Origin of the sequence: Actinoplanes sp. NPDC024001 (genome assembly GCF_040638955.1) — a bacterium.
In the GTDB taxonomy this organism is placed as follows: Bacteria; Actinomycetota; Actinomycetes; order Mycobacteriales; family Micromonosporaceae; genus Actinoplanes.
The window spans coordinates 1-55,546 of the sequence record NZ_JBEZZB010000052.1; the positions used below are offsets into that span (position 1 = coordinate 1).

The following is a 55,546-nucleotide window of genomic DNA, read 5'->3' on the forward strand; positions in this document are numbered from 1 at the left end:
CGACCCCCGCGAGGCCGGCCCGCTCACCGACGCCGGCGCCACCGCCTATCACGCGGTGCGGCGGGCGCTGCCCCGGATCACGGCCGGTGGCGCCGCCGTGGTGATCGGCGCGGGCGGGCTGGGCGCGTTCGCGATCCAGTTCCTGCGGGTGCTCAGCGGCGCCCGAGTGGTCGCGGTGGACCCGGCCCCCGCCCGGCGGCAGTACGCGGTCGCGGTCGGCGCCGGCGAGTCCGCGCCCGACCTGGCCGGTGTTTTCGGCGCCGACGTGGTGCTCGACTTCGTGGGGACCGACGAGACGATCGCGGCCGGCATCGCCGCGGTGCGGCCCGGCGGCGCCTACGGGCTGATCGGCTCGGCCGGGGGCCGGCTCGCCGGGCCGTGGTTCGGCACGCTGCCGCGCGACGGCGAGGTCTTCACCTTCCAGGGGTCGTCGATCGCCGACGCGCAGGAGGTGATCGCGCTGGCCGGCGCGGGGCTCGTCCGCAACCAGGTGGAGTCGTTCGGCTTCGACGAGATCGGCCTGGCCTACGAGCGGCTCGCCGCCGGGACGTTGACCGGCCGTGCGGTGATCACCCTCGAATAAACCGCGCGACAGCCGATCTCGCCGGTTGCTACGTTCTGTTCCGCACCTCCCGGTGCGACGCGGGACGGCTACTTCTTCAGGTGAAACTACGCCGTCCGGCACCCTGATCTCGGGAGGGGCGCAAGCTCAGACGCGGGTGCCCGGTGCGCAGGCGCCGGTTACTTCGACTGTTAATCGAGTGGTCGCGGGTTCGAGTCCCGCCCTCCCGGCTCCACGGGAGGTAGCTCAGGTGGATAGAGCGCTTCGTTTCCGTCGCCGTCCTTGATCTCGGGCACCCGTCTCTGAGTTTGTCGCCCCTTTTGTGCGGAAAGGAGCCGTTCTCATGGGCAAGTTCAACAAGACCGCCGTGCGTACGGCCGCGAGCAGCCCGGCGTACACCCATGAGGGCGGCCTCGGCGCTGCCCGCGACCCGAAGAGTGAGCTGTTCCTGCTCGCCGTCGCCAACATGGCCGCCGAGCGCACCTATTACGAGTCCGCCGATGAGCGTGACGCCCGCTTCGCCTCTCTCGCCGGCGAGGTCGCGGTCAGCGATCCGCAGTGGACCGCCGGGTTCCTCGGCTGGCTGCGCACCGGCGCGAACATGCGCTCCGCGTCCCTGGTCGGCGCGGTCGAAGCCACCCGCGCCCTGCTCGCCGCCGGCCGGCCCGGCGGACGGCAGCTGATCTCCTCGGTGCTGCAGCGCGCCGACGAGCCCGGCGAACTGCTCGCCTACTGGATCGCGCGGCACGGCCGGGCCGTCCCGAAGCCGGTCAAGCGCGGCCTCGCCGACGCGGTGCAGCGGCTCTACACCGAGTTCAGCCTGCTCAAGTACGACACCGCGAGCAAGGGCTTCCGCTTCGCCGACGTCATCGACCTGGTGCACCCGACCGCGGCGTCCCCGGCACAGGGCGACCTGTTCCGGCACGCCCTCGACCGCCGCCACCACCGCCCGTTCGACCCGGCACCGAGCCTGGAGATGATCAGCCGCAACGCGGCGCTGCGCTCCGCGCCCGTGGAGTCCCTGCTCGATCCGGAGGCGCTGCGCGCCGCCGGCCTGACCTGGGAGGACGCGCTGTCGCTGGCCGGTTCCCGGCTGGACAAGGCCCGGCTGTGGACCGCACTGATCCCGACCATGGGTTACATGGCGACGTTGCGTAACCTGCGCAACTTCGACGAGGCCGGGGTCAGTGACGAGGTCGCCGCGCGGGTGGCGGCGCGGCTCGCCGACCCGGAGCAGGTGGCCCGGAGCAAGCAGTTCCCGTTCCGGTTCCTCGCCGCGCACCGGGCCGCGCCGTCGCTGCGCTGGGGTCACGCGCTGGACCGGGCGCTCACCGCGTCGCTGGCGAACGTGCCGGTCCTGCCGGGCCGCACGCTGGTGCTGGTGGACCGGTCCGGTTCGATGTTCGGCACGTTCTCGCGCCGCTCGGAGCTGACCAACGCGGACGCGGCGGCGATCTTCGGCGCGGCGGTGGCGATGCGCAACCACGGCCGGGCCGACCTGGTGCAGTTCGGCAGCGGCTCCGGGCGGATCACCGTGGGTGCGGGCGAGTCGCTGCTGCGGGTGGTCGACCGGTTCGGCAACCTCGGCGGCACCAACACGCTCGCCGCGGTGCAGCGCTGGTACGCCGGCCACGACCGGGTGCTGATCGTCACCGACGAGCAGGCGCACGCCGGCCAGACCGATCCCGGTTCGGCGATCCCGCCGTCGGTGCCGCTCTACACCTGGAACCTGGTGGGCTACCGGGCCGGGCACGGCCCGTCCGGCCCGCGCCGCCACACTTTCGGGGGCCTCACCGACGCCGCGTTCCGCCTGGTGCCGTTGCTGGAGGCCAGCGCCCGCGGAAGCTGGCCCTGGAAAGCACCCTGACCGACCGGAACCATCGAGGGCAGCCCCTGCCGCCTTCGAGGGGTGGTGGCCGGCGCCCGCCTGCTGGGCTGGGCGGCCGGCCGCCGCCGGCCGTGAACGGCAATGCTCACCTGGTGCGGAACTTGCCCATCAGCTTCGCAACGTCCAGGTAGAAGTTGCTGATCGGCCCGTTCATACCGGTCTGGCCGCTGGAGTGCGCCCGAGCGGCCGCGGTGATCTGCCGCTCCATGTCCATCAGGAATCGCGACGCGTCGATCAGCTCCTCGCCGAGGACGGAGAAGCGGGTGAACCGCGCCCGCGGGTCGAGGTGACGATCGACGTACGGCCGGATGTGGATCGCCAGCAGATGCTCGGCCTCCTCCAGATCCTGGCCGGCGGAGAGGCGGATGGGCCGCCCGGAGTGCCGGATCCGGTGGGCGGCGCCCTCGACGTGCGTCGACATGATGTTGCGAGCGCCCACGCCCGGGTCGAGGTAGGTCGTCAGCTCCCGGGCCACCACTGCGCGGATCTGGTTCTCGCGGCGCGCGCGGTCGGAGCGGCCCCCGACCGCGTTGAACCCGACACCGACGACGAACGTCACCGTGCAGAAGCCGATGATGCTGGACCACAGGTTCGTGGTCAGCGGATGCCGCGCGAACCATTCGTAGCCCGCCTGGGTCTGTTCGATGCTCAACCCGGCCACGGCGAGGCCCGCACCGATCATGAAAATGAGTGCGAGCAGGGAGGCCGGGAGCCGGAAGTCGCCGGAACCGCGCACCACTTCACGGTAACGACGCCTGTCATCTCCGCCGGGCGGCATGCGAAGCCGGCCGCGGAGAAAGGGCGGCATCGATGGCCGTGGGGTGGCAGCATGACCCGATGACCCCCGACCAGCATGCTGCCCGCGCGGAACAGCTCGCTGCCGCCGCCGACGACATCTATCAGGCGCTCGCCGACGGCAGGGCTGAAGGCGCGGCCTACGCCGATCCGCAGCTGACCGCGACCATCGCTCTGGCCCGGCTGCACGCGGCCCTGGCGATGCGGCCGTCACGCGGGTGGCCGCCGCACGGGCCGTCCACCGAGGTCGTCGATTACGGCGACGGGTTCCCGTGAGGAGCGGCCGCCGCGGGTCGTGAGATCAGGTGGCGTCGTCGTTCCGGTGGGGCCGCCCGATCCGGTGCTCGTCGGGCCAGACAGCGGCGGAGCTGCCGTCCTTGGCCATCTGGCGCCGCAGCGCCCGCACCGCGTCCGCACCGACTGCTTTTCCGGCCAGCGCGCGCAGACGCTGGGCCAGGTCCCTGGTTCCGGACATCGCACGACTCCTCTCGTCGGGTGGCACGCCTACCTCATCTCATTCCCGCGGGCCGCCGTGGGCAACCACCGGCCGGGAACCCGGCATTCGTGCCCCGTTCGAGGATGTACCCGCCGGACCGGTCGCGGCTACGGTGTCCTGCAGGGCTGTCCGACCCGTTCGCAGCGGGGGCACGGTGGTTGCCGTTCCACCGATGGTTTGACCTCAACCTAAGTGCAGCTGGCAGCGTGTCGCGGGGGAGGTTCCGACATGAGCATGGAAGTCGCGGCGTGGAACTCGATGTATCACGCCATGAATCAGCAGGACGACAAGCGGCCGTTCTCGATGGCGACGCTGCGGCGCATCGCCGGGTTCGCGGGGCCGCACCGGCGTGCGCTCGCCGGGTTCCTGATATTGAGCGTGGTGACGGCGATCCTCGCGGTGGCCACGCCGGTGCTGGCCGGCCGGGTGGTGAACGCGATCGTCGGGGGCGGCGACACCGGGCTGGTGATCGGGCTGGCCGGTGCGATCGCGGTGATCGCGCTGCTGGAGGCCGGCCTGGGGCTGGTGCAGCGGTGGCTGTCGGCGAGCATCGGTGAGGGGCTGATCCTCGACCTGCGCACCGCGGTCTTCGACCACGTGCAGCGGATGCCGGTGGCGTTCTTCACCCGGACCCGCACGGGCGCGCTGGTCAGCCGGCTGAACAACGATGTGATCGGGGCGCAGCGGGCGTTCAGCGACACACTGTCCGGAGTGGTGGGCAACCTGGTCACGCTGATCCTGACGCTGATCGTCATGATCGGGATCTCGTGGCAGATCACCCTGCTGGCGCTGCTGCTGTTGCCGATCTTCGTGCTGCCGGCCCGGCGGATGGGCGGCCGGCTGGCCCGGCTGGAGCGGGAGGCCGCCGGCCACAACGCGGCGATGAACACGCAGATGACCGAGCGCTTCTCGGCGCCGGGTGCGACGCTGGTCAAGCTTTACGGCCGGCCGGACGCCGAGTCGGCGGAGTTCGCCGCGCGGGCGCGGCGGGTCCGGGACATCGGGGTACGCACGGCCATGGTCCAGTGGGTGTTCCTGACCGCCCTGACCTCGGTGTCGGCGCTGGCTCTGGCGCTGGTCTACGGGCTGGGCGGCTTCTACGCGCTGCGCGGCCAGCTCGACCCGGGCGCCGTGGTCGCCCTGGCGCTGCTGCTCACCCGGCTGTACGCGCCGTTGACCGCCCTGGCCAGCGCCCGCGTCGAGGTGATGAGCGCGCTGGTCAGCTTCGAGCGGGTCTTCGAGGTGCTCGACCTGAAGCCGTTGATCGAGGAGAAGCCGGACGCCCGGCCGGTGCCGGACGGGCCGGTGGCGGTGGAGTTCGACGCGGTCCGGTTCGCCTATCCGCCGGCCGACAAGGTGTCGCTCGCCTCGCTGGAGGAGGTGGCGACGCTGGACACCCGCGGCGGGGTGGAGGTGCTGCACGACGTGTCGTTCCGGGCCGAGCCGGGGCAGATGGTGGCGCTGGTCGGGTCCTCCGGCGCCGGCAAGTCGACGATGGCGTCGCTGTTGCCGCGGCTCTACGACGCGGAATCCGGCGCGGTCCGGCTGGCCGGGGTCGACGTACGGGACGTGACCGCGGCGTCGTTGCGGCAGACGCTCGGCATGGTCACCCAGGACGGGCACCTGTTCCACGAGTCGGTGCGCGCGAATCTGCTGTTCGCCCGCCCGGACGCGACCGAGGACGAGCTGTGGGAGGTGCTGCGCCGGGCGCGGATCGCCGAGCTGGTGGAGTCACTGCCGGACGGGCTGGACACGGTGATCGGCGAGCGCGGCTACCGGCTCTCCGGTGGGGAGCGGCAGCGGCTGACGATCGCCCGGCTGCTGCTGGCGAGACCGCGGGTGGTGGTGCTCGACGAGGCCACCGCGCATCTGGACTCCACGTCGGAGCTGGCGGTGCAGGCGGCCCTCGGTGAGGCCCTGACCGGCCGGACCGCGGTGGTGATCGCGCACCGGCTGTCGACGGTTCGCGCGGCCGACCTGATTCTGGTGATCGAGGACGGCCGGGTGGTGGAGCGCGGCACGCACGCCGAGTTGCTGGCCGCGAACGGTCGTTACACCGAGTTGCACAACACCCAGTTCGACCAGGGCCGGCCGAGTGAGAAGACGGCTGCCTGAAGTGAATTTCAGGTTTCGATTCCTCAGATGATCTTGTGTAACCTCCCGTAATTATTTCCGTGCTACGGTCATCACCAACGGACGCCGATTTTTCGGTGGCCCACACCATGGATTTTCCGTCTGCGGCGGCACGACTGGTTCAGCGGGTCGCCGCAGGCGGGATCGGGTGGGCGAGGTCACTCCCGGGGGCGAAGTCCCCGACGATCACATTCTTGTGCTAGCTTGGCCCCGTTGCAGTTTTGATTTCCGTAGACGTTCTTCACGCCTGATGGGTCTCTGTTCCCGTCAGGCTTTTTTCGTCGGTGTGTGGTCATCAAATGTGGCGACGCGAGGTGCCGCACGGTGCGGCGCCTCACGGGCTGAAGGGAAAAATCATGGCCACCGGTACCGTGAAGTGGTTCAACGGCGAAAAGGGCTTCGGCTTCATCACCCAGGACAGCGGCGAGGGTGACGTTTTCGCGCACTTCTCCGCCATCGCGACCACCGGCTACCGCAGCCTGGAGGAGAACCAGCGCGTCGAGTTCGACGTCGCTCAGGGCGCCAAGGGTCTGCAGGCGGAGAACATCCGCCCGCTCTGAGCTGACCCCCGGTCAGGTCAGTTTCGCCAGGCGAGCCAGGGTCTCGTCGGCCTCGGTGACGAGGTCGGCGAGGACCGCGGCCACCGGGCGGACCTCGTTCATCCGGCCGACGATCTGCCCCACCGGCATCGGCACCACACTCGGGTCGCCGGAGGCCATCAGGCGGTCGTGCGCGCCGGAGACGAGCAGGTTCTGCAGCGGCATCGGCAGTGGTTTCGGCGCCTCCGCGTCGTTCCACGCCTCGGTCCAGCGGTTGCGCAGCAGCCGGGCCGGTTTGCCGGTGTAGATACGGCTGCGCACGGTGTCCCCGGAGCCCGCTCTCAGCAGCGCCTCACGCAGCGCTTCGGTGGCCTGATACTCGGCGGTGCCGAGCCACACCGAACCCATCCAGACGCCGCGGGCGCCGAGCGCCAGGGCGGCGGCGATCTGCCGCCCGGTGCCGATGCCGCCGGCGGCCAGCACCGGCACGTCCGCACCGACCGCGTCGACGATCTCCGGGACCAGCACCATGCTGCCGATCTCGCCGGTGTGCCCGCCGGCCTCGTACCCCTGCGCCACCACCAGGTCGACGCCGCCGGCGAGGTGACTGCGGGCGTGGTCGGCGCGGCCCGCGAGGGCCGCGACCAGCAGACCGTGCTCGTGCGCCTGCTCGATCACGTCGGCCGGCGGCGGGCCGAGCGCGTTGGCGATCAGCCGCGCCGGGTGGGTGAGCGCCACCTCGACGTGACTGCGGGCCACCGAGTGCAGCCAGCCGAGCACACCGACGCGGTGCGCCTCGTCGACGCCGAGCGGTGGGACGCCGAGGCGCATCAGGGTGCGTTCGACGAAGTTGCGGTGCCCGGGTGGGATCAGCTCGTTGAGGTCGGTCGGGGTGCCCTCGGTCGGCACCCGGCCGGGCATCACCACGTCCACACCGTACGGGCGGTCGCCGAGTTCCCGGTCGAGCCAGGTGAGCACCTGGTCGAGTTCGCCGGCGTCGTTGAAGCGGACGCAGCCGAGCACGCCCAGCCCACCGGCCTTGCTGATGGCGGCGACGACGTGCTCGGAGGGGCTGAAGCCGACGATCGGCACGTCGATGCCGAGCCGGTCGCACAGGTCAGTCCGCACCGCGCACCGCCTCCGCGTGGGTCCGGGCGTACTCATGGGCCCACCGGTAGTCGGCCTTGCCGCTGATGGTGCGGGCGATGTGGTCGACCAGCCACACGGAGCGGGGCACCTTGTACCCGGCGACCCGCTGCCGTACGTGTCTCTCCAGTTCGTCCAGGTCGACGCGTACGCCGTCGCGGGGTTGCACGAGCGCGACCACCCGCTGGCCGAGCCGGTCGTCGGGGGCGCCGATCACGAGGGCGTCGAAGACGTCCGCGTGCGCCTTGAGCGCGCCCTCCACCTCTTCCGGGAAGACCTTCTCGCCGCCGGTGTTGATGCAGGTGTTGCCGCGCCCGAGCAGGGTGATGGTACCGTCCTCCTCGAGCCGGGCCAGGTCGCCGGGCATCGCGTAGCGGACGCCGTCGATCTCGGTGAGCAGGGCCGCGGTCTTGGCCGGGTCCTTGTAGTAGCCGAGCGGCACGTGCCCGCCGCGGGCCAGGCGGCCGATCACGCCGGGTGCGGCCTTCTTGCCGTATTCGTCGATGACGATGGTGTTCGGGCCGGGCATGACCCGGGGGCCGTCGACCGCGCCGCCCTGCACGTCGGCGACGATGCCGAGGCCGGCGAACCCGGTCTCGGACGAGCCGATCGCGTCGGTGACCATGGTGTTCGGCAGCGCCTCGAGGTATTGCCGTTTCACCGACGGGGAGAACAGCGCCGCGCTGGAGGAGATGGCGACCAGCGACGAGCCGTCGTGGTTGCCGGCCAGGTAGGCCTCGATGATCGGGCGGGCCATCGCGTCGCCGATCAACACGACCACGGTGACCTTGCGGCGTTCGATGGTGCGCCACACCTCCTCGGGGTCGAAGTGGGGCAGGACCACGACGGTGTCGCCGTTGAAGAGGGCGGCCAGGGCGGCCCACTGGGCGTTGCCGTGGATTAGCGGGGCGAGGCAGAGCCGGGTCATCGGTGGCATCTCGGCGCCGCGGCGGCTCTGCGCCCACTCGTCCTCCAGCGGCACGCCGGACATGAAGTCGATGCCGCCGCCGAGGACCCGCCACACGTCCTCGTGCCGCCAGACGACGCCTTTCGGATAGCCGGTGGTGCCGCCGGTGTAGAGCAGGTAGATGTCGTCGCCGGAGCGTTCGCCGAAGTCCCGCCCGGGGTGGCCGGCGGCCAGCGCGTCCTGGTAGAGGGTGCCGTCGGTCTTCTCGTCGGTGCCGTCGGGCAGGGCGACGGTGGTGTGCAGGCCGGGTGCGGCGGGCAGCACGGCGGCGACCTTCGGCGCGTATTTGCGGTCGTGGATCAGCGCCGTCAGCTCGGCGTCGGCGAACAGATATTGCAACTCGTTCTCGACGTATCGGAAGTTGACGTTGACGACCACGGCGCGGAGCTTGTACACCGCGACCATGGAGACCACGGCCTCGATCGAGTTGCCCGCGTAGAGTCCGATGTGGTCGCCCGGACCCACGCCGCGATCTTGCAGGAAGTGGGCCAGTCGGTTGGCGGCGTCCTCCAGCTCGGCGTAACTCAGCTCGTCGTCGCCGCAGGCCACCGCGACGCGGTCGGGAAAGGCATCCACCGCGTGCTCGAAGAGGTCAGCAATATTGGCCGCCATCAACAGAAAGTAGAACCTGTTATCGTTCGCGGCAAGTCCCGTTCGTCATGAAGGAGAACCGGTGGACGCCCTCGTCGAACAGCGCGGACCGATCCTGATCGTCACGATGAACCGGCCCCAGGTCCGCAACGCGCTCTCGCCGGAGATGATGGCCGTGATGCGCGACGCCTGGGACCGGGTGGACGCCGACCCGTCGATCCGGGTCGCCGTCCTGACCGGGGCGGGCGGCTCGTTCTGCGCCGGCGCCGACCTGCGGGCGATGACCGAGTCGCATCCCGGCGACGGGTTCTCGGGCGGCGGCACCGACCTGTCGCGCATCGACGCGCTGCTCAAGGGGCGCCGGCTGAGCAAACCGCTGATCGCCGCCGTGGAGGGCCCGGCGGTCGCCGGCGGCACCGAGATCCTGCAGGCCACCGACGTACGGGTGGCCGGCGAGAGCGCCCGCTTCGGGGTCAGCGAGGCGCGCTGGGGGCTGTTCCCGCTGGGCGGCTCGGCGGTGCGGCTGCCGCGCCAGCTGCCGTACACGGTCGCGGTCGAGCTGCTGCTGACCGGCCGCCACCTGAGCGCGGCCGAGGCGCTCGCGGCCGGCCTGATCGGGCACGTGGTGCCGGACGGGCAGGCCCTGCCGAAGGCCCTGGAGCTGGCCGAGACGATCGCGGCGAACGGGCCGCTGGCGGTGCAGGCGATCCTGCGCACCATCCGCGAGACCGAGGGGATGGCCGAGAACGACGCCTTCGCGGTCGAGTCCCGCATCGGCATGCGGGTCTTCACCAGTGACGACGCCAAGGAGGGGCCGCGGGCCTTCATCGAGAAGCGCCGGCCGGTCTTCCACGGACACTGAGAACGGACGCTGAGCAAACGGACGCTGAGCAAACGGACGCTGAGCAAACCGGCGCTGAGCAAACCGGCGCTGAGCAAACCGGCGCTGAGAAATCCGGTTGCCGCCGGCCGGGCGGTTCGCTTGGGTCGGGCGGGTGACCGCGTTGGATCGCCTGGTGCGCCCGGACCGTTATCCGCTCTCGTCCCGCTACGACCCGGCCTGGGTGCTCAGCCTCGACATGGGCCCGCACCCGCTGTGGCTGCTGGAGGACCTGGCCCACGACCTCGATCTGCGCCCCGGCATGCGGGTCCTGGACCTCGGCTCCGGCAAGGGCGCCACCTCGGTGTTCCTGGCCCGCGAGTTCGGCGTGGAGGTGGTCGCCTCGGACTGGTGGGTGGGCGCGGAGCAGGCGGGCGCGGTCTTCGCCGAGGCCGGGGTGGCCGACCGGGTGACCGCGGTGCACGCCGAGGCGCATCAGCTGCCGTTCGAGGAGGAGTCGTTCGACGCGATCGTCAGCATCGACGCGTTCGAGTACTTCGGGACCGCCGACAGCTACCTGCCGTACCTGGTTCGCTTCCTGCGGCCGGGCGGCCGGCTGGGGGTGGCGACGCCCGGCATGACGCGGGAGATCCGCGAGCTCGGCGCGATCCCGCCGCACATCAAGGAGGTGGTGGGTTGGGAGGCGATCGCCTGGCACACCCCGGACTGGTGGCGTTTCCAGTGGGAGATCACCGAGTTGGTCACGGTCACCTCGGCGCGTCTGCAGGCCGACGGCTGGCGTGACTGGCTGCTCTGGACCCAGGCGTGCGCCGAGCGCGAGCCCGGGTCCCAGCCGGTGCTCGACATGCTGGAGAAGGACGCCGGCGAGCTGCTCGGCTTCACCTTGATCACCGCGCGGAAGAATTAGGGCGCCACGTCGAGGTGGGCCACCCCGTCCGCGCCCGGACGGCCGGGATCGATCTCCCCGCGCGGAATCCGCGTCATCCGCCATCGACGTTCATCGTGCCGATGGTAGGCGCCGGTTTACAGTGGAGATCATGACGGCACTCACCCGGGCGGAGGCGGAAGAGCGGGCCCGCAGGTGGGTTGCGGAGGCAGCACCCGGCGCCGAGCCCGTCCTGTACGAGTTCGCGAAAGGCTGGGTGATCTCGGCCCGCTATCCGCCCGGCGATCCGTCCGGTACGCCGAGCATGATCCTCGACCGGTTCTCCGGCCGCCTGATTCTCGGTGGCACGCTGCCGCCGCCGAACCTCGCCGAGTGGTACGAGCGGGGCTTCCAGCCACGGCCGGAGCAGCCGAAGAGCCCGGAACCCCGGTTCTACCCCGCGACGATGAGCCGGCTGACGATCGGCGGGCGCAGCTGGGTGGCGCGCAGCCAGCGGTCGGCGATCAACCGGCAGACGCATCCGGCGGTGGCCGCGTTCTTCGAGGCGATGCCGGCCCGCTACCGGGAGCGCGGTTGCGAGCGCACCTCCGAGGCGGCGGTCTTCTCCGAGCTCTTCTGGGCCGAGGAGAACGCCCGCGCCGAGTGCGGCCGCCCGTCGCTGACCCTCGCCGAGATGCGGGAGCTGGTGCGCGGGGCCCGGCTGGTGACCTACCGGATCCGGGAGGACGGTGACCCGGCGGGCGGCACGGTGGTCCGTTCGAAACTGCCCGCCCTGCTGTTGCTGGACTATCTCGGGTTGCGGCCGGACGCCGCCGCCACCGAGTGAGGGAGGACGGGCGTGCGGCGATTCCCGGACGAGGTGGCGGCCGTGCTGCGCGGCGCCGGCTGGGCGGAGGGCCGGCGGGTGCCCGAGATGGCCGAGGCGGCGATCCGGGCGGTGCGCGGCGCGGGACACGAGCCGTTTCCGGCGGCCGAGCGGGCGCTGACCGAGTTCGTGGGCGTCTACCTGCATCAGGACGGGCCGGGTGTGGCGCTGCGGCGATCGCCGTTCGCGCTGGACCCGACCATGGCGGCGCCCACCGCCCGGACCCTCGCCGCCTTCGCGAGGGTGCTCGGGGTCCGCCTCTTCCCGCTCGGCGTGGAAGGCGAGGACGACGCGGTGCTGGCGATCGACGAGCGGGGCCGGGTGTTCGCGATCGACGCCGGCGGCGAGTGGTTTCTCGGCGACGACCTGGACGCCGCGCTGGTCACGCTGGTCACCGGCGCCGAGCCGCCGCGGGTGGACGACGACGGCACCTGGGCCGGTCAGATGGCACGGTCACGGCCGGACCAGTAAGGGTCGCGCAGCAGGCGTTTGTAGAGCTTGCCGTTCGGGTCGCGGGGCAGCTCCCCGACGTAGTCGACGGTGCGGGGCAGCTTGAACCTCGCCAGCCGGCCGGCCAGGAAATCCAGCAGCTCGGCGGTCAGTTCGGGGCCGGTGGTGACGCCCGGGGCGGGCTGGACGACGGCTTTGATCTCCTCGCCCCACTCGTCGTGCGGGATGCCGAAGACCGCCACGTCGCCGACGGCCGGGTGCACCGCCAGCTCGCTCTCGATCTCGGCGGGGTAGACGTTCACGCCGCCGGTGATGATCACGTCGGAGGCGCGGTCGCAGAGGAAGAGGTAGCCGTCGTCGTCGAGATAGCCGATGTCGCCGACGGTGAACATCCGGTCCCGCCAGGAGGCCCGGGTCTTCTCGGCGTCGCCGTGGTATTCGAAGGTGGCGTCACCCATCTGCAGGTAGACCTGGCCGGGAGTGCCGGCCGGGGCGTCCTTGCCGTCGTCGTCGAGGACCCGCACCCGGGAGCCGGGCCAGGCGCGGCCGACCGAGCCGGGACGCTCCTGCCACTCCGCCGCGGTGATCAGCGTGCCGCCGCCCTCGGAGGCCGCGTAGTACTCGATCACCACCGGACCGAACCAGTCGAGCATCGCCCGTTTCACCGGCTGCGGGCAGGGCGCGGCGCCGTGGATCATCGCGCGCATCGACGAGACGTCGTAACGGGATCGCGTCTCGGCGGGCAGGGCGAGCAGGCGGCGGAACTGGGTGGGCACCATGTGGCTGTGGGTGACCCGGTGCCGCTCCACGAGCCGCAGGAACTCCTCGGCGTCCCAGTGGTCCATCACCACGACGGTGTGCCCGAACTGGACGGAGATCACGGCGAAGTTCATCACCGCCGTGTGGTAGAGCGGTGAGCAGCACAGATGCACGTGATCGTCGAACGGGCGGAGGCCGAACAGGCCGAAGAACCAGAGCGAGACCGGCGGCACGTCGTCCGGGTCGAGACCGAGCAGCGGGCGGCGTACCCCCTTGGGGCGCCCGGACGTGCCGGACGTGTAGACCATGAGCGCGCCCATCGTACGTCCGCCGGGTCTGCCTGATCCGCCGGCGCCGAGCGACTCCAGGGGCTCGAAGCCCGGGATGTCGCCGACCGCGAAGCGGTCGCCGGTGAAAGCCGCGTCCTGCGCGGCCCGGGTGAAGCGCTCGTGCGCGATGAAGGCGCGCGCGCCGCTGTCGCGCAGGATGTAGCCCAGCTCGGCGCCGGTGAGATGCCAGTTGAGGGGTACGACGTGCAGCCCGATCTGCACAGCCGCGAAGTAGGCGGTGAGGATGTCCGCGCCGTTGGGCAGCAGCAGCGCCACGGTGTCGCCGGCGCTGAGCCCGGCGGAGCGCAGCCCCCGGCTGATCCGGTCGGCCTCGGCGGCGAGCTCGCCGTAGGTGACCGTCCGACCGTCCGGGTCCACGATGGCCGCCAGCTGCGGCGACTCGCGTGCGATCGTCCACATCCCGATGCCCGTCATGGCGCGACTCTATAACTCGTTCCAGTGATGCAGAACCCTCTGACGCGGTTCTTGCCGGGCAATATTGGAACGTGTTTCACTCAGGGGCGTGGAAGCCCCGATGACGATCGCCTTCGATTACACCCGCTCGTTGGGGCCGGTGCTGGGCCGGTTCATGGCGGGGCTGCGCGACCGGCGGGTGCTGGGCAGCCGGACCGCGGACGGCCGGGTCCACGTGCCGCCGGTGGAGTACGACCCGGTCACCCACGCACCGGTCACCGACCTGGTCGAGGTGCTGCCCACCGGCACCGTGGTCAGCTGGACCTGGACCGAACGCCCGCTGGAGGGCCAGCCGCTGGAGAAGCCGTTCGGGTGGGCGCTGGTCCGGCTCGACGGGGCGGACACTCCCCTGCTGCACGCGGTCGACGCCGGCGCGCCGGACCGGATGCGCACCGGGATGCGGGTGCGGATCCGCTGGTCGGAGAACCCCACCGGGCACATCCGCGACATCGCCTGCTTCGAGCCGGAACCGGCTGAGCCGTCCGCACCGGGCGAGCCGGGCGAACCGGTGACGATCATGACGACGCCGATCCGGCTGCACTACCGGCACACCACCTCCGACGAGGAGGACCGCTACCTGCGCGCGCTCGCCGAGGGCCGGCTCATCGGGCAGCGCTGCCCGGTCTGCCGCAAGGTGTACGTGCCGCCGCGCGTCTGCCCCGCCGACGGGGTCGCGCCGGACGAGGTGGTCGAGGTCGCCGACCGCGGCACGGTCACCACGTTCTGCGTGGTCAACGTGCCGTTCGCCGGGCAGCGGCTGGACCCGCCCTACGCGGTGGCGCAGGTGCTGCTGGACGGCGCCGACATCCCGATCCAGCACCTGATCCTGGGCGTCGCCGCCGACCGGGTGCGGATGGGGTTGCGGGTGGCCGCGGTCTGGCGGCCCCGGGAGCAGTGGTCCACCACGCCGGAGAACATCGCCCACTTCGAGGCCACCGGCGAGCCCGACGCACCCTACGAGTCGTACGCGGAGCATCTGTGAACGCCGTCGCCGTCATCGGTTTCGCCCGGTCCGACTCCTCGCTCACCACCAGCGGGGTGGAGACGCTGGTCCCGGTCATCGGGCAGGCGCTCGGCGCGGCCGGGCTGCCCAAGGAGCGGGTGGACTTCTGGTGCTCCGGATCCTCGGACTATCTGGCCGGGCGGGCGTTCTCGTTCGTCAACGCGGTCGACGCGATCGGGGCGGTGCCGCCGATCAGCGAGTCGCACGTGGAGATGGACGCGGCGTGGGCGCTCTACGAGGCCTACGTCAAGATCCTGGCCGGGGAGGCGGAGACCGCGCTGGTGTACGGGTTCGGCAAGGCCAGCGCCGGAGAGCTGCACCGGGTGCTGGCGCTGCAGCTGGACCCGTACACGGCGGCGCCGCTGTGGCCGGACGCGGTGGCGGTGGCGGCGCTGCAGGCCCGGCTGGCCCTGGACGCGGGCATGTTCACCGAGAACGACATGGCGGCGGTGGCGGCTCGCGACACCCGTGCCGATGCCACGGCACTGCTCGCTCAGCCGTACGTCTCCGATCCGTTGCGAGCCCACGATGTGACCAGGGTGACCGACGGTGCCGCCGCGATCGTGCTCGCCGCCGGCGAGCGGGCCACCCGGCTGCGTGAGCGCCCCGCCTGGATCTCCGGGTTCGCGCATCGCGTCGACCCACCGGGGCTGGGCGAACGTGACCTGACCGCGGTGCCGTCGGCGACCGCCGCGGCCCGCGACGCCGGGCTGGACGGCGACGTGGCCCTGGTGGCGCTGCACGCGCCGTTCACCTCACAGGAACTGCTGCTGCGGGCGGCGCTGGACATCCCGGCCGGGAAGGTCATCCCGGGTGACGGCGACGCGATGTTCTCGGCCGGGCTGTCCCGGATCGGCGCCGCGGCCGAGGAGGTGATGTCCGGGCGGGCGAACCGGGTGGCCGGGCACGCCACCAGCGGGCCCGCCCTCCAGCAGAATCTCGTATGCGTGCTGGAGAGCCGATGAGACGCGCCGCTGTACTCGGAACCGGGCAGACCCACCACCGCACCCGCCGCACCGACGTGTCGATGGCCGGGCTGTGCCGGGAGGCGATCGACCGGGCCCTGGCCGACGCCGGCACCGACTGGTCACAGATCGACGCGGTGGTGCTCGGCAAGGCGCCGGACCTGTTCGAGGGCGTGATGATGCCGGAGCTGTTCCTGGCTTCCTCTCTGGGCGCCGTCGGGAAGCCGCTGCTGCGGGTGCACACGGCCGGATCGGTGGGCGGGGCCACCGCGATCGTGGCGACCAGCCTGATCCGCTCCGGGGTGCACCGGCGGGTGCTGGCGGTGGCGTTCGAGAAGCAGTCCGAGTCGAACGCGATGTGGGCGCTGTCGATCCAGCCGCCGTTCACCGCGCCGATCGGGGCCGGGGCGGGCGGGTACTTCGCGCCGCACATCCGGTCCTACATCCGGCGCTTCGACGCGCCGCCGCACATCGGGGCGCTGGTGGCGGTCAAGGATCGGCGCAACGGGGCGCTCAATCCGTACGCTCACCTGCGCCAGCCGGAGATCACCCTGGAGTCGGTGCAGTCGTCGACGATGCTGTGGGACCCGGTGCGCTACGACGAGACCTGCCCGTCGTCGGACGGGGCGTGCGCCATCGTGATCGGGGACGAGGCGGCGGCTTCAGCATCCGCGCAGCAGGTGGCCTGGATCCGGGCCACGGCGATGCGGACCGAGCCGACCTTCTACGCCGGGAAGGACCACGTCAATCCCCGTGCCGGGGTTGCGGCGGCATCCGCGCTGTGGTCGGCGGCCGGGATCAAGTCGCCGCTGGATGAGATCGATGTGGCCGAGCTGTACGTGCCGTTCTCCTGGTTCGAGCCGATGTGGCTGGAGAATGTTGGATTCGTCGGGCAAGGGCAGGGGTGGAAGCTCGTCGAATCGGGCGAGACCCGCATCGGTGGGGCGCTGCCGGTCAACCCGTCCGGCGGGGTGCTCTGCTCCAACCCGATCGGCGCGTCCGGGCTGCTGCGGTTCGCCGAGGCGGCCATGCAGGTGATGGGGCGGGCCGGTGACCATCAGGTGGCGGGGGCGGCGACCGCGCTCGGCCACGCGTACGGGGGCGGATCCCAGTTCTTCTCCATGTGGGTGGTCGGGAGGCAGCCGTGAAACGCCGTACCGTGCTCCAGGCCGGCGCGCTCAGCGCCGGCGCCGTCGCCCTGCGCCAGGTGCCCGCCCTGCGGGGCCGCACCGCGGTGATCATCGGCAGCGGGTTCGGCGGCGCGGTCGCGGCGCACCGGCTGGCCAGGGCCGGCATGGTGGTGACCGTCCTGGAACGCGGCCGCCGCTGGACCGTCGACGGCTCCGGCACCACCTTCTGCACGATCAGCGACCCGGACTGGCGCTGCGCCTGGTTCGGCGACCGGCCGCCGCTCGGGCTGGACACCAGCAAAGTCATCGAACGCCGGGCCGGGCTGATCCAGAAACACGTCGGCGACGGCATCCAGGTGATGTGCGGGGCCGGCGTCGGCGGCGGCTCCCTGGTGATCGGCATGTTCCTGCCCCAGCCGCGGCGGGCCGACTGGGAGAAGGTCTACCCGGCCGAACTCCCCTACACCGAGTTCGACACCGTCTACTGGCCGCGCGCCCGGCAGAACCTGGGCGCCGCCACCATCCCCGACGACATCCAGGCCGCCCCCGGCTTCGAGGGCGCGCGGGCCTGGCTGCAGTACGTCGCCGAGTTCGGCCGCACCGCGGTCCCGGTGCCGTTCGGCGTGGACTGGGACGTCGTCCGCGACGAGCTCGCCGGACGGGCGGTCAAGTGCCACTCGATCGGTGAGGGCCCGTTCGGCAGCAACTCCGGCGCCAAACACAGCGTCGACCGCAACTATCTCGCCTGGGCCGAAGCCACCGGCAACGTGACCGTGCTGCCGCTGCACGAGGTCACCGAGATCCGCGAGGTGTCCGGGCAGGAACGCTTCGAGGTGGCCTGCCGGCAGATCGACGACCGGGGCGCCGTGCTGGCGTCCAAGGTGCTGCCGGCCGAGTTCCTGTTCCTCGCCGCGGGGTCGCTCGGCAGCACGTCGCTGCTGCTCACCTCCCGCGCCCGCGGGCGGCTCCCCCGGCTGACCAGCACCGAGGTCGGCAAAGGCTGGGGCAACAACGGGGACTTCCTGATCGCCCGCCTCAACCTGCGCAAGACCGTCGGCAGCGCGCAGGGCGGGCCGGGCAACTCACGCTTCTTCGACGACAGCAATCCGTACGCCCCGGCGTCGATGGCCTGGGAAGCCGCACCGATCCCGTCCTGGCTGCCGTCCACGACCGCGCACCTGATCACCAGCCTGGCGCCGGAACGCGGCGAGATCCGCTACGACGCGGCCACCGGCACCGGGAAGGTCCACTGGCCGTATGCCGAGATGCAGACGTCGTCGGACAGGGCCGGGCGGGATCTGGCGACCCGGCTGTGGTGGGCCACCGAGGGCAGCAAGGACAGCCTGCTCACCGGCCTGCCCACCTACGACCGCAACACCGGCATGGGGCTGGGCTCCCACAACACCTACCATCCGCTCGGCGGCCTCGTGATGGGCAGGGCCACCGACTTCGCCGGCCGGGTGGCCGGCTACGCCAACCTCTACTGCGTCGACGGCGCCCTGCTGCCCGGCTCCGCCGCGCTCGCCAACCCGGCGCTCACCATCACCGCCAACGCCGAACGCTGCCTGGACACCTTCCTGGCCACGCACTCCTGACCCCGCCGCCGCTGCGGCGGAGACCTTCCCGACACCCGCATCCGTACGCGGGATGCGCCCGCACACGGCCTGCCAGCCGGGCAACTCGGCTGACGCCCAGCGCTGTGTTCCCGGCGCGAACGCGACACCCCACGCCAGCCGGACCACCCGGCTGACCCCCAGCGCTGTATTCGCGGCGCTAACTCGACACCCCACGCCAGCCGGGCGCCTCGGCTGACGCACAGCGCTGGGCGAGCGGCGCGAACACGACACTGCGGGGCAGCCGGGCGGGGTGGCTGACGCACAGCGCTGGGCGAGCGGCGCCGGCACGGCGCTGGGTGGCGGCTGGGTGGGCGGGCTGAGGGCGGGGTGCCTGTGGTCAGCGGTAGCGGACCGGGAGGTGCTTGATGCCGTTGATCCAGCCGGAGCGCAGCCGCTGGGGCGGGCCGGCCAGGGTGATGTCGGGCATCCGGTCGGCGATCGCGTTGAAGATGAGGTCGATCTCCAGGCGGGCCAGGTTGGCGCCGAGGCAGAAGTGGGCGCCGCTGCCGCCGAAGCCGAGATGCGGGTTGGGGCTGCGGGTGATGTCGAACGTCTGCGGGTCGGTGAACACGTCCTCGTCGTAGTTGGCCGAGCCGTAGAACATCGCCACCCGCTGGCCGGCGCTGATCGGCACGCCGCCGAGAGTGGTGTCGTGCAGGGCGGTGCGCTGGAAGGAGTTGACCGGGGTGCCCCAGCGGACGAACTCGTCGACGGCGGTGCGCGGCCGGGTCTGCTTGTAGAGCTCCCACTGGTCGGGGTGTTCGAGCAGGGCCAGCATGCCGTGCGAGATGGCGTTGCGGGTGGTCTCGTTGCCGGCGACGGCGAGCATCAGCACGAAGAAGCCGAACTCGTCGGTGGACAGGTGCTCACCGTCGATCTCCGCCTTCACCAGGGTGGTGACGATGTCGTCGCGCGGGCAGGTCTGGCGTTCGTCGGCCAGCTGCATGGCGTAGCCGAGCAGGGACATCGCGGGTTCGATCGGGTCGGCGGTGGCCTGGTACTCCGGGTCGTCCTGGCCGATCATGGCGTTCGACCAGTCGAAGACGTTGCGCCGGTCGTCCTGGGGCACGCCGAGCAGTTCGGCGATGGCCTGCAGCGGAAGCTCGCAGGCGACCTCGGTGACGAAGTCGCCGGTGTCGGAGGCCGCGGCCTCGGCGACGATCCGCTCGGCGCGGGCGGTCAGCGCGGTGCGCAGGCTGTTGATGGCGCGCGGGGTGAAGCCGCGCGACACGATCGCCCGGTGTTTGGTGTGCTGCGGCGGGTCCATGTTGAGCAGCACGTAGCGCTGCAGCTCGATGCGGTCGCGCGGCATGTCCGCCTGGAAGCGGACGATCGCGGTGTTCTCCCAGCTGGAGTAGGTGTCGCTGTCGCGCGACACGGTCATCACGTCGGCGTGTCTGGTGACCGCCCAGTACCCGTCGTCGTCGAAGCCGGCGCTGCCGCGGGGCTGCGGGACCCAGCTGACCGGACAGTCCCGGCGGGCCTCGGCGAACTCGGCCTGGGGGATGCCGTGGACGTAGATGTCCGGATCGGTGAAGTCGATGCGGGTGCGCGGCTCGGCCACGGCTCCTCCTACAGCAACAGGTTCTACCGATTCAAACACGATCCTCGTACCGGATGGTAGGTTCAGGATAAGAACACGTTCTAGAAGGAGTCGAGCGTGGGTGTACCGGTGATCGTCGATGCGGTCCGCACCCCGATCGGCCGCCGTGACGGGTGGCTGTCGGGGCTGCACGCGGCCGAACTGCTCGGTGCCACCCAGCGCGCGCTGCTGTCGCACTCCGGGCTGGATCCGGCCGTGGTGGAGCAGGTGATCGGCGGGTGCGTCACGCAGGGCGGCGAGCAGTCGAACAACGTGACCCGGACCGCGTGGCTGCACGCCGGCCTGCCGTACGCGACGGGGTGCGCAACCGTCGACGCGCAGTGCGGCTCCGCCCAGCAGGCCGCCCACCTGATCGCGGGGTTGATCGCGGCCGACGCGATCAGCGTCGGCGTCGCCTGCGGGGTGGAGTCGATGAGCCGGGTGCCGTTGCGTGCCAATCTGGGCACCGCGGGCTCGCCCCGCCCCGACTCGTGGGATCTGGACCTGCCGAATCAGTATGTGGCGGCCGAGCGGATCGCCGAGCGGCGCGGGCTGAGCCGGGCCGACCTGGACCGGTTCGGGGTGCGCTCGCAGGCGAACGCGGCCCGCGCCTGGTCGCAGGGCCGGTTCGACCGCGAGGTGACCCCGGTGGCCGGGGTCAAGCGTGACCAGGGGCTGCGGGAGACCACGCTGGAGGGGCTGGCCGGGCTGCGGCCGGTGCTGCCGGACGGGCGGCACACCGCGGGCACCTCGTCGCAGATATCCGACGGCGCGGCGGCCGTGCTGCTGATGGACGCGGACCGGGCCGCCGAGCTCGGGGTGCGGCCGCGCGCCCGGATCGTCGCCCAGTGCCTGATCGGCGCGGAACCCTACTACCACCTGGACGGACCGGTCAGCGCGACCGAGCGAGTTCTGTCCCGGGCAGGCATGAAAATCGACGATGTGGATATCTTCGAGGTGAACGAGGCATTCGCAAGCGTCGTTCTCTCCTGGCTCGGGGTGTACCACGCGGACCCGGACCGGGTTAACGTCAATGGTGGGGCGATCGCGCTGGGCCATCCGGTCGGCAGCACGGGCGCCCGGCTGATCACCACCGCACTGCACGAGCTGGAGCGGTCGGGCAGCGGCACCGCGCTGATCACCATGTGCGCGGGTGGCGCGATGTCCACCGCGAGCATCATCGAGCGGCTGTGAGGAGTTTCGGATGCTACTGGTGAAGAGCCTCGTGGTGAGTGCGATCGTTGCGATCGTGCTCGCGGTCATCGGCGTCACGGCGATGATGGCCGCGCTCAACCCGAGCGCCACCGAGGTCGCCTCCAACACGTCCAACGGGGACCCGGCGGTGCCGCCGGACTTCTACGGCACCCGCTGACGGGGCCGGTCCGCTGCTTCGTCCACCACCCGGGCGAAGCGGCGGCCCGACTCGGTCCAGGTGAAATTCTCGGCGTAGGCATGGGCTGCCGCGCCGAGCCGCCGCCGTGCCGCATGGTCCCAGAGCAGCCAGCGGATCTTCGTGACGAAGTCGTCGAGGTCGTCGGCGAGCAGCCCGGTGTGGCCGTCGACGATCGCGTCACGCACCCCGCCCGCCTCGCGGAACGCGATGGTCGGGGTGCCGCGCTGCCCGGCCTCCAGGATGGTCAGCCCCCACCCCTCCTTGAGCGACGGGAGCAGCGCCACCCAGCAGGTCGCGAGCAGCCGGTGTTTGCACTGCTCGCTGATGTGCCCGGTGAACTCGGTGCGCTCGGCGACGCCGAGCGCGGCGGCCAGCCGCCGCAGCTCCGGCTCCCACCAGCCGCGCCCGGCCACGACCAGCCGGGCGTCCGGCAGCGCGACCAGGGCGCGCAGGGCCAGTTCGACGCGCTTGTGCGGCACCAGGCGGCCGAGCACGACCAGGCTGGGGTACGGCGTACGCGGGAAGTCCGCCCCGCGTGCCGGGGTGACGCCGTTGCGGACGATGGTGATGCGCTCGGGGCCGACGCCGAGCCGGACGAGTTCCTCGCGGGTCGCCTCGGAGACGGTGACGTATCGGCAGCGGCGGTAGACCCGCGGGGCGAGGCGGGACTCCAGCCACCAGCCGAGGCGGCCGCGCCAGCCGGGCAGCACCACCGGCCACTGTTCGCGGTGCACGTGGTGGACGACCACGAGGGTCGGGCAGCCGGCGTAGAGCGGGGACAGGAACGGGACGCCGTTGCAGACGTCGACGATCAGGTCGGGCCGCAGACCGCCGGTGAGGTAGGTCCAGAACGCCCACAGGTAGACGGTGCGCCAGCCGCCGCGCCGCAGCACCCGTACGCCGGTGGGCAGGGTCTCGTCGGCGGGCGCGCCGGGATGCGCGGCGCAGAGCAGGGTAACCTGGTGGCCGCGCGCCACGAGTTCGGCGGCGACCCGTTCGACGAAGACCTCGGAGCCGCCTCCGTCGGGGTTGCGGGTGTCCCTCCAGTTGAGGAACAGGACATGGCGGTGCCGGGTGGCGGGCACGATCGGCTCAGGCCTGCGCTCGGGTTGTCTCGGGCTCCTCGGCGGCGTACGCCGGGAGGGGCCGCTGTGGCCGGCGGTCGCGGCGGGCGAGCAGATAGCCGAGCACGGCCAGCAGCACCCCGACGACGGCGAGCATGATCGGCACGTAGACGCCGAGGACCAGCAGCATGGTGCGCCCGCTCGACGCCTCCTCGTGGACCGCCTCGAGGGTGGCCTGGTCGTAGCTCATGTCCGCGTCGAAGATGACCACCGGCGTGCCGACGGTCGGCACGAGTTCGCGGTGCTGCTGCTCGCGGTATCCGACGATGGCGCCGGTCTCGGGCTCCACCCAGAGGGTGCGGGTCGCCCGATAGGTGACCGAACCGGTGGTGGAACCGGGGGTGAGGAAGCCGAGCAGGGCGCTGAGCTGCTGCGGTTCCATCTCGATCACCTGGTCCGGGATCTCCTGCTGGAACCGGTAGGTGGGCAGCCCGTTGTACTCCTCCTCGTCCTGGTACTGCATCGGCAGCGCCTCGTGCAGGGCGGAGTCCCAGTAGAGGTAGGTCTCCTTCTGCGTGCCGAACGGGAAGAGGTAGAGCTGGCCCTCGAAGTCGACGTTGCCCGGCGCGCAGGCGATGTTCTGCGCCGGGTCCTCCTGGGTCTCGTTGTGGCACTGCCCAGCCCAGGACACGGCGGCACCGGATTCGCGGTCGAGGGCGATCCGGCTCTCCGAGCGGTTGATCGCGGCGCCGGTGTCGGTCCGGTCAGTGGCGTGGTACACGTTCCAGATCACCGTATTGCCGGCCCGGTCGCCGGTGAGTTCGGCGGCGGCCTCGAAGTCCGGTTTGATGCCGGTGATCGTACGCAGGCCGGCGTTCTCCACGGTGAGCTGTGGCGCACCGTCCGGGCCCAACTGGGCCTGGGCGAACGTGGCGTTGGTCGCCTCCACGACGGTGTCCGGCGGGACCAGGTCGAGGGGCACCTTCCGCTGGGACGGGACGATGATCCAGGCCAGCGCGCCGGCCACGAGCAGGCAGAGAACCCCCAGCCCGAAGAGTGTCGCACCTGTGAACCGCCGCTTCATCGCGTCCTCCTCACAGTAGAACGCGTTACAATCTACTTATCCGTAACATAGATGAAAACCCCTGAGTAAATGCAGATGACGCAGGTTCTGGAGCATCAGGGATGCTGGCTGCTGACCGAAAGGCACTCGCCGGTGAGGTAGGAGGCGTAGTCGCTGGCGAGGAACGCCACCACGGTCGCCACCTCCCACGGGTGCGCGGCCCGGCCGAACGCCTCCCGCCCGGCCAGCACGGCCAGCTCCTCCTCGCTGATCACCCTGCTGAGGAACGGATGCGCGGCGAGGCTGGGCGCCACCGCGTTGACCCGGATGCCGTGCCGCGCCACCTCCAGCGCGGTGCACCGGGTGAAGGCCATGACACCGGCCTTGGCTGCCGCGTAGTGCGACTGGCCGGCCTGCGCACGCCAGCCGAGCACCGAGGCGTTGTTGACCACGGCGCCGCCGCCACCCTGGGCGATCATGCGGCGCAGCGCGGCCCGGGTGCAGCGGAACGTGCCGGTCAGGGTGACGTCGAGGACCAGGTCCCACTCGTCGTCGGTCATCTCGGTCACCGGGCGGTCGCCGCCCAGCCCGGCGTTGTTGACCAGGACGTCGAGGCGGCCGTACCGGTCGCAGGCGCCGCTGATCAGCCGCTGAACGGCGGCCTCGTCGGTCACGTCGCAGGGGATCGCCCAGACCCGGGCCGGGTACGCGTCGGCGAGCCGGTCACGGATCTCACCGAGCCGGCGTTCGTGGCTGTCGCCGAGCACCACGCGGGCGCCCTCGTCGAGGCAGCGGCGGGCGACCGCGGAGCCGATCCCGGCGCCGGCCGCGGCGGTGACCACGACGACCTTGCCGGTCAGCAGTCCGCGACCGGCCGGGGGCTGCGGGTTCACCGTCGCGCCTGGCGGGGCAGGCCGAGGACGCGCTCGGCGATGATGCCGCGCTGGATCTCGTTGGAGCCGCCGTAGACGGTGTCGGCGCGGCTGAACAGGAACAGCCGATGCCAGCGCTCGGCGTCGCGGTCGTCGCCGCCGGTGGCGAGCACGTCCATCGCCAGCTCGCCGAGGCCCTGCCGCCAGCGGGTCCAGAGCAGCTTGACCACCGAGGGGTTGCCGGGCGGGGGCTGTGGCGCGGACAGCGAGCGCAGGGTGTGCGAGCGCAGCACGGTCAGGTCGATCCAGGCGCGGGTCAGCCGTTCGCGCAGCAGCGGGTCGGTGGCCGCGCCGGTGCGCCGGGCCAGCGCGACCAGGTCGTCGAGGTCGCGCTGGAAGCCGATCTGCTGGCCGACGGTGGCGGCTCCCCGCTCGTACGCCAGCGTGGCCATGGCGACCTTCCAGCCGTCGCCGGGGCGGCCGACGACCAGGCCGGCCTCGGTGCGGGCGTCGTCGAAGAAGACCTCGTTGAACTCGCTGTCCCCGGTGAGCTGCCGGATCGGGCGGACCGTGACGCCGGGCTGGCGCATCGGCACCAGCAGGTAGGACAGGCCGCGATGCCGGGGGCCGCCGTCCGGGACCGGCTCGGTGCGGGCCAGCACGAAACACCAGTCGGCGACGTGGGCGAGCGACGTCCACACCTTCTGTCCCGTGAGAACCCAGTGGTCGCCGTCGAGGCGGGCGCGGGTGGTGACGCCGGCCAGATCGGAGCCGGCGCCGGGTTCGGAATAGCCCTGGCACCACAGTTCGTCGACGGCGGCCAGCGCGGGCAGGAACCGGCGCTGCTGCGCGGGCGTGCCGTGGTCCATCAGGGTGGGGCCGACCATGGTGGTGCCGATGTGGTCGACGCGGCTGGGGGCGGCGGCTTTCGCGTACTCCTCATGGAAGATCACTTGCTGGGTGAGGGAGGCGCCGCGCCCACCGTGCGCCACCGGCCAGGCCAGCGTGGTCCAGCCGGCGGCGGCGAGCCGCCGGGCGAAGGCGAGCCGCTGCGGGAAGGCCTCGTTCTCCCGGCCGGGGCCGCCGGCGCCGCGCACGTCGTCGGTGAGGTTGGCGGCCAGCCAGTCCCTGATTTCCCGCCGGAAGGCCTCGTCGTCCTGCACTGGCGTCACCTCCGGGAGCGCGCGTACGCTCACCCTACCGACCAAGCACTTGCTTGGTAAACCACCTGTTCCTAGGAGGCCCCGGATGGACTCGACCATCCCGGCGGCGGTGGCGGAGGCAGCGCAACGGTTCGGTCCGGCGCCCGCGCTGGTGGAACCGGGCGTGGGGCGGTGGAGCTTCGCCGAGCTGCGAGACGAGGTAGGCAGGGTGGCCCGGGCGTTCATCGCGGCCGGGATCGACCCCGGTGGCCGGGTGGCCGTGTGGGCGCCGAACACGTCGCACTGGATGCTGGCGGCGCTCGGCGCGAGCTGCGCGGGCGCGACCCTGGTGCCGGTGAACACGCGGTACACCGGGGTGGAGGCGGCCGACGTGATCGGCCGCAGCGGCGCTCGTGCGCTGATGGTGACCGGGCCGTTCCTGGGCGCCGACCGGCTGGCGGCGTTGCGGGCGACCGGCGCGGAGCTGCCGCCGGTGGTGGTGCGGCTCACCGAGGACTGGGAGTCGTTCCTGGCCCGGGCGGACGAGGTGCCGGCCGACGAGGCGGACACCCGGGCGGCGACCGTCTCGCCGGACGACGTCAGCGACATCCTGTTCACGTCGGGGACGACCGGGCGCAGCAAAGGGGCGATGAGCGCCCACCGGCAGGCCCTCGGGGTGGCGGCGACGTGGGCCGAGCTCGGTGGGCTGTCCCCTGAGGACCGTTACCTCGTGGTGAACCCGTTCTTCCACAGTTTCGGGTTGAAGGCAGGGATCCTCGCGTGCCTGCTGAGCGGGGCGACCGTGGTGCCGCTGCCGGTCTTCGACGCGCGGCGGGCCCTGGAGGTCATCGCGGCGGAGCGGATCACCGTGCTGCCCGGGGCGCCGACGCTCTACCTGAGTCTGCTCGATCATCACGCCCGGGACGCCTACGACCTGTCGTCGCTGCGGCTGGCGGTGACCGGGGCGGCGACCGTGCCGGCGGCGCTGGTCGAGCGGATCCGTGCGGAGCTGGGGTTCAGCACGGTGCTGACGGCGTACGGGCTGACCGAGGCCGTGGTGGCGACCATGTGCCGGCCCGGCGACGACCTGTGGACCGTGGCGTCGACCAGCGGCCGGGCGGCCGGCGGGATGCAGGTGCGGATCAGCGAGAGCGACGGGGAGGTGCTGCTGCGCGGGCCGAACGTGATGCTCGGCTACCTCGACGATCCGCAGGCCACCGCGGAGGCGATCGACGCCGACGGGTGGCTGCACACCGGCGACGTGGGGCGGCTGGACGAGCACGGCAATCTGACCATCACCGACCGGCTCAAGGACATGTACATCTGCGGCGGGTTCAACGTCTACCCGGCCGAGGTGGAGCGGGTGCTCGCCGAGATGACCGGCGTGTCCGAGGCGGCGGTGATCGGCGTGCCGGACAAGCGGCTCGGGGAGATCGGCCGGGCCTATGTGGTGCCACGGCCGGGACACGGGGTGTCGGTCATCGAGGTCATCCAGTACTGCCGGGAGCGGCTCGCCGGCTACAAGGTGCCGCGCAGCGTGGTGATGCGGCGGGAGCTGCCGCACAACGCCTCCGGCAAGGTCGTGAAGTACCAGCTGCGGCAGGAGCCGGCGTGGTGAGCGAGGTGGTGCTCTACGAGCGGCGGGGCCCGGTCGCGCTGGTCACCATGAACCGGCCGCGCTATCGCAACGCGCAGAACTCGGCGATGACGTATGCGCTGGACGACGCGTTCAGCCGGGCGGTCGACGACCCGGAGGTGGCGGTGATCGTGCTGGCCGGGGCGGGTGACCACTTCTCGGCCGGGCATGACATCGGCACGCCGGAGCGGGACGCGGACACGTCGTTCGAACGGCGGGCCGTGCAGTGGTGGGACCACACGTCGCGGGCCGGGGCGGACCGGCGGTATGCCCGGGAGATGGAGGTCTACCTGGGCATGTGCCGGCGGTGGCGGGAGATTCCGAAACCGTCGATCGCCATGGTGCAGGGGGCGTGCATCGCCGGTGGGCTGATGCTGGCGTGGGTGTGCGACCTGATCGTGGCGGCCGAGGACGCGTTCTTCGCCGACCCGGTGCTGCGGATGGGCATTCCGGGGGTGGAGTACTTCGCCCACCCGTGGGTGCTGGGGCCGCGGATGGCCAAGGAGGTGCTGTTCACCGGGGAACGATTCGGGGCGCGCCGGGCGTACGAGATCGGGATGGTCAATCAGGTGGTGCCGCGGGCGGACCTGGAGAGCGCGACCCTCGCCCTGGCCGAGAGGGTCGCCGGCATGCCGGCGTTCGGTTTGGCGCTCGCGAAGCGGGCGGTGAACCTGTGCGAGGACCAGATGGGGATGCGCTCCGGCATGGACGCGGTGTTCGGGCTGCACCATGTGGCGCACTCGCACAATGCGGAGGTCAGCGCGGATCCGCTGGCCGGCATGGACGCGGAGGCGATGAAGAAGGCAGCACGGTGAATCTAGAGCTGGACGCGGAGGCGGTCGCGTTCCGGAACGAGGTGCGGGAGTGGCTGGCGCGCAACGCGCCGGGCGCTTCGGAGGGTCGCGAGTGGGAGCGGAGCCTGGCTGACGCCGGTCTGGCGGCGGTGTCGTGGCCGGTGGAGTACGGCGGGCGGGCGGCCCCACCGTTGCGCGCGCTGATCTTCGATGAGGAGTACTACGCGGCCGGGGCGCCCCCGCGGATCGGACAGAACGGGTTGTTCCTGCTGGCGCCGACCCTGCTGGCGCACGGGACGGCGGAGCAGTGCGCGCGGATCCTGCCGCCGATGGCCCGTGCCGAGCAGGTGTGGGCGCAGGCGTGGTCGGAGCCGGAGGCCGGCAGCGATCTGGCGGCGATCCGGTCGCGGGCGGATCGGGTCGACGGCGGGTGGCTGGTCAGCGGGCAGAAGACGTGGAGTTCGCGGGCGGCGGTGGCGGACCGGGCGTTCGGGCTGTTCCGCAGTGATCCGGCGGCGGGGCGGCACCGCGGGCTGAGCTATCTGATGGTGGATCTACGGGCCGACGGGGTGAGTGTGCGGCCGATCCGGCAGATCGACGGGTCGGCGGGGTTCGCGGAGATCTTCTTCGATGAGGTCTTCGTGCCGGACGAGGACGTGATCGGGACGCCCGGGGACGGGTGGCGGGTGGCGATGAGCACGGCCGGGCACGAGCGGGGATTCTCGCTGCGAGGGCCGGGGCGGTTCACGGCCGCGGCGCAGCGTCTGGTCGCGTTGTGGCAGGAAGAGAAGGATCCGGCGCTGCGGGACCGGGTGGTGGACGCGTGGATCGGGGCGCGGGCGTACCGGATGCGGGCCTATGCGTCGATCGACACGCCGGCGCCGCCCAGCGCCACGAAATTGTTCTGGTCCGAGCTGGACGTGGCGGTGCACGAGACCGCGCTGGAGGTCCTGGGGGCGCGGGCCGAGATCACTCCGGAGTGGACCTCGGGCTATCTGTTCTCGCTGGCGGGGCCCATCTACGCGGGGACGAACGAGATCCAGCGGGACATCGTGGCGCAGCGGGTGCTGGGGCTGCCGCGATGAGGCTGGCGCCGAGCACGGAGCAGGTCGCGTTCGCGGCGACGGTGCACGAAGCGCTGTCCGCCTCCCTCGACTGGGAACGGCTTGCCGAGCTGGGTGTGGCCGGGCTGATCGTGCCGGAGCGGTGGGGTGGGTTCGGCGGGAGCCTCGCGGACCTCGTGGTGGTCGCCGAAGAGCTCGGGCATCATGCGCTGCCGGGAGCGGTCGCGGAATCCATCGGGGCGGTTCCAGCGCTGCTGGCCGGTCTCGCGGAGGACGGGCCGGCGGAGAAATGGCTGCCGGAACTGGCGGCCGGGCGGATCACGGCGACCATGGCGGCGCCGCCGTGGCAGCCGCTCGCCGTCGGCGCGGAGACGGCCGGGCTGATTCTGCTGGCGGGCCGGCACACGGTGTGGGCGGGGCGGGGCGGGACCTCGTACCCCTCGATGGACAGCGGGCGGCGCCTGACCGAGGTCTCCCCCGCCGGGGTTCTCGCGGGCGGCGCCGCCGGCGCCGTCACGCGGGCGGTCAACGTGGGCGCGCTGGTCAGCGCGGCCCAGCTGCTGGGCGCGGGGCGCGCCCTTCTGGAAACCACCATCGGGTACGCGCGCAAGCGCACCCAGTTCGGCCGGCCGATCGGGGCGTTCCAGGCCGTGCGGCACCGGCTGGCGGATGTGGCGGTCGGGCTGGAGTTCGCGCGGCCGCTGCTCCATGCGGCGGCGGTGACCGGGGCGGCGGTGGACGTGTCCGCGGCGAAAGTGGCGTGCGGGGAGGCGGCGCACCGGGCGGCCCGGGCGGCGCTGCAGGTGCACGGCGCGATCGGCTACACGCGGGAGCACGGGCTGGGCCGGTGGCTGACCAGCGTGCGGGCGCTGAGCCTCGCGTGGGGCACGCCGGCGCGGCATCGGGAACGGGTGATGGCGGAGCTTTCGTCAGGGGAGGCAACGGCGTGAACGAGGAACGCGAAGCCCTGCGCGAAGCGGTGCGGGGGCTGCTGGAGGGGTATCCGGCGCGGGCGGGTTTCGACGCCGGGCTGTGGGGGCGGCTCTGCAAGGAGATCGGGGTGGCCGGGCTGGCCGTGCCGCAGCGGTTCGGTGGGGCGGGGGCGGGGCTGCTCGAAGCCTGCGTGGTGTTCGAGGAGCTGGGGCGGGGGTTGACGCCGGTGCCGATGCTCGGGGCGGTGCTGGCGGGGCAGGCGCTGGTGCGGTCCGGGGACGAGGAGGCCTGCGCGCGGTTGCTGCCGGGGATCTGCGCCGGGGACCTGATCGCCGCGGTCGGCTTCGTACCGCCGGCCGGTGACTCGCTGAGCGGCGAGGTGCGGCATGTGCCGGACGTGGCCGAGGCCGACGTGGTGATCCTCTGCGCCGGGGACACGCTGTGGGAAGTGGATGCCGCGGCTGTCAGCCGCGAACCCGAGGAGTCGATCGATCTGACCCGGCGGCTGGGCACGGTGCGGCTCGACGGCGCGCACGCCCGCCGGCTCGGCACGGACTCGACGCCCACACTCGGGGACATCGGCTGCGTCGCGCTCAGCGCCGAACAGGTCGGCGCCGCGGCGCGCGCCCTGGAACTCACCCTCGACTACGTCAAGACCAGGCATCAGTTCGGCCGGCCGATCGGTTCGTTCCAGGTGCTGCAACACCGGCTGGCGGAAGCACACGTACGCCTGGAAGCCGCCCGCTCGGCCTCCTGGACCGCCGCCGAAGCGCTGGTCGCCGGCGCCCCGGAGGCCTCCTCGCTGGCCTCGGTCGCGAAGGTCTGCTGCTCCGAGACACTGCGGGCGGTAGCCGCCGAAATGGTGCAGATGCACGGCGGGATCGCCATCACCTGGGAGCACGACGCCCACCTGTACCTGCGCCGGGCGTACGCCTGCGCCCAGCTCTTCGGCTCCCCCGCCCAGCACGTCGAGCGCCTCGCGGCGGCCGCCGGTCTCGCCTGATGGATCAAAGGCAGGCGATGCGGGGCACGCCCACTAGCATGATCCGGTGCTTTCCCCAGGGATCGTCCTCAATGGCCGTTACCAGCTGACCCAGCGGATCGCAGCCGGGGGCATGGGCGAGGTCTGGCGCGGTTCCGACCTGCTGCTGCACCGCGAGATCGCGGTCAAGGTGCTGCTGCCCGCGCTGATGGCCGACCAGGAGTTCATCACCCGGTTCCGCACCGAGGCGCGGATGATGGCCGCGCTGCGCCATCCCGGGATCGTGCAGGTCTACGACTACGGCGAGAACGCGGCCGTCGGCAACGACAGCCTCGACTACCTGGTGATGGAGTACATCGAGGGCACCCCGCTGGCGAAACGCATCCAGCAGGCCGGCCGGCTCGGTCCCGCCGAGACGATGACCCTGGTCGCGCAGGTGGCCGAAGCCCTGCAGACCGCCCACGAAGCCGGCATCATCCACCGCGACGTCAAACCGAGCAACCTGCTGGTCCGCCCGGCCGGGGCGATCGTGCTGGTGGACTTCGGCGTGGCCCGGTCGGTCGGTGTCACCGGCATCACCAGCACCAACGTGGTGATGGGCTCGGCGCACTACATGGCGCCGGAGCAGGCGGAAGGCCGGCCGGTGTCGGCCGCCACCGACGTGTACGCCCTGGGTGCGGTCGCCTTCAGCTGCCTGGCCGGCCGGCCGCCGTATGTGGGTGACAACCCGCTGGCGGTGCTCGCCCAGCTGGTGCACGGCCAGCCGCCGGTTATGCCGGAGGATGTCCCGCCGGCGGTGGGTGCGGTGGTGCTGCGCGCTCTCGCCCGGGAGCCGGGGCAGCGTTTCCCCAGCGCCGCGGCGCTGGCTGAGGCGGCGCGGGCGGCCGCTTCCGCGCCTGCTTCGGTCCGTCCCGCGTCCGGTGTGTACGGGTCGGCGGTGCCCGGCCGGCCTGGAGCCGCCTTTGGTTCGGCTAGGCCCGGTCAGCCTGGAGCGGTTTTCGGCTCGGCGGCGCCGGGGCAGCCTGGGGCGGCCTTCGGCTCGGCGGCACCGGGGCAGGCGGCGTTCGGGGCCGCGGTCTTTTCGCCGGGCGATGCCTCCGCGCAGGAAGCGAAGCGGCGGCGGAAGAAGCTGCTCGCTGTTGTAGCCGGCGCCGCCGTGCTCGCCCTTGGTGGTACCGGTGTGGTTCTCGCCAACCAGTCGTCCGGCGGTGGCAGCCAGGCGCAGATTCAGCAGCCGTCGGCCCAGGCCGCGGGACAGGACGTGCCGGTGCGGGAGGAAGCCCCGGCCGCCGAACCCAGCAAGTCCAAGGGCGGCAAGACCGCCAAGCCGAACGGCACCACGCGGCCCTCGTCCCCGGCACCGGCCGGCGGCCGCTCGGTCCAGCCGGGGACGACCACCACGCCGACCGACGCCGCCACCACTCCCCCGGCGCCCGAACCGGGAACGACAGCGACGACCGGCACACCCACGACCGAGCCGACCACGGCCCCGACGACGACGCCGCCCGGGGCGGAACCGACCCAGCCGTACACCGCGGCGCAGGTCTGCGGCAGCGGCTACCAGGTGATCGACTCAGCCGCGCTGAAGGCCTCGGGCGCGGTCAAAGGCCGCGTCTACCTGCTCTACCAGGCCAGCAGCGGCAAGAACTGCGTGGTCACGCTCAAGACCACGTCGGTCGGTGAGAAGACCGCGACGACCGCATATCTTGAGGTCAAGGGCAAGAGCCGGGTGACCGACAGCGGCTCGTTCGCCTACTACGCCGGCCCGGTCCGCGCCGCGGCCGCCGCCACCTGCGTGAAGTGGGGCGGCTCGGTGGGAACGGCCACCTACGCGAGCCCGTTCGAGCACTGCGATTGATGCGGTCCGATGACGGCACGTACCGGTGAGCTGTGGAGAGGGCTTGAGGAGTGGCTGCGGGCCAACGCGCCGCGTACCTTCGCCACGCTCAACCCTGCGGCGGACGCCTCGACGGTGGCCTGGCTGGAGAGTCAGCTGGGCCTGGAGCTACCCGCTGAGCTGGTGGCGTGCCTGGGTCGCCACAACGGCGCCGACAACACCGCGGTGGGACCGGGCTTCTCCTTCATGGGCGGGTTTCACCTGCGCGACGCCGCCGGAATCGCGGCCGACGCGGCGGTGTGCCTGACCGTGCTGCGCCGGGCGCCGGAGACACGCGGCCGGATCTGGCACGAAGCCTGGATCCCTTTCGCCACCGACTTCGGCGGCTACTTCCTGGTGTACGACACTCGCCGGCGGCGTCCCTTCGGGACGGTCTTCTACCGGGACATGGTCGAGGGGCCCTGGTGCGCGAGCTGGGACTCGATGGAGAACCTGCTCGCCGACACCCTGGATGCCCTGGGGCAGAAACGGGTGAGCCGGGCGACGCGCCTGCCGCGGGACTACCCGTTCCTCGGCGGCTGGGCGACCGAGCGCCCCACCGTCCATGACGGCGTGCTGGCCTGGACCCCCGACCGAAGCTGACCGGGCCGGCGCTCGCGCCGCACGAGCACGCCGCCCGTCAGGCAGCGCCCGGGCGCGACGCCGCCGTGACGGATCTGCGAGCGGCGGCCAGGCGCCGGGCGCGACGCCGCCGTGACGGATCTGCGGGCGGTGGTCAGGCGCCGGATGTGCCGGGTGCTACCGGGTTGACCTGGCCGGCTGCCTGATTCGGCGCCGAGCACGCGGTTTGCGGCGCCGGGACGAAGACGGCGGCGGTTTCGTTCGGCGGGTAGACACGGTAGCCGCGTACCCGCACCGGCTTGCAGGTGGCGGTGTCGACGTTGCGGTAGTCGGCGATCAGGATCGCCGCGTGCACGCGGCTTCCCGGCGTGAGGGTGACCGTCCGCCTGGTGGCGTTGGTGCGAAGAAAAGCGCTGCCCACCTGCCTGCCCTCGGCGCCGGCGACGAAGGAGACGCCCGGGAAGCCGGTGAGCGTGCAGGAGAAGCCGGCGGTGTTCTCGAAGACCAGGAACTCGATGTGGTGCCCGGCCGCCGCCCCGCCGTCGTCCGCGTCGTCGGTGACCTTGAGGTTCCTGGTGAGGCAGCGTTCCACGGCCGGGCGTGCCGGGGTCCGGGTGGCGGTGGTCCGGGGCGCCGTGGCTGTTCGTGAGGTGGCGGGGTCCGGCGCCGCGGTCGTCGCGGAATCGGTGGGGCTCGGTGCCACGGTGGGCGGGGGCGTTGCCGGCGCGGCGCTCGGCTCGCCGGCCGTCGCTGTGGCGCATCCACCCGCCGCGAGCAGCAGTCCCGCCGCGGCGGCCGCCATCATCGTCCTGTGCATGGTCCCTCCGGTGATCAGCTCGTCGGTGAGCAGGATTTCCTCGCGTTACGCAGGGAAAACCGAGAGTGATCCTCGAGTCAGGGTTGAACCATCAGGGCCGGCGTGCGTGCCCACGGCGGGACCGCCACGATGGGACGCCGGCCGGTGCTGATCTTCATCCGGTGGTCACCCGCTGACCGGTCTCGAACGAGCGGATGACCGCGGTCGCCAGAAACAGCGCCCGCCGTCCTGCCGTGGCCGGCACCGGGGGTTCCGCGCCGGAGCGCAGAGCGGGCAGCAACGCGTCGACGTGCGCGTCGAACGTGGCGTGGAAGTCCCGGTCGAGGTCGTTGAAGTAGCCGGCCTGCCACACCCGGGCCGTCTCGTCGCCGGCGGCCTGGAAACTGTACCGGCGTACCGTGTCGTGGATCTGGACCCGCCCGGCGGTGCCGTTGAGTTCCACGACGTGCGTGTCGGGGTAGGCGTACGACGAGTCGTAGCTGCCCACCAGGCTGCCGACCGCGCCGTTGGCGAACCGCAGCGCGACCGCCATGGTGGACCAGCCGGCGCCGCTCGGGTCGGCGGCCTGCGCCATCACCGAGGCGATCGGGCCGCACAGGTGTTCCAGCATGTCCAGGCCGTGGCACTGGGTCTCGATCAGATTGGCGTGCGGGTGCCGGCTGGTACCCGCCTCACCGCCGAAGCGCCACGTCGCGAACGCCAGCCGGCCGAGGTCGCCACGAGCGATCGCTGCCGCGGCGAGGCGTACCGGTTTGGCGTACCGATGGTTGAAGTTGATCCCCACGAACAGCTTGCGGGAGGCTGCCTCAGCGACCAGGGTGTCGGCCTGCTCCAGGTCGAAGACCAGGGGTTTTTCCACCAGCAGCGGCACTGAGGCGCGGATCAGCCGCAGCGTCGGTTCGAAGTGGCCCTCGTTCGGCAGGCACACCGACACCAGCTCGGGGTGTTCGCGGTCCAGCATCTCGTCGATGTCGGTATAGCCGCGGGTGCCGGCCTCGCGGGCCCGGGCAGCGGTACGGTCGGGGTCGCGGCCCACGACGGCCACCAGCACGGTGTCGTCGCGCCGGGCGAACAGTTCGGCGTGCTGGCGGCCCCACCATTCGCCGGTGCCGACGACCGCCACCCGAACCGGGGCCGTGTCCGCCGGGGCGCGCCGGGCGACGCCGGGGGCGAAGCGCGCCGGGCGGTTCACCGCCGCCTCCGGCGGGCGAGCCGCGACTGCACCAGCACGACCACGATCAGGAAGGTGCCGCTGACCACCTGCTGGTAGTAGGAGGTGAGCGTGCCGACCTGGTTGATCAGGTTCTGGATCACCTTGAGCAGCAGCACGCCGGCGAGCGTCCCGCTCAGCGAGCCGGCCCCGCCGGTGAGCAGGGTGCCACCGATGACCACCGCGGCGATCGCCTCCAGTTCCCGGCCCTCACCGATGGTCGGCAGCCCGGAGGAGGTCTGCGCGGCGATGAGGACACCGGCGACGCCGGTGAGGACGGCGCTGAGCACGTACACCAGAGTCCGGACCCGGGCGACCGGCAGGCCCATCAGCTCGGTCGCCTCCTGGCTGCCGCCGATCGCGAAGACCGCCTGGCCGAACCGGGTCCGGTTGAGCAGCAACCAGCCGAGGCCGAAGGCGGCCAGCGCGATCCAGACGGGTGCGTGCAGGCCGAGCCAGCCGGCCTGGCCGAGGCGGGTGAGCAGCAGGTCGGCCGGGATGATGTGCACCGTGTTGCCCTCGCTGGAAACGGCGAACGCACACCCGCGGGCGAACAGCAGGGCGGCGAGCGTGACGATGAACGGGGCGATTTTCGCCCGGCCGATCAGCAGGCCGTTGACCAGGCCGAAGACCGCGCAGACGACCAGCGGCAGGGCGACGGCCACCGCGCTGCCCCACTGCGCGCCGTACGCGGTGAGCACCCCCGCCAGCGCCAGCAGCGACCCGACCGACAGGTCGATCCCGCCGCTGATGATGACGAAGGTCATCCCGGTGGCGATCAGTAGCAGGTAGGAGCTGTCCAGCGCGATGTTGCCGAGGTTCTGCCCGCTGGCGAAGCTGTCGCCGAACACCAGCGATCCGCCGATCAGGACCAGGGCCAGCACGATCGGCGCGCCGGCCCGATCCGGGCGCCAGCGCAGTTCGCGGGTGCTCACCTCGGCCCGAGCCGCCACCATGGTCATGCCGCGCCCCTGCCCCGCTGCACGTAGACGGCAGCGACGATGATGCCGGCCTGGATCATGCGGGCCGCGGAGTCGGGCAGGTTCTGCTGGATCACGGTCGCGGTGATGAGCTGCATCAGGAGGGCTCCCATCAGTGTCCCGAGAATGCGGACCCGGCCCCCGGACAGCGGGGTGCCGCCGACCACGACGGCGGTGATCGCGCTCAGTTCGATGAGCAGGCCGACGAACGACGGGTCGCTGGCGCCCTGCCGGGCGGTGGTGAGCAGGCCGGCGGTCGCGGCGAGCAAGCCGCTGAGCACGTAGACGGTGACCAGTGTCCGTTTGACCGGCAGGCCGGCCAGGGTGGCGGCGGCCCGGTTGCCGCCGGTCGCCAGCAGCCGGCGGCCGAACGCGGTGCGGTGCACGGCGACGCCGGCCGCGACGGTGATCGCCAGCGCCAGCAGCACGCTGATCGGTACGCCGAGGACGGAGGCGTTGCCCAGCGTGTCCAATGTGGGGTCGAAGATCTCCGTGAGGCGGCCGTCGGCGAAGACCAGCGCCAGTCCGCGCCCGGCCACCAGCAGGCCGAGCGTCGCGATGATCGGCTGCATGCCGGCGAACGCGATCAGCGTCCCGTTGACCAGGCCGACCAGGAGCCCGGCGGCGAGCGCGATCACGATCGCCACCCCCACGCCGTAGCCGAGATACAGCGGCAGCAGCGCCGCGGTGATCGCCATGGTCGCGCCGACCGACAGGTCGATGCCCTCGGTCGCGATGACCAGAGCCATCCCGATCGCCACGATGGCGACCGGCGCGACCTGCACGAGCTGCAGCCGCAGGTTGGTCACGGTGGCGAAGTTGGGCGTGAACACCAGGTTGAAGGCCAGCAGCGCGGCGATGGCCAGGTAGACCCCGGCCACCTGGAGAAAGGCCACCATTTCGGTACGCGGGGGAAGCGCGGTACGCAGGTCAGTCATCGTCCTCCTCCGCGGCCCTGGCGATGGTCCGCATGATCCGGTCCTCGCTGACCTCGTCCCCGCGGAACGTGCCGACCACCGCGCCGTCGCGCAGCACCAGCACCCGGTCGGCGCCCTCGACCACCTCCTCCAGCTCGGAGGAGATGAGCAGGACGCCGAGTCCCTGCTCGGCGAGTTCGTCGATGAGGGCCTGGATCTCGGCCTTCGCCCCGACGTCGATGCCCCGGGTCGGCTCGTCCAGGATCAGCACCTTCGGGTGCAGGCAGAGCATCCGGGCGAGCAGCACCTTCTGCTGGTTGCCGCCGGACAGCTCGCGGACCTTCTGGCCGGGGTGCGAGATCTTGATCTGCAGGCGCCTGACGAAGGTGTCGACGAGCGCGGCCTGGCGCCGCTCGGAGAGGAACCCGGCGACGGTGAGCCGGGGCAGCGCCGCGAGCACGATGTTGTCGCGGACCGAGAGGTCGCCGATCAGGCCCTCGGCCTTGCGGTCCTCGGGCACCATGCCGAGGCCGGCCCGGATGGCCGCCGCCGGCGACCAGCGCCGGGCACGCCGGCCGCCGACCTTGACGGAGCCGGCGTCGACCGGGTCGGCGCCGAAGACCGCTTTGGCCGTTTCGGTACGCCCGGAGCCGAGCAGCCCGGCCAGTCCGACCACTTCCCCGGCGTGCACGTCGACGCTGACCTCGTCGAGCAGCGGTCGGCGGGTGAGCCGTTCGGCGTGCAGCAGCGGGGTGCCGGTCACGTCGCGTTGCTCGTCGCCGAAGGTGGTGGCGCCGTGGCGGCGTACCTCGTCGATGTCGCGGCCGAGCATGGTGGCCACCAGCCGCAGCCGGGTGGTGCCGGCGACCGGGCCGCTGTGCGCGACCCGGCCGTCGCGCAGCACGGTGACCCGGTCGCAGGCCCGGAACACCTCGTCGAGCTTGTGTGTCACGTACAGCACCGCGACCTGCTGCTCGCGCAGCATCGCGACGACGCCGAGCAGCAGGTCGACCTCGCGGGGTTCCAGTGACGAGGTGGGTTCGTCCATGATGACCACGCGGGCGTCCGTGGACAGGGCCCGGGCCACGGCGATCATCTGCTGGACGCCGAGGCCGAGTTCGCCGAGCCGTCCGCGCACGTCGACGGTGATGCCGTAACGGGCGAGGATCTCGCGGGCGGCCCGGTGCATCCGGCGGTAGTCGATCAGGCCGAGCCGGTTGACCGGTTCACGGCCGAGGAACAGGTTGGCGGCGACGCTGCGCAGGGGCACCAGGTTGACCTCCTGGTAGATGGTGCTGATCCCGGCGGCCTGCGCGTCGCGAGGGCTGGCGAAGGCGACCGGTTCGCCCTGGTAGCGCAGGTCGCCCACGTCCGGCCGGTACACCCCGGTGATGATCTTTATGAGGGTGGACTTGCCGGCGCCGTTCTCGCCGACCAGCGCGTGCACCTCGCCGGCGTGCAGCGACAGTGAGACACCGTCGAGCGCGCGCACCCCGGCGAAGTGCTTGCGTACGGATCTGACCTCGATCACGGGGTGGCCTAGTACGCGTTGGCGAGTTCGGACTGGGCGTTCTCCTTCGTGTACTCCTTGTCGGAGATGATGGTCTTCTCGACGACGCCCTTGCCGCTGTAGAAGTCCTCCAGGGCCTGGAAGGCGAGCGGCCCGAACCGCGGGTTGGACTCGATGACGCCGGCGATCCAGCCGTCGATGATGCCCTGCACCGCGCCCTTGGTCCCGTCGATCGTGATGATCTTGACGTCGCCGGCCTTCTTCCCGGCGGCCTTCAGCGCGGCCACCGCTCCGAGCGCCATCTCGTCGTTCTCGGCGTAGATCGCGCTGATCCCCGGGTTCGCCGAGATCAGCTGCTCGGTGACCTTCTGGCCCTTCTCCCGGGTGAAGTCGCCGGTCTGCTCGGCGACGACCTTCAGCTGGGAGTTCTTGGCGACGAGCTGGTCCTTGAACCCCTTGGTGCGGTCGACGGTCACGTTGACACCGGAGGCGCCGAGCAGGATGGCCACCTCACCCTGGTCGCCGGTCGCCTTGATCATGGCGTCGGCGGCGCGCTGGCCCTGGACGACGAAGTCGGAGCCGATCCAGCCCAGGTAGTCCACGCAGGGCTTCTTGGTGGTGAGCAGCCGGTCGATGGTCATCACCGGCACTTTGGCGTCCTGTGCGGCCTTGAGCGCCGGGTCGAGTCCCTCGGAGTTGAGCGGCGAGATGATCAGCGCCTTGGCGCCCTGCGCGATCATGCCCTGGATGTCGGCGATCTCCTTGTTGAGATCGGACTGGGCGTTGGTGGTGATGAGCTTGATGCCCCGCTTGGCCGCCTCGTCCTTGATGGACTGGGTCTCGGTGATCCGGAACGGGTTGGCTTCCTTCTCCGACTGGGCGAAGCCGACCGTGATGGTCTTGAGGTCGAGGTCGGGGACACCGCCGTTGTACTTCTCCGGCGTGCAGCCGCCGGCTCCGGAGGTGGCCTGAACCTGCTGGGCGGCGGACCCGCCCGCCTCGGGGGTGTCGCCCTCGCCGGCGCTCCTGGTGCAGGCGGCGGTCAGGGCGAGGACGGCGATGACGGTGGCACCACGAATGAGACGCATCGGCGGCCTTCCTTCGCTTCGCTTAGGCATGGCAGACAGGCGCCGCGGTCAGAAGAGGAAGCCACCAGCGCCACAAGATGACAAGCTTTGCCGAGAACTTGGTCGGATCGTAGTCTCCATATGCCAAGTTCTGTCAATAGTTGTCGAGCCGCTACGCCACGTGAATGTCGATGCCCGTCGCCCGGAGCCGCTCCACCATCTCCCCGTCGGCGGCCTGGTCGGTGACCAGCACGTCGATGCGCTCCGGCGGGACGGTCTGGCACATCGTCTCGCGGCCCAGCTTGGTGTGATCGGCGAGCACCACCACCTGCTGACCGGCCGCCATCAGGGCCTGATCGGTGGCCGCCGCGAAGACGTTCGGCGTGGTCAGCCCGCGTTCCACGGTCACTCCCTCGCCGGACAGGAACACCTGGGCACCACGCAGGCCGGTCAGCGCGGCCTCGGCGATCGGGCCGACGGCGGCACCGATCGACCGGCGCAGGGCACCGCCGATCAGCACCACGTCGACCTGCGGCGCGCCGAGCAGCGCGCTGGTCACCGAAATCGAGTTGGTGACCACCGTGAGCTGGTCGAAGGCGGCCAGGTGGCGGGCCAGGGCGGTGGTGGTGCGGCCCGGCCCGAGCAGCACCGCGCTGCCCTCGGCGACCAGGCCCGCGGCGCGTGCCGCGATGGCCTCGCGCGGCCCGGACACCGGGTCGGCGCCGTTCGGCCCGGCCGGCGCGACGGCCCGGACCGGCGGCTGTCCGTGCCGTGGACCGGCGCCGCCGCGGGTCAGCGCGAGCAGCCCGTCCGCCGCCATCGCGCGCAGGTCACGGCGCACCGTCGACTCGGAGATCCCGAGGGCCGCGGCCAGGTCCCGGAAGGACACGTAGCCGTGGTCGCGGACATGGGCCAGCAGGCGCCGGCGACGCTCGGCGATCAGCACGAACCCGCACCTCCGCTTCCAGGGCTGCATCCAGGACTGATGCAGAATATGTCAGAACTTGTCACTGCTGTCGAGCAGCGTCAAAAAACGCCGGTAGGCGGCCTCGCTGTGCTCGGAGGGGCGCGGCTCGTACCGGCGCGGGGGCAACGATCGTGCCACGACCTCCCGGATCTCCCCCAGCGAAGCGAGTTCACCGGCCGCCCGGGCCTGCACCAGCAGGTTGCCCACCGCGGTCGCCTCCACCGGACCGGCCAGCACCGGCCGGCCGGTCAGGTCGGCGGTGAGCCGGCACAGCAGCGGGTTGGCCGAGCCGCCGCCCACCATGTGCAGGACCTCGGCTCGCCGGCCGGCGAGCCGCTCGGCCCGCTCCAGGCTCCAGCGGTGCTTGCAGGCCAGACTGTCCAGCACGCAGCGCACCACGGCGGCCCGGTCAGCCGGCACCGGCTGCCCGGCCCGGCGGCACGAAGCCACCAGCTGCGCCGGCATGTCGCGCGGGCTGACGAACGCCGGATCGTCGGGGTCGACCAGCCCTTGGAAGCCGGGCGCCCGCTCCGCGGCGGCGACCAGCTCACCGTACGTCGGCGAACGCCACGCGGCCCGGCAGCGCTGCAGCAGCCACAGCCCGGTCCCGTTGCGCAGGAACCGGATCGTTCCGTCGACGCCGGCCTCGTTGGAGAAGCCGGCCAGCCGGGCCTCCTCGGTCAGCACCGGCGCGTCCAGCTCCAGGCCGACCAGCGACCACGTCCCCGACGACAGGTAGCCGAACGGCGCCGGACCGGCCGGCACAGCCGTGACGGCCGAGGCGGTGTCGTGCCCGGCGACCGCCCACAACGGGATGTCCGGATGCTCCCGCAGCTGCCCGATCGCGCTGCCCGGCGGCACCACCTCGAAGTCGAACAGCCGGCGTGGTATGCCCAGCTTGTCGATGACGCCGGTCGCCCAGCCGCGGGTGCCCACGTCCAGGAGCTGACTGGTGCTGGCAATGGTCTGCTCGGTGACCGGCCGCCCGGTCAGCCAGTACCCGAACAGGTCGGGCAGCAGCACCAGCCGCTCGGCGGCCGCCAGCTGCGGAGAGTCCTCCATCGCGACCAGCTGACTGGCGGTGTTGATGGGCAGCGGAGCCGTCCCGGTGGTCCGGTAGATCTCCCCGGCGCCGACCCGGGCCGCGATGAGATCCGCACTCGACCGGGTCCGCTGGTCACGGTAGTGCCAGGGATTGCCGATCAGCCCGCCGGCCCGGTCCAGCAACCCGAAGTCGTTGCCCCACGTGTCGATGCCGACCCCGTCGACCGGCCCGGCCGCCGCCGCGGCGGCGATCCCGGCCGACAGCTCCGCGAACAGCGCCAGCACATCCCAGTGCAGGCCGTCCGGCACCGCGACCGGCCGGTTGACGAACCGGTGCAGTTCCTCGACCGTGAGCCGCCCGTCGCGCAACGATCCGCGGACCACCCGGCCGCTCTCGGCGCCCAGATCGACAGCGACGAACACCGGCACCCGCCGATCTTATCCCCGCTCCGCCCCGCCAACTCGCCCTCGGCCGCGCGTTCCGGCCTGATCACGACGACTATGCCGTGAGGCCGATCGGGCCCGTTCTGCGACGCAGGTCCTGGGACGGCTCCATCAAGGTCACGGACGGGCGGGCGGCCCGCCTCGGCGGCGCACGGCGACGAGGACGATCGCGATGAGGCACAGCGCGCCGAGTTGGGCCGGAAGGCGCAGGTAGATCGAGGTGTAGGGATGCCACGGCGCCAGCACGTCGAAGGCGAAGGGGGCAGGCTCGGCGCCGGTCAGGTAGCGGGCGAGGACCAGCAACTCGGCGAGCGCCACGGGGGTGGCGGCCAGCAACGCGGCCACGGCGGCACTCGTCAGGACGCGGCCGCGCGGGCTCGGCGCGGCGAATCGGCGGGTGAGCGGCAGGCCCAGGAGCAGACCCAGCAGGGCGCCGATCGCGGCGCCGGCCAGCATGGGTGCGGCCAGGCCGGTGGGTGGGCGGGGGCCGACCTCGGCGGTGAGCAGCGGGTCGAAGCGGCCGGGCAGGAGACCGTCGGCGCCCACCGTGGTGGTGATCTCCAGGGAGAGGATCGTGGTGTCGGTGCGGGCGGCCAGACGGCGGCGGTAGTCGTCCTGTTCGACGGTGTCGACGGTCCAGCCCTGGGTGATCAGATTCTGCCGGGCCTCGGCGAACACGGCGACCGGGTCGGTGACCGGGCCGGCGGTGACGGTGACCGTGCCGTAACGGTAGCTGTCGCCGCCGAGCACCGGCACGAACACGGTCTCGGAGGGCTGCGACAGCGGCGGGTCCCAGCGGAAGGCGGTCGCTGACCGGGTGGTCACCCCGGCGGCCACGCCCGGCAGTGCGGCGCGGACCGCGTCGAGTGCGGCCGTGTCCGTGGTCGGCGAGGTGGCAGGCCAGGCCAGGCGGCCGCCGATGGCGGCGCCGGCGCCGGCCAGGCTGAGAGCGAGCAGCAGAGTGAGCAGGCGGCCGGGCCAGCCCGCAGAGGTACGACCGGAAGCGCCCGGCCGGATGGGCGGAGGCACCGCCGTGGTCATCTGCTCGATCATCTCGGCTCCCGCACGACGGACCAGGATTGATCACGACCGTAGTGCACTGCCGCACCCAGCCGTCGCGGGAGTCACATGTGATCGATCTCGGTCAGGTCGATGTCGATGTCGATGTGGACCGTCGATGAGCTCGGTGTGCGGCGGCAGACCGGGAATTCGATCGAGGTCATCGGAGAACCAGCCCTCCGGCGGCGGCCGCAGCAGTCGCCAGTCCGCCACCTGTTCGGCGTCCACGTCCTCCACCTCTCCCGGAAGAACCTGCTCCATCTGCAGCATATCGGCCATCCCAGACACTCGTCATAGGACTACCTGTCATGCGACTAGGCTAGATCCAATCGGTGTGGCGGGGCCAGGCCAGCAAGGTGTCGACGACCTCGGGCGGCTCGTGCGGCGACACCGCGGCCGTGCCCGTGTAGCGGCCCTTGTGGAACAGCAGCGGGCCCGTGTCGCGGCACTCCCCCAGCGTGGTCACCCGCCCGATCACGATGGCGTGGTCACCACCGGGATGGACCGCCTCGATCCGGCAATCGGCCCAGGTCAGCGCCCCGTCAAGGATCGGTGCGCCGGACGGCGCGGCGGTCCACCGTACGCCGGCGAACCTGTCGTGACCGCGCGCGCCGAAGGCGCGGGAGATGTCGCGCTGGTCGTCGGCGAGGACGTTGACGCCGAAGGCGCCCCGCGCGTGGATCCGCCGCCAGGTCTCGGAGAGCTCCTGAGGGCAGAAGAGCACCAGCGGCGGGTCCAGCGAGAGCGGGGCGAAAGCCTGGCAGGCGAAGCCGGCCGGGCCGGCGGCGTCGTGGGTGGTGATGACCGTGACGCCGGTGCAGAAGTGGCCGAACACCCGCCGGAAGCGCCGGGCGGACATGCCGGACGACAGGAGTGTCAATGCCCGCCGCCACCGAAGAAGCGGTGACCCCAGACGCTGTGCGCGGTGGTCTGCCGGGCCACCCAGGTGCGGTCGTCGACGGTCAGCCCGCCGTAGCCGTACTCGATGTCGAAACCGCTGGGTGTGCGCACGTAGAACGAGATCATCTCGTCGTTGGCGTGCCGGCCCAGCGTGGAGATCATCGGGGCTTTGTGCCGGGCGCAGCGGTCGATGGCCCGGCCCACGTCGTCGATGCTCTCGGTCTCGATCATCAGGTGGACCAGGCCGCTGGGCGCCGGGATGGGTGCGAGCGCGACGCTGTGGTGGCGTGGCCCGCAGCCGAGGAACCGCATCCACAGCGGTTCGTCGCTGGGCGGCAGGCCGAGGTGCTCCGGCACCAGCCGCATCGAGTCGCGCAGCCGGAAGCCGAGCAGTTCGGTGTAGAAGCGCAGGTTGGCGGCGTCGTCGCGGACGGGCAGCACGACGTGGCCCATGCCCTGGTCGCCGGTGACGAAGCGGGTGCCGTAGCCGCTGATCGCCGGCCGGGTGTCGAGGGCGGCGCCGCAGAAGAACTCGAGGCGGTTGCCGGACGGGTCGTCCACGCTGATCATCTGGGCGACCCGCCGGTCGGCGAGGTCGTCGGCGGGTTTGACGGCGACCCCGGCGCTCTCCAGCAGCCCGCCGAGGCGGTCCAGGGCGGCCGGGTCGGCGAGTTCCCAGCCGCTGGCGACGAGCCGGTCCTGCGATCCCGGCGTCACCACGATGCGGGCCGGCAGGTCGTCCATGCGCAGGTAGGCGGCGGACGGGTCGGGGCCGCGGCCGAGGACCATGCCGAGCACCTTGACGCCGAACTCGCGCCAGGCGTCCACATCGGTGGCCTCGACCCGCAGGTAGCCGAGGGAGCGGATCAGGCTCATGAGGGATCCCTTCGTGCCAGGAAGTCGATGGCCAGGCGGTGGAACTCGTCGAACTTCTCCAGGTGGGCCCAGTGGCCGCAGCCGCCGAAGACGTGCAGCCGGGCGTTGCGCAGCAGTTTCAGGGCGACCAGGGCGCCGTCGAGCGGGTTGACCCGGTCCTCGCGGCCCCAGACCAGCAGCACCTCGTGGCGCAGGCGGTGCGCGTCGCGCCAGAGCAGCCCCTCCTCGTAGGTCGCCGGGTCGGTGAACGAGGCGCCCATCGCGCGCATGGCACGCAGGCCGGCCGGGTCGGAGGCGGCCCGGAAACGTTCCTCGATCAACTCGTCGGTGATCAGCGACGGGTCGAAGACCAGCGTGCGCAGGAACGCGGCGATCCGCTCCCGGCTGGGGTCGCGACCGAAAGCGCCCAGGCGTTTCACGCCTTCGGTCGGATCGGCCGCGAACACGTTCAGGCTCAGACCACCCGGCCCCATCAGCAGCAGACGGCGGGCACGTTTCGGGAAGAGCAGGGCGAAGCGTACGGCGGTGCCGCCGCCGAGCGAATTGCCGACCAGGTCGACCCGCTCGATGTCGAGTTTGTCGAGCAGGGCGGCCAGGGCGTTGGCGGCGTTGGTGAAATACTGCCCGGTGATCGGCTCGTCGGCCGAGCCGCCGTATCCCGGCTGGTCGACGACGAGGGTGTCGAAGTGTGCGGCGAACTCCGGCAGGGTGCGCCCGAAGTTGCTCATCCCCGACGCGCCGGGCCCTCCCCCGTGCAGCAGGACGACCGGGGAGCCGGCGCCGGCACGCTCGAAATGCAGCGTCATCTCACACCATCGCGTCGTTGAGCGGCAGGCCGAACTCGCCGCGACCGAACATGGACAGGGCCCGCTCCGGGTCGTTGATCGCGTGCACCCGCCCGGAGTGCGCGTCCCGCCAGAAGCGCTGGATCGGGGTGCCGACGGCGAGGGCGCGGCCCCCGGAGTTCTCGAACAGGCGGTCTACGGCGCGGATCGCGAGCTCGGTTCCGCGTACCTGATCGCGTCGCACCCGCAACCGCAGCGGCATCGGCAGCTTCGTGCCGGCGGTGACCAGATCCATCAGCTCCCGCATGTTGGCCTGCAGGGCCAGCCAGGCGGAGTCGATGTCGCCGGCCGCCTCCGCGACCCGCACCTGTGAGTGCGGGTCCTCGGCGGCCTTGACGCCGACGTAGGAGGCCCGGACGCGCTTGCGCGTGTATTCGACGTGCGCCTGGTAGGCGCCGGTGGCCATGCCGATGATCGGGGTGGTGATCGCGTAGGAGAACAGCGACGCGTACGGGATCCGGTAGAGCGGCCCGGGGTTCTGCTCCTGGCCCGGGCAGAGGCAGCGAGCGGTGTCGTTGAAGCTGAGCGACCGGTACGCCGGGACGAACGCGCCGTCCACCACGATGTCGTTGCTGCCCGTGCCGCGCAGCCCGACCGTGTGCCAGACGTCCTCGATGGTGTAGTCGCTGATCGGCAGCAGGAAGGTGCGGAAGTCGGCGGGCGCGCCGTCCTCGCCGGGCGGGACGATCCCGCCGAGCAGCACCCAGGTGGCGTGGTCGCAGCCGGAGGAGAAACTCCACCGCCCGGTGACCCGGTAACCACCGTCGACCGCGGTGATCTTGCCGGTCGGCGCGTAGGACGACGACATCCGGGTGCCCTGGTCGTCGGCCCACACGTCCTGCTGAGCCTGGTCGGGGAAGAGCCCGAGCTGCCAGTTGTGCACGCCGATCACCGAGGCGACCCAGCCGGTGGAGCCGCACGCGGAGGCCAGGTCGCGCACGCAGGTGAGATAGGTGAGCGGGTGCGCCTCCAGGCCGCCGAAGCGGGCCGGCTGCAGCAGCCGGAAGAAGCCGGTCTCGGCGAGCGACTTGACCGTCTCGGACGCCAGCGCCCGCCGATCCTCGGTCTCCTGCGCCCGGTCCCGTAGAACAGGTAACAGGTCGCGCACTCCGGCGAGGACCGCGTCCATGAGATCCCTCCAGCGGGGTTGGCCGGTGAGTAAGGCGTCCCTATACTAGAACACGTTCTATTTGTGGAACAGAGATGCGGAGCGGCTCATGGAGCAACCACGCACCATCGACACCGGAGCCCCACCCGCCAGGTTCGCCCGCGGCTGGCACTGCCTCGGCCTCGCCGACTCCTTCCGCGACGGCGAACCGCACGCGATCGAGGCGTTCGGCACGAAGCTGGTGGTCTTCGCCGACTCCCAGGGCCGGCTGCACGTTCTCGACGGGTACTGCCGGCACATGGGCGGCGACCTCACCATGGGGACGGTCAAGGGCGACACCATCGCCTGCCCGTTCCACGACTGGCGGTGGCGCGGCGACGGCCGCTGCGATGCCGTTCCGTACGCGTACCGCGTCCCGCCACGTGCCCGGACCCGCTCATGGCTCACCCTGGAGGAGAACCGGCAGCTGTTCGTCTGGCACGACCCGCAGCACCGGCCACCCCCGGCGGACGTGACCATCCCCCGCATCGAGGGCGCCTTCTCCGACGAGTGGAGCACCTGGACGTGGGACTCGGTGCGCATCGACGGCGCGAACTGCCGCGAGGTCATCGACAACGTGGTCGACATGGCGCACTTCTTCTACATCCACTTCGCCTTCCCGACGTTCTTCAAGAACGTGCTGGAAGGGCACGTGGCGGCCCAGTTCCTGCACACCCGGCCACGGCCGGACGTGCCGAGCGCGAACAGCCAGTCCGGTGACGCCACACTGCGGTCGGAGGCGGCGTACTACGGGCCGTCCTACATGATCGATTACCTGTACCACAACTGGCACGGCATCGACGTGGAGTCGGTGCTGATCAACTGCCACTATCCGGTGACGCCGACCTCGTTCGTACTCCAATGGGGTGTGATCGTGAAGAGCCTGCCGGGCCTGACCACCGAGCAGGCGGCGAAGGCTGCCGGCAAGTTCTCCAAGAGCATCGGCGTCGGCTTCCTGCAGGACGTGGAGATCTGGAAACACAAGACCCGCATCGACAACCCGCTGCTCTGCGCCGAGGACGGCCCGGTCTATCAGCTGCGCCGATGGTACGAGCAGTTCTACGTCGACGTGGAGGACGTCACCGACGACATGGTGGCGCGGTACGAGTTCGAGGTGGACACCACCCGGGCCGTCCAGACATGGGAGGCCGAGGTCGCCGCCAACCAGGCGCGCGCCGCGTCATGAACATCGCCGAGGAGGCACTGACCGCGGTGCGGTGCGACAGCTGCGGTCAGGGCGTGCGGGCCGGCAAGCGCAGCGCGATGCAGACCAGCGTGCAGTGGGCCGGACCGGCCTGCCCGCTCCTGGCCGAGGCGGCCGGCGGACGGCCGACCGCGCTGGTGCCGACCTGCCCCGACCTACGCGACAGCATCGACCGTGCGGTGCGCGAGGGCCGCCTGGAGGTGAGCTGATGCCGGCATGGGAGATCGCCGAGGTGATCGCCGAGACGCCGCAGGCGTGCTCGCTCGTGCTGAACGCGGGGTTCGACTATCAGCCGGGGCAGTATCTGACCGTGCGCACGCCGGTGGGGGCGCGGTGCTACTCGCTGGCCAGCTCGCCGTTCACCGACGCGCGGCCGAAGGTGACGGTGAAGCGGGTACGCGACGGGGCGGTGTCGAACTGGATCTGCGACAACGTGCGAGCCGGGGACGTGCTGGAGTTCGCCGGGCCGGCGGGGACCTTCACCCCGGGATCGCTCGACGACGACCTGCTGCTGCTGGCCGGCGGGTCGGGCATCACGCCGATCATGGGGATCGTCAAAGCGGTGCGGGCGCGCGGGCGGGGCGATCTGGCGCTGATCTACGCCAACCGGGACGCGGAATCGGTGATCTTCCAGCGGGAGCTGGACGAGCTGCTGCCGGTGACCTACTGGCTGGACTCCGAACGGGGCGTGCCGACCGCTGACGCGCTGGCGGGACTGCTCAGCCCGTACGCCGGCCGGGAGGCTTTCGTCTGCGGGCCGGAAGCCTTCGTCGCCGTGGCGGAGAAGGCGCTGCAGCTGGCCGGCGTCGCCGGCGTGCGGGTGGAACGGTTCGAGACGGAGCCGGTGGGCGGGACCGACGCGGTCGCCACGGTCACCATCGACGGCCAGACCCATGAACTGCCGTGGGCGGCCGGCAAACGGCTGCTGGACGTGATCATCGACGCCGGGCTCAACCCGCCCTACTCCTGCCGGCAGGGACAGTGCGGGGCGTGCGCGGTGCGCAAGACGGACGGCGAGGTGGAGCTGGTCAACAACGAGATCCTCGAGGAGGAGGATTTCGCGGAGGGTTACATCCTGGCCTGCCAGGCGGTCGCGCGCAGCGAGCACGTCACGGTCACCTATTACTGATCAGACGTACGCCTGGGCGAGGCTCCGTGGCCCTCCCGCCACGCACCGGATTGGGGCCGCGCGCCGCGGGTACACCCCTGCCGTGCAGGCCAGGAGAACAGTCGTGATCACCGGTGCCTCCAGTGGGATCGGGCGTGCCGCCGCGCTCGCGTTTGCCCGGGCCGGTGACCGGCTGGTGCTGGCCGCCCGGTCCCAGGCGGCACTGAAAGCGATCGCCGCCGAGTGCGTGGCGGCCGGAGCGCAGGTGCGGGTAGTGACCGCCGACGTGACCCGCCGGGAGACCGTGGAGCAGGTCGCGGAGACGGCCACGGCCGCGTTCGGCGGTATCGACGTGTGGGTGAACACGGCGGCGGTCATGGCGTACGGCCGGTTCGACGACGTGCCCGCCGACGTGTTCGATCAGGTGGTGGCCACTGACTTGCTCGGCGCCGCGACGGTTGCCCGGGCCGCGCTGACCCGGTTCCGGACGCAGGGGCACGGCGTGCTGATCTTCGGTGGATCGCTCCTGGGGACGGTGGTCACGCCCTATATGAGCGCCTACGTCGCGAGCAAGTGGGGGCTGCGTGCCCTGATACGGGCACTGCGCCTGGAGAACCGTGACGCCGCCGACGTGCACATCTGCCTGGTGTCGCCGGGTGCCGTGGACACGCCTATCTACCGCAACGCGGCGAACTTCGCCGGCCGTTTCGGGAAACCTCCACCGCCGGTGGCCTCGGCCGAGAAGGTGGCCACGGCGATCCTGCGCTGCGCGCGCCGGCCGCGCGCGACCGTGACGGTCGGCACGGCGAACCGAGTGATCAACCTCGGGTTCCTGATGACGCCCGCACTCTACGACGCGCTGGTCGGCCCGCTGATGCGCGCCGGCGGATTGTCGCGGGAGCGGGTGGCGCCACACAACGGCAACGTTTTCGCGCCGCTGGCCGCGGTGGACCCGCAGAGCCGGGCCCACCCGTCGTGGGCACGGCCGATCGCCGCCGGTGCGGGCTTCGCGGCGCTCGCCGTTCTCCTCGCCCGCCGCTACACGTCATGAAGGCCTGCGGCCGGCGCCGGGTGTCACAGCGGATCGACGGGATGACTGATCGGATGACGCTACGGCGAGTCGTCACCGTCAGCGGACCACGATCCGCCGACGACGTGTGGGACCGCTACATCCGCCCCGCCCGGTGGCCGGAGTGGTCCCCGCAGATCCGCTCGGTCGACTATCCCGGTGAGCGGTTGAAGCCGGGCACATCCGGGGTGGTGCACGGACCGGCCGGGCTCCCGGTACGCTTCCGCGTCCTCGCGATGGAAGAGGCCGGCCCGATACGTAGCTGGTCGTGGACCGCCATCGCGGCGGGCGTGCGGTTGACGCTGCGGCACACCGTCGAGGTGACGCCCGCGGACACCCGTACCCGGCTGGTCATCGAGGGCTTCGCTCCCGCGGTGGTGGCCTACCTGCCGATCGCTCGCTGGGCGCTGCACCGCCTGGTGCGCTGATCCGGCGCGCGGCAGCCGCACCGGCATGATTCGCTCGGCTGGTGATGACTCCCGAGACGGCACTGCTGGCGGGGACGGCACTGCACTTCGGCTTCCAGGCGACGGTGACCACCGTCGTCTATCCGGCGCTGGCCCGGGTCGACCCGTCCGGATGGGCAGCGGCGCACCGTGCCCACACCAGGTCCATCACGCCGGTCGTTGCGGTGACCTACGGCGTTCTCGCGCTGATCTGCGGCTGGGCGCTGCTGCGCGAACCGGGCGGCTGGACTCTGACGGCGCTCGCCGCCACGGCGGTGGCGGTACTCGTGACCGCCGCCACCGCGGCTCCGGCGCACCACCGGCTCGGCAACGGCTACGACGCGCGACATATCGGTCGGCTTCTGCGGGCAGATCGCGTGCGTACGGCGGCTGCCGCGGTGGCGCTGACCGCCGCTGCGGTGGCCGCATAGCGACTGCTCGTCAGCTTCGTTAGGCGGCTGACCACCAGCGTCGAGTTGCGGGCGCCGAAGCAGCACTGGGCGCCAGCCCAGCAAGACGGCTGGCCACCAGCGTCGAGTTGCGGGCGCCGAAGCAGCACCGGGCGCCAGCCAAGCAAGACGGCTGACCACCAGCGTCAGGTTGCGGACGCCGAAGCAGCACCGGGCGCCAGCCCAGCAAGACGGCTGACCACCAGCATCGGGATGCGGGCGCCGAAGCAGCACTGGGCGCCAGCCCAGCAAGACGGCTGACGGCCGGAGTCGGGTTGCGGGCGCGAAGGCAGCACTGGGCGTCAGCTGGGTGGGGGTGGGTTGGCGGCGAGGGCGAGTTCGCGGGCGATGCCGATCAGCTGGTCCTCCTGGCCGCCGACCAGGCGGCGCTCGCCCGCCCGGACCAGGATCTCGGCGCCGGAGACCTGGTAGCGCTCGGCCAGCGAGTACGCGTGCAGCAGGAAACTGGAATACACCCCGGCATAACCCATGATCAGCGCCATCCGGTCCAGCTTGCACTCGTCCGGCATGGCCGGGCGGACCACGTCCTCGGCCGCGTCGACGATCTTGAAGAAGTCCACGCCGGTGCGGATGCCCAGCTTGTCGCAGACCCCGACGAACGCCTCCACCGGCGTGTTCCCGGCACCCGCGCCGAACCGGCGGGTGCTGCCGTCGATCTGCTTCGCGCCGGCCCGGTAGGCGAGCACCGAGTTCGCCACACCGAGGCCCAGGTTCTCGTGACCGTGGAAGCCGACCTGCGCGTCCTCCCCCAGCTCGGCGACGAGCGCGGCCACCCGGTCGCCGACCTGATCGAGCACGAGCGCACCCGCCGAGTCGACCACGTAGACGCACTGGCAGCCGGCGTCGGCCATGATGCGGGCCTGTTCCGCCAGTTCGGCCGGGCTGATCGAGTGGGCCATCATCAGGAAGCCGACGGTCTCCAGGCCCAGCTCCCGGGCGAGCCCGAAATGCTGCACCGCGATGTCCGCCTCGGTGCAGTGGGTGGCGATCCGGCAGACGCTCGCCCCGTTGCCGGCGGCGGCCCGGATGTCGTCGATGACCCCGACGCCGGGCAGCATCAGGAAGGCGATCTTCGCGCGGGTGGCGGTGCGGACCGCGACGCTGATCAGCTCCTGCTCCGGGGTGCGGCTCAGCCCGTAGGTGAACGACGACCCGCCCAGGCCGTCGCCGTGGGTCACCTCGATCACCGGGACACCGGCGTCGTCCAGGGCCGCGACGACGGCAGCGACCTCGTCCGCGGTGAACTGGTGGCGTTTCGCATGCGAGCCGTCCCGCAGCGACGAGTCGGTGATCCGCAGGTCAAGCAAGTCCCTCACCCACCCGGGTAGCGGCAGCGGTCATGATGTCCAGATTCCCGGCGAACGTCGGCAGGTAGTCACCGCTGCCCTCGATCTCGAGAAAGATGCCGACCCGGACGACGTCGCCGACCCGGTCGAACTGCGGCTCGTCGAGCAACCGGTAGCCCGGCACGTAGCGGGCGATCTCCGCGACCCGCTCGGTGACCGATTTGGTCACGGCCGCGGTGTCGGCCTCCGGGGAGACCGCGCAGAAGATCGTGTCCCGCATGATCAGCGGCGGCTCGGCCGGGTTGAGCACGATGATCGCCTTGCCGCGGGCCGCCCCGCCGATCGTCTCCAGTCCGCGGCTCGTCGTGCGGGTGAACTCGTCGATGTTGGCGCGGGTTCCCGGCCCCGCCGAGCGGGACGCGACACTCGCCACGATCTCGGCATAGCTCACCGGCGTCACCTGCGACACCGCGTGCACCATCGGGATCGTCGCCTGCCCGCCGCAGGTGGTCAGGTTGAGGTTCGGAGCGTCCCGGTGCTCGCCGAGGTTCACCTCCGGCACCACGGCCGGCCCGATCGCCGCCGGGGTCAGATCGATGGCCCGGATGCCGGCTCGCTGATAGGCCGGGGCGTTCGCCCGGTGCACCGCCGCTGACGTGGCCTCGAAGACCAGATCCGGCCGGGGATGCTGGCTGAGCAGCCAATCCGCGCCGCCGGTCCCGGTGACCAGCCCGTGCTGCGCGGCCAGCCGCAGACCCGGGCTGTCCGGGTCGATGCCGGCCATCCAGCGCGGTTCGATCACCGGGGAACGCAGCAGCTTGAACATCAGGTCGGTGCCGATGTTGCCGGACCCCACGATCGCGGCGGTCAGCATGATCAGGCCTCCTTCCGGAAGCTGAGACGGACCTCGCCGAGGCCGGTGAAGTCCGCGCGGAACTCGTCGCCCGGGTGGACGTCGACGGCCCGGGCGCAGGCGCCCGGCAGGATCAGATGCCCGGCCCGCAGCCGCACGCCGAACCCCGCGACCGTGCGCGCCAGCCAGGCCACCGCGGTCACCGGATTGCCGAGCACGGCATCGGAGCGGCCGCGCACGACCGGTTCCGCGCCGCGATAGAGGACCGCGGCGATGCCGCGCAGATCAAGATCTTTCGGGGGTACGCGGGCAGCACCCACCACGAAGCCGGCGGAGGAGGCGTTGTCGGCGATCGTGTCGGCGAGGCTGATCCGCCAGTCGGCGATCCGGCTGTCGATCAACTCGATGGACGGGGCGAGGGCCTCGGTGGCGTCCAGGACGTCCTGCTCGGTGCAGTCGTGGCCGGGCAGGTCGGCGCCGAGCACGAAAGCGGTCTCGATCTCCACGCGCGGGTAGCAGTAGCGGCCCGCGTCGACCGGTTCGGTCTCGCTGAGGCGCATGTCGGCGAGAAGGTGGCCGTAGTCGGGCTCGTCGACGCCCATCATCTGCTGCATCGCCCTGGAGGAGAGGCCGACCTTGTGCCCGACCACGGGAACGCCCCGGCGGGTGATGTTGTGCAGCTGGATCGCGTAGGCGTCGGCGGCGGTCAGCCCGGGATGGGTGCCGATCAGCGGCGGGATGGGCGCGCGGTCGCGTTCGGCGGTGTAGAGGCGGTCGGCGAGGTCGCGCAGGTCAGTCGGGTCGATCATCAGTGCCGCCCTCCGCTTTCGATCGTGCGGACTTCGTGTTCACCGCTTCCGGTAGCTCTCCCGAGGACACCGGCGGCGTGGCGGCGGCAGGGGTGGTGCCGGCAGCAGCGGGAGCAGCGCCGCCAGGAGCACTGCCGGCAGTAGCAGAGCCGGCGGGAGCAGAGCCGGCGGGAGCAGAGCCGGCGGGAGTCGAGGCGGCGGGAGCAGAGCCGGCGGGAGCAGAGCCGGCGGGAGCAGAGCCGGCGGGAGTCGAGGCGGCGGGAGCAGAGCCGGCGGGAGTCGAGGCGGCGGGAGTCGAGGCGGCGGGAGTCGAGGCGGCGGGAGTCGAGGCGGCGGTGAAGGTGGCGGCTGCCGGAGAGGTCGCGGCTGTGTGAGGGGATGCATGCGTGGCTGCGTGCGTGGCGGCGCGGCGGGCCGAGAAGACGCAGTCGGCGAGGGAGAGGCCGCTCACGTAGCTGCCGGAGCAGATGCCGACCGCGGTGCGGCCGGCCGCGTAGAGGCCGGGGACGGGTAGGTCGTCGGGGCGCAGGACCGCGCCGGTGTCCTCGTCGACGGTCAGGCCGCCGAGGGTGAGCATCGGGGCGGGCAGGCCGCGTGCGCGGATGGAGACGTCGATCAGTGAGAACGGCGGGTGGGTCAGCGGGCGGACCAGGTCGGCGGGTTTGCCCGCCGGGTCGGGGCCGTCCGCCCGGTAGGCGGCGAGTGTCGCTGCGAGGCCGTCGGGATCCACTCCGGCGCGGTGGGCCACTTCCGCAAGCGTGGGCGCGGTGACCCGGCCGCCGGAGAGCAGCCGCCAGGCCTGGAGGCGCTGGAACCAGAGCGTCTGCTCGCGCACCTGGCGGCGGGCCGAGGCGAGCACGTCCGCGTCGACCAGCAGCCAGGCCCGGCCGCCGGGGCTGCGCAGCACGGCGTCGCCGATCGCGGCCCCGTAGCGGGACTCGTCGCAGACGCGGCGACCGTCACGGTCGACCAGGATGCCGCCGAGCAACGCCGACGGCGGGGTGAGGAAACGCCACACGGTGACCCGGTCCAGGTGGCGGGCGCCGCCACCGGCGGCGGTGCCGAGCCGGATGCCGGAGCCGTCGTCGCCGGGGGTGCCC

At 71.9% G+C, this 55,546-nt stretch carries 55 protein-coding genes and 1 tRNA gene (1 of these 56 cut by a window edge); 29 read left to right on the forward strand and 27 right to left on the reverse strand.

What is annotated here, in order from left to right; translation table 11 throughout:
- The 3 genes from AB0F81_RS21200 to AB0F81_RS21210 form a co-directional block, all read left to right on the forward strand.
- Window positions 1-583, forward strand: a 583-nt coding sequence (locus AB0F81_RS21200) for a zinc-binding dehydrogenase (RefSeq protein WP_360199734.1), incomplete at its 5' end; no start/stop codon positions are given.
- A gap of 132 nt (window positions 584-715) precedes the next feature.
- A tRNA-Ser gene (locus AB0F81_RS21205) sits at window positions 716-797 on the forward strand.
- Window positions 798-905: 108 nt separating this feature from the next.
- The gene (locus AB0F81_RS21210) at window positions 906-2,429 is read left to right on the forward strand and encodes a TROVE domain-containing protein (RefSeq protein WP_360199736.1); all 1,524 of its coding nucleotides are present in this window, start codon (window positions 906-908) and stop codon (window positions 2,427-2,429) included.
- A 106-nt stretch (window positions 2,430-2,535) separates the two neighbouring features.
- Here AB0F81_RS21210 and AB0F81_RS21215 read toward each other — a convergent pair whose 3' ends face one another.
- The gene (locus tag AB0F81_RS21215) at window positions 2,536-3,186 is read right to left on the reverse strand and encodes a hypothetical protein (RefSeq protein ID WP_360199738.1); all 651 of its coding nucleotides are present in this window, start codon (window positions 3,184-3,186) and stop codon (window positions 2,536-2,538) included.
- Between the two features lie 101 nt (window positions 3,187-3,287).
- Between AB0F81_RS21215 and AB0F81_RS21220 the strand changes: the two genes are divergently transcribed.
- On the forward strand, window positions 3,288-3,521 hold the full coding sequence (locus AB0F81_RS21220) for a hypothetical protein (RefSeq protein WP_360199740.1): 234 nt from the start codon (window positions 3,288-3,290) through the stop codon (window positions 3,519-3,521).
- 25 nt (window positions 3,522-3,546) lie between these two features.
- Here the strand turns inward: AB0F81_RS21220 and AB0F81_RS21225 are convergent, their stop codons facing one another.
- Window positions 3,547-3,720 carry a hypothetical protein gene (locus AB0F81_RS21225; protein WP_360199742.1) on the reverse strand — a complete coding sequence of 58 codons (174 nt, stop codon included), beginning with the start codon at window positions 3,718-3,720 and terminating at the stop codon, window positions 3,547-3,549.
- 249 nt (window positions 3,721-3,969) lie between these two features.
- Here AB0F81_RS21225 and AB0F81_RS21230 point away from each other — a divergent pair, with 249 nt between their 5' ends.
- Window positions 3,970-5,856 (forward strand): ABC transporter ATP-binding protein, encoded by a 1,887-nt coding sequence (locus AB0F81_RS21230; protein WP_360199744.1) that lies wholly within the window; start codon window positions 3,970-3,972, stop codon window positions 5,854-5,856.
- 374 nt (window positions 5,857-6,230) lie between these two features.
- The gene (locus AB0F81_RS21235) at window positions 6,231-6,434 is read left to right on the forward strand and encodes a cold-shock protein (protein ID WP_360199746.1); all 204 of its coding nucleotides are present in this window, start codon (window positions 6,231-6,233) and stop codon (window positions 6,432-6,434) included.
- 12 nt (window positions 6,435-6,446) lie between these two features.
- On the opposite strand, the gene AB0F81_RS21240 is transcribed toward AB0F81_RS21235, so the two are convergent.
- Together AB0F81_RS21240 and AB0F81_RS21245 are read right to left on the reverse strand one after the other, a co-directional pair.
- On the reverse strand, window positions 6,447-7,541 hold the full coding sequence (locus tag AB0F81_RS21240) for a nitronate monooxygenase family protein (RefSeq protein WP_360199748.1): 1,095 nt from the start codon (window positions 7,539-7,541) through the stop codon (window positions 6,447-6,449).
- Window positions 7,531-9,138, reverse strand: a complete 1,608-nt coding sequence (locus AB0F81_RS21245) for an acyl-CoA synthetase (RefSeq protein ID WP_360199750.1) — start codon at window positions 9,136-9,138, stop codon at window positions 7,531-7,533. The genes AB0F81_RS21240 and AB0F81_RS21245 overlap by 11 nt, the downstream gene beginning before the upstream one ends.
- A gap of 61 nt (window positions 9,139-9,199) precedes the next feature.
- Here AB0F81_RS21245 and AB0F81_RS21250 point away from each other — a divergent pair, with 61 nt between their 5' ends.
- The 4 genes from AB0F81_RS21250 to AB0F81_RS21265 all read left to right on the forward strand — a co-directional run bounded on the left by AB0F81_RS21250 (window position 9,200) and on the right by AB0F81_RS21265 (window position 12,180).
- Window positions 9,200-9,979: a crotonase/enoyl-CoA hydratase family protein gene (locus AB0F81_RS21250; protein ID WP_360199752.1), complete on the forward strand. Its 780-nt coding sequence runs from the start codon at window positions 9,200-9,202 to the stop codon at window positions 9,977-9,979.
- A 133-nt stretch (window positions 9,980-10,112) separates the two neighbouring features.
- Window positions 10,113-10,865 carry a methyltransferase domain-containing protein gene (locus AB0F81_RS21255; protein WP_360199754.1) on the forward strand — a complete coding sequence of 251 codons (753 nt, stop codon included), beginning with the start codon at window positions 10,113-10,115 and terminating at the stop codon, window positions 10,863-10,865.
- A 130-nt stretch (window positions 10,866-10,995) separates the two neighbouring features.
- Window positions 10,996-11,670 (forward strand): YwqJ-related putative deaminase, encoded by a 675-nt coding sequence (locus tag AB0F81_RS21260; RefSeq protein WP_360199756.1) that lies wholly within the window; start codon window positions 10,996-10,998, stop codon window positions 11,668-11,670.
- A gap of 12 nt (window positions 11,671-11,682) precedes the next feature.
- On the forward strand, window positions 11,683-12,180 hold the full coding sequence (locus tag AB0F81_RS21265) for an SUKH-3 domain-containing protein (RefSeq protein ID WP_360199758.1): 498 nt from the start codon (window positions 11,683-11,685) through the stop codon (window positions 12,178-12,180).
- Here AB0F81_RS21265 and AB0F81_RS21270 read toward each other — a convergent pair.
- A complete protein-coding gene (locus tag AB0F81_RS21270; protein WP_360199760.1) occupies window positions 12,150-13,682 on the reverse strand; it encodes an acyl-CoA synthetase in 1,533 nt (510 codons plus the stop codon). The two genes, AB0F81_RS21265 and AB0F81_RS21270, sit on opposite strands and share 31 nt — an antisense overlap.
- A gap of 100 nt (window positions 13,683-13,782) precedes the next feature.
- Here AB0F81_RS21270 and AB0F81_RS21275 point away from each other — a divergent pair, with 100 nt between their 5' ends.
- From AB0F81_RS21275 to AB0F81_RS21290, 4 genes are read left to right on the forward strand one after another with little or no spacing between them, the layout of a single operon-like run.
- Window positions 13,783-14,703, forward strand: a complete 921-nt coding sequence (locus tag AB0F81_RS21275) for an OB-fold domain-containing protein (protein ID WP_360199762.1) — start codon at window positions 13,783-13,785, stop codon at window positions 14,701-14,703.
- Entirely contained in the window at window positions 14,700-15,689 is a 990-nt protein-coding gene (locus AB0F81_RS21280) for a lipid-transfer protein (RefSeq protein WP_360199764.1), read from the forward strand. Before AB0F81_RS21275 ends, AB0F81_RS21280 begins: the two co-directional genes overlap by 4 nt.
- Window positions 15,686-16,837 (forward strand): thiolase domain-containing protein, encoded by a 1,152-nt coding sequence (locus AB0F81_RS21285; protein ID WP_360199766.1) that lies wholly within the window; start codon window positions 15,686-15,688, stop codon window positions 16,835-16,837. The genes AB0F81_RS21280 and AB0F81_RS21285 overlap by 4 nt, the downstream gene beginning before the upstream one ends.
- Window positions 16,834-18,414 carry a GMC oxidoreductase gene (locus tag AB0F81_RS21290; protein ID WP_360199768.1) on the forward strand — a complete coding sequence of 527 codons (1,581 nt, stop codon included), beginning with the start codon at window positions 16,834-16,836 and terminating at the stop codon, window positions 18,412-18,414. The genes AB0F81_RS21285 and AB0F81_RS21290 overlap by 4 nt, the downstream gene beginning before the upstream one ends.
- Window positions 18,415-18,772: 358 nt before the next feature.
- Here the strand turns inward: AB0F81_RS21290 and AB0F81_RS21295 are convergent, their stop codons facing one another.
- Window positions 18,773-19,999: a cytochrome P450 gene (locus AB0F81_RS21295; protein WP_360199770.1), complete on the reverse strand. Its 1,227-nt coding sequence runs from the start codon at window positions 19,997-19,999 to the stop codon at window positions 18,773-18,775.
- A 96-nt stretch (window positions 20,000-20,095) separates the two neighbouring features.
- Here AB0F81_RS21295 and AB0F81_RS21300 point away from each other — a divergent pair, with 96 nt between their 5' ends.
- Entirely contained in the window at window positions 20,096-21,211 is a 1,116-nt protein-coding gene (locus AB0F81_RS21300) for a steroid 3-ketoacyl-CoA thiolase (RefSeq protein WP_360199772.1), read from the forward strand.
- A 10-nt stretch (window positions 21,212-21,221) separates the two neighbouring features.
- Window positions 21,222-21,389, forward strand: coding sequence for a hypothetical protein (locus AB0F81_RS21305; protein ID WP_360199774.1), 168 nt, complete (start codon window positions 21,222-21,224; stop codon window positions 21,387-21,389).
- Here the strand turns inward: AB0F81_RS21305 and AB0F81_RS21310 are convergent.
- The 4 genes from AB0F81_RS21310 to AB0F81_RS21325 form a co-directional block, all read right to left on the reverse strand.
- The gene (locus AB0F81_RS21310) at window positions 21,374-22,495 is read right to left on the reverse strand and encodes a glycosyltransferase family 4 protein (RefSeq protein ID WP_360199776.1); all 1,122 of its coding nucleotides are present in this window, start codon (window positions 22,493-22,495) and stop codon (window positions 21,374-21,376) included. The two genes, AB0F81_RS21305 and AB0F81_RS21310, sit on opposite strands and share 16 nt — an antisense overlap.
- A gap of 7 nt (window positions 22,496-22,502) precedes the next feature.
- Complete coding sequence (locus AB0F81_RS21315; RefSeq protein ID WP_360199778.1) at window positions 22,503-23,558, reverse strand: DUF3068 domain-containing protein; 1,056 nt, start codon at window positions 23,556-23,558, stop codon at window positions 22,503-22,505.
- 95 nt (window positions 23,559-23,653) lie between these two features.
- Window positions 23,654-24,430, reverse strand: coding sequence for an SDR family oxidoreductase (locus tag AB0F81_RS21320; RefSeq protein WP_360199780.1), 777 nt, complete (start codon window positions 24,428-24,430; stop codon window positions 23,654-23,656).
- Complete coding sequence (locus AB0F81_RS21325; protein ID WP_360199782.1) at window positions 24,427-25,572, reverse strand: acyl-CoA dehydrogenase family protein; 1,146 nt, start codon at window positions 25,570-25,572, stop codon at window positions 24,427-24,429. The genes AB0F81_RS21320 and AB0F81_RS21325 overlap by 4 nt, the downstream gene beginning before the upstream one ends.
- Window positions 25,573-25,657: 85 nt before the next feature.
- On the opposite strand from AB0F81_RS21325, the gene AB0F81_RS21330 reads away from it, so the two are divergent.
- The 7 genes from AB0F81_RS21330 to AB0F81_RS21360 are packed head-to-tail and all read left to right on the forward strand — an operon-like array spanning window position 25,658 to window position 33,439.
- The gene (locus AB0F81_RS21330; protein ID WP_360199784.1) at window positions 25,658-27,169 is read left to right on the forward strand and encodes a FadD3 family acyl-CoA ligase; all 1,512 of its coding nucleotides are present in this window, start codon (window positions 25,658-25,660) and stop codon (window positions 27,167-27,169) included.
- The gene (locus tag AB0F81_RS21335) at window positions 27,166-28,002 is read left to right on the forward strand and encodes an enoyl-CoA hydratase (protein ID WP_360199842.1); all 837 of its coding nucleotides are present in this window, start codon (window positions 27,166-27,168) and stop codon (window positions 28,000-28,002) included. Before AB0F81_RS21330 ends, AB0F81_RS21335 begins: the two co-directional genes overlap by 4 nt.
- Window positions 27,999-29,066: an acyl-CoA dehydrogenase family protein gene (locus AB0F81_RS21340; protein ID WP_360199786.1), complete on the forward strand. Its 1,068-nt coding sequence runs from the start codon at window positions 27,999-28,001 to the stop codon at window positions 29,064-29,066. Before AB0F81_RS21335 ends, AB0F81_RS21340 begins: the two co-directional genes overlap by 4 nt.
- Window positions 29,063-29,995: an acyl-CoA dehydrogenase gene (locus AB0F81_RS21345; RefSeq protein ID WP_360199788.1), complete on the forward strand. Its 933-nt coding sequence runs from the start codon at window positions 29,063-29,065 to the stop codon at window positions 29,993-29,995. The genes AB0F81_RS21340 and AB0F81_RS21345 overlap by 4 nt, the downstream gene beginning before the upstream one ends.
- The gene (locus tag AB0F81_RS21350; protein WP_360199790.1) at window positions 29,992-30,981 is read left to right on the forward strand and encodes an acyl-CoA dehydrogenase family protein; all 990 of its coding nucleotides are present in this window, start codon (window positions 29,992-29,994) and stop codon (window positions 30,979-30,981) included. The genes AB0F81_RS21345 and AB0F81_RS21350 overlap by 4 nt, the downstream gene beginning before the upstream one ends.
- 46 nt (window positions 30,982-31,027) lie before the next feature.
- Entirely contained in the window at window positions 31,028-32,818 is a 1,791-nt protein-coding gene (locus tag AB0F81_RS21355; protein WP_360199792.1) for a protein kinase, read from the forward strand.
- Window positions 32,819-32,827: 9 nt separating this feature from the next.
- Window positions 32,828-33,439 (forward strand): SMI1/KNR4 family protein, encoded by a 612-nt coding sequence (locus tag AB0F81_RS21360; RefSeq protein ID WP_360199794.1) that lies wholly within the window; start codon window positions 32,828-32,830, stop codon window positions 33,437-33,439.
- Window positions 33,440-33,572: 133 nt separating this feature from the next.
- Here the strand turns inward: AB0F81_RS21360 and AB0F81_RS21365 are convergent, their stop codons facing one another.
- The 13 genes from AB0F81_RS21365 to hsaA all read right to left on the reverse strand — a co-directional run bounded on the left by AB0F81_RS21365 (window position 33,573) and on the right by hsaA (window position 47,183).
- Window positions 33,573-34,235, reverse strand: coding sequence for a DUF4232 domain-containing protein (locus AB0F81_RS21365; protein WP_360199796.1), 663 nt, complete (start codon window positions 34,233-34,235; stop codon window positions 33,573-33,575).
- A 154-nt stretch (window positions 34,236-34,389) separates the two neighbouring features.
- Window positions 34,390-35,427: a Gfo/Idh/MocA family oxidoreductase gene (locus AB0F81_RS21370; RefSeq protein ID WP_360199798.1), complete on the reverse strand. Its 1,038-nt coding sequence runs from the start codon at window positions 35,425-35,427 to the stop codon at window positions 34,390-34,392.
- Complete coding sequence (locus AB0F81_RS21375; RefSeq protein ID WP_360199800.1) at window positions 35,424-36,407, reverse strand: ABC transporter permease; 984 nt, start codon at window positions 36,405-36,407, stop codon at window positions 35,424-35,426. The genes AB0F81_RS21370 and AB0F81_RS21375 overlap by 4 nt, the downstream gene beginning before the upstream one ends.
- Window positions 36,404-37,363, reverse strand: a complete 960-nt coding sequence (locus AB0F81_RS21380) for an ABC transporter permease (RefSeq protein WP_360199802.1) — start codon at window positions 37,361-37,363, stop codon at window positions 36,404-36,406. Before AB0F81_RS21380 ends, AB0F81_RS21375 begins: the two co-directional genes overlap by 4 nt.
- Window positions 37,356-38,873 carry a sugar ABC transporter ATP-binding protein gene (locus AB0F81_RS21385; RefSeq protein ID WP_360199804.1) on the reverse strand — a complete coding sequence of 506 codons (1,518 nt, stop codon included), beginning with the start codon at window positions 38,871-38,873 and terminating at the stop codon, window positions 37,356-37,358. Before AB0F81_RS21385 ends, AB0F81_RS21380 begins: the two co-directional genes overlap by 8 nt.
- A gap of 8 nt (window positions 38,874-38,881) precedes the next feature.
- Complete coding sequence (locus AB0F81_RS21390; RefSeq protein ID WP_360199806.1) at window positions 38,882-39,940, reverse strand: ABC transporter substrate-binding protein; 1,059 nt, start codon at window positions 39,938-39,940, stop codon at window positions 38,882-38,884.
- A gap of 151 nt (window positions 39,941-40,091) precedes the next feature.
- The gene (locus AB0F81_RS21395) at window positions 40,092-40,865 is read right to left on the reverse strand and encodes a DeoR/GlpR family DNA-binding transcription regulator (RefSeq protein WP_360199808.1); all 774 of its coding nucleotides are present in this window, start codon (window positions 40,863-40,865) and stop codon (window positions 40,092-40,094) included.
- Window positions 40,866-40,916: 51 nt separating this feature from the next.
- Window positions 40,917-42,359 (reverse strand): rhamnulokinase family protein, encoded by a 1,443-nt coding sequence (locus tag AB0F81_RS21400; protein WP_360199810.1) that lies wholly within the window; start codon window positions 42,357-42,359, stop codon window positions 40,917-40,919.
- 132 nt (window positions 42,360-42,491) lie between these two features.
- Window positions 42,492-43,427: a hypothetical protein gene (locus AB0F81_RS21405; protein ID WP_360199812.1), complete on the reverse strand. Its 936-nt coding sequence runs from the start codon at window positions 43,425-43,427 to the stop codon at window positions 42,492-42,494.
- Between the two features lie 325 nt (window positions 43,428-43,752).
- Window positions 43,753-44,292 carry a 3-hydroxy-9,10-secoandrosta-1,3,5(10)-triene-9,17-dione monooxygenase reductase subunit gene (hsaB, locus tag AB0F81_RS21410; protein ID WP_360199814.1) on the reverse strand — a complete coding sequence of 180 codons (540 nt, stop codon included), beginning with the start codon at window positions 44,290-44,292 and terminating at the stop codon, window positions 43,753-43,755.
- 17 nt (window positions 44,293-44,309) lie between these two features.
- Window positions 44,310-45,209 carry an iron-dependent extradiol dioxygenase HsaC gene (gene hsaC, locus AB0F81_RS21415; protein WP_360199816.1) on the reverse strand — a complete coding sequence of 300 codons (900 nt, stop codon included), beginning with the start codon at window positions 45,207-45,209 and terminating at the stop codon, window positions 44,310-44,312.
- A complete protein-coding gene (gene hsaD / locus AB0F81_RS21420) occupies window positions 45,206-46,015 on the reverse strand; it encodes a 4,5:9,10-diseco-3-hydroxy-5,9,17-trioxoandrosta-1(10),2-diene-4-oate hydrolase (protein ID WP_360199818.1) in 810 nt (269 codons plus the stop codon). Before hsaD ends, hsaC begins: the two co-directional genes overlap by 4 nt.
- A gap of 1 nt (window position 46,016) precedes the next feature.
- Complete coding sequence (hsaA, locus tag AB0F81_RS21425; RefSeq protein ID WP_360199820.1) at window positions 46,017-47,183, reverse strand: 3-hydroxy-9,10-secoandrosta-1,3,5(10)-triene-9,17-dione monooxygenase oxygenase subunit; 1,167 nt, start codon at window positions 47,181-47,183, stop codon at window positions 46,017-46,019.
- A gap of 88 nt (window positions 47,184-47,271) precedes the next feature.
- Between hsaA and AB0F81_RS21430 the strand changes: the two genes are divergently transcribed.
- The 6 genes from AB0F81_RS21430 (at window position 47,272) to AB0F81_RS21455 (ending at window position 51,459) form a co-directional block, all read left to right on the forward strand.
- The gene (locus AB0F81_RS21430; protein WP_360199822.1) at window positions 47,272-48,387 is read left to right on the forward strand and encodes a Rieske 2Fe-2S domain-containing protein; all 1,116 of its coding nucleotides are present in this window, start codon (window positions 47,272-47,274) and stop codon (window positions 48,385-48,387) included.
- On the forward strand, window positions 48,384-48,614 hold the full coding sequence (locus tag AB0F81_RS21435) for a hypothetical protein (protein WP_360199824.1): 231 nt from the start codon (window positions 48,384-48,386) through the stop codon (window positions 48,612-48,614). The genes AB0F81_RS21430 and AB0F81_RS21435 overlap by 4 nt, the downstream gene beginning before the upstream one ends.
- Window positions 48,614-49,534 carry a ferredoxin--NADP reductase gene (locus AB0F81_RS21440; RefSeq protein WP_360199826.1) on the forward strand — a complete coding sequence of 307 codons (921 nt, stop codon included), beginning with the start codon at window positions 48,614-48,616 and terminating at the stop codon, window positions 49,532-49,534. Before AB0F81_RS21435 ends, AB0F81_RS21440 begins: the two co-directional genes overlap by 1 nt.
- 103 nt (window positions 49,535-49,637) lie before the next feature.
- Window positions 49,638-50,564 carry an SDR family NAD(P)-dependent oxidoreductase gene (locus AB0F81_RS21445; RefSeq protein ID WP_360199828.1) on the forward strand — a complete coding sequence of 309 codons (927 nt, stop codon included), beginning with the start codon at window positions 49,638-49,640 and terminating at the stop codon, window positions 50,562-50,564.
- 53 nt (window positions 50,565-50,617) lie between these two features.
- Window positions 50,618-51,010: an SRPBCC family protein gene (locus tag AB0F81_RS21450; protein WP_360199830.1), complete on the forward strand. Its 393-nt coding sequence runs from the start codon at window positions 50,618-50,620 to the stop codon at window positions 51,008-51,010.
- 41 nt (window positions 51,011-51,051) lie between these two features.
- Window positions 51,052-51,459, forward strand: coding sequence for a hypothetical protein (locus tag AB0F81_RS21455; protein ID WP_360199832.1), 408 nt, complete (start codon window positions 51,052-51,054; stop codon window positions 51,457-51,459).
- 320 nt (window positions 51,460-51,779) lie between these two features.
- On the opposite strand, the gene dmpG is transcribed toward AB0F81_RS21455, so the two are convergent.
- The 4 genes in view from dmpG to AB0F81_RS21475 are tightly spaced (at most 2 nt apart) and all read right to left on the reverse strand, a layout consistent with a single transcriptional unit that may run on beyond the window.
- Window positions 51,780-52,805 (reverse strand): 4-hydroxy-2-oxovalerate aldolase, encoded by a 1,026-nt coding sequence (gene dmpG, locus AB0F81_RS21460; protein ID WP_360199834.1) that lies wholly within the window; start codon window positions 52,803-52,805, stop codon window positions 51,780-51,782.
- Entirely contained in the window at window positions 52,798-53,658 is an 861-nt protein-coding gene (locus AB0F81_RS21465; RefSeq protein ID WP_360199836.1) for an acetaldehyde dehydrogenase (acetylating), read from the reverse strand. Before AB0F81_RS21465 ends, dmpG begins: the two co-directional genes overlap by 8 nt.
- A 2-nt stretch (window positions 53,659-53,660) precedes the next feature.
- The gene (locus tag AB0F81_RS21470) at window positions 53,661-54,446 is read right to left on the reverse strand and encodes a 2-keto-4-pentenoate hydratase (protein ID WP_360199838.1); all 786 of its coding nucleotides are present in this window, start codon (window positions 54,444-54,446) and stop codon (window positions 53,661-53,663) included.
- Window positions 54,430-55,546, reverse strand: the 3' portion of a protein-coding gene (locus AB0F81_RS21475) for an FAD-binding protein (RefSeq protein WP_360199844.1). The gene runs 971 nt beyond the window's last position; the window shows 1,117 of its 2,088 coding nt (coding positions 972-2,088); its start codon lies off the right edge, out of view; it ends in the stop codon at window positions 54,430-54,432. Before AB0F81_RS21475 ends, AB0F81_RS21470 begins: the two co-directional genes overlap by 17 nt.

What these genes read in the sequence shown, in the direction of transcription:
- AB0F81_RS21210 (WP_360199736.1), top strand. Translation starts at nt 906, where the DNA reads ATGGGCAAGTTCAACAAGACCGCCGTGCGTACGGCCGCGAGCAGCCCG.
- AB0F81_RS21220 (WP_360199740.1), top strand. Translation starts at nt 3,288, where the DNA reads ATGACCCCCGACCAGCATGCTGCCCGCGCGGAACAGCTCGCTGCCGCC.
- AB0F81_RS21225 (WP_360199742.1), bottom strand. Translation starts at nt 3,720, where the DNA reads ATGTCCGGAACCAGGGACCTGGCCCAGCGTCTGCGCGCGCTGGCCGGA.
- AB0F81_RS21230 (WP_360199744.1), top strand. Translation starts at nt 3,970, where the DNA reads ATGAGCATGGAAGTCGCGGCGTGGAACTCGATGTATCACGCCATGAAT.
- AB0F81_RS21235 (WP_360199746.1), top strand. Translation starts at nt 6,231, where the DNA reads ATGGCCACCGGTACCGTGAAGTGGTTCAACGGCGAAAAGGGCTTCGGC.
- AB0F81_RS21245 (WP_360199750.1), bottom strand. Translation starts at nt 9,138, where the DNA reads ATGGCGGCCAATATTGCTGACCTCTTCGAGCACGCGGTGGATGCCTTT.
- AB0F81_RS21260 (WP_360199756.1), top strand. Translation starts at nt 10,996, where the DNA reads ATGACGGCACTCACCCGGGCGGAGGCGGAAGAGCGGGCCCGCAGGTGG.
- AB0F81_RS21270 (WP_360199760.1), bottom strand. Translation starts at nt 13,682, where the DNA reads ATGACGGGCATCGGGATGTGGACGATCGCACGCGAGTCGCCGCAGCTG.
- AB0F81_RS21275 (WP_360199762.1), top strand. Translation starts at nt 13,783, where the DNA reads ATGACGATCGCCTTCGATTACACCCGCTCGTTGGGGCCGGTGCTGGGC.
- AB0F81_RS21285 (WP_360199766.1), top strand. Translation starts at nt 15,686, where the DNA reads ATGAGACGCGCCGCTGTACTCGGAACCGGGCAGACCCACCACCGCACC.
- AB0F81_RS21305 (WP_360199774.1), top strand. Translation starts at nt 21,222, where the DNA reads ATGCTACTGGTGAAGAGCCTCGTGGTGAGTGCGATCGTTGCGATCGTG.
- AB0F81_RS21315 (WP_360199778.1), bottom strand. Translation starts at nt 23,558, where the DNA reads ATGAAGCGGCGGTTCACAGGTGCGACACTCTTCGGGCTGGGGGTTCTC.
- AB0F81_RS21330 (WP_360199784.1), top strand. Translation starts at nt 25,658, where the DNA reads ATGGACTCGACCATCCCGGCGGCGGTGGCGGAGGCAGCGCAACGGTTC.
- AB0F81_RS21345 (WP_360199788.1), top strand. Translation starts at nt 29,063, where the DNA reads ATGAGGCTGGCGCCGAGCACGGAGCAGGTCGCGTTCGCGGCGACGGTG.
- AB0F81_RS21360 (WP_360199794.1), top strand. Translation starts at nt 32,828, where the DNA reads ATGACGGCACGTACCGGTGAGCTGTGGAGAGGGCTTGAGGAGTGGCTG.
- AB0F81_RS21365 (WP_360199796.1), bottom strand. Translation starts at nt 34,235, where the DNA reads ATGCACAGGACGATGATGGCGGCCGCCGCGGCGGGACTGCTGCTCGCG.
- AB0F81_RS21375 (WP_360199800.1), bottom strand. Translation starts at nt 36,407, where the DNA reads ATGACCATGGTGGCGGCTCGGGCCGAGGTGAGCACCCGCGAACTGCGC.
- AB0F81_RS21380 (WP_360199802.1), bottom strand. Translation starts at nt 37,363, where the DNA reads ATGACTGACCTGCGTACCGCGCTTCCCCCGCGTACCGAAATGGTGGCC.
- AB0F81_RS21390 (WP_360199806.1), bottom strand. Translation starts at nt 39,940, where the DNA reads ATGCGTCTCATTCGTGGTGCCACCGTCATCGCCGTCCTCGCCCTGACC.
- AB0F81_RS21405 (WP_360199812.1), bottom strand. Translation starts at nt 43,427, where the DNA reads ATGATCGAGCAGATGACCACGGCGGTGCCTCCGCCCATCCGGCCGGGC.
- hsaB (WP_360199814.1), bottom strand. Translation starts at nt 44,292, where the DNA reads ATGTCCGCCCGGCGCTTCCGGCGGGTGTTCGGCCACTTCTGCACCGGC.
- hsaC (WP_360199816.1), bottom strand. Translation starts at nt 45,209, where the DNA reads ATGAGCCTGATCCGCTCCCTCGGCTACCTGCGGGTCGAGGCCACCGAT.
- hsaD (WP_360199818.1), bottom strand. Translation starts at nt 46,015, where the DNA reads ATGACGCTGCATTTCGAGCGTGCCGGCGCCGGCTCCCCGGTCGTCCTG.
- hsaA (WP_360199820.1), bottom strand. Translation starts at nt 47,183, where the DNA reads ATGGACGCGGTCCTCGCCGGAGTGCGCGACCTGTTACCTGTTCTACGG.
- AB0F81_RS21430 (WP_360199822.1), top strand. Translation starts at nt 47,272, where the DNA reads ATGGAGCAACCACGCACCATCGACACCGGAGCCCCACCCGCCAGGTTC.
- AB0F81_RS21435 (WP_360199824.1), top strand. Translation starts at nt 48,384, where the DNA reads ATGAACATCGCCGAGGAGGCACTGACCGCGGTGCGGTGCGACAGCTGC.
- AB0F81_RS21440 (WP_360199826.1), top strand. Translation starts at nt 48,614, where the DNA reads ATGCCGGCATGGGAGATCGCCGAGGTGATCGCCGAGACGCCGCAGGCG.
- AB0F81_RS21450 (WP_360199830.1), top strand. Translation starts at nt 50,618, where the DNA reads ATGACGCTACGGCGAGTCGTCACCGTCAGCGGACCACGATCCGCCGAC.
- AB0F81_RS21465 (WP_360199836.1), bottom strand. Translation starts at nt 53,658, where the DNA reads ATGCTGACCGCCGCGATCGTGGGGTCCGGCAACATCGGCACCGACCTG.
- AB0F81_RS21470 (WP_360199838.1), bottom strand. Translation starts at nt 54,446, where the DNA reads ATGATCGACCCGACTGACCTGCGCGACCTCGCCGACCGCCTCTACACC.